The 57,671-nt window shown below is 56.0% G+C and carries 49 protein-coding genes (1 of these 49 only partly in view); 26 read left to right on the top strand and 23 right to left on the bottom strand.

Translation table 11 applies throughout. The annotated features are described in order from the left end of the window. Positions 1 to 42: 42 nt before the first annotated feature. Complete coding sequence (locus tag GGR27_RS00480) at positions 43 to 621, bottom strand: GNAT family N-acetyltransferase (protein WP_168035437.1); 579 nt, start codon at positions 619 to 621, stop codon at positions 43 to 45. Positions 622 to 778: 157 nt separating this feature from the next. On the opposite strand from GGR27_RS00480, the gene GGR27_RS00475 reads away from it, so the two are divergent. Together GGR27_RS00475 and GGR27_RS00470 are read left to right on the top strand one after the other, a co-directional pair. Further along, on the top strand, positions 779 to 3,214 hold the full coding sequence (locus tag GGR27_RS00475) for a S9 family peptidase (protein WP_168035436.1): 2,436 nt from the start codon (positions 779 to 781) through the stop codon (positions 3,212 to 3,214). A gap of 127 nt (positions 3,215 to 3,341) precedes the next feature. Then, positions 3,342 to 3,728 carry a Rid family detoxifying hydrolase gene (locus GGR27_RS00470; protein ID WP_168035435.1) on the top strand — a complete coding sequence of 129 codons (387 nt, stop codon included), beginning with the start codon at positions 3,342 to 3,344 and terminating at the stop codon, positions 3,726 to 3,728. Positions 3,729 to 3,842: 114 nt separating this feature from the next. On the opposite strand, the gene GGR27_RS00465 is transcribed toward GGR27_RS00470, so the two are convergent. The 7 genes from GGR27_RS00465 to GGR27_RS00435 all read right to left on the bottom strand — a co-directional run bounded on the left by GGR27_RS00465 (position 3,843) and on the right by GGR27_RS00435 (position 10,230). Next, complete coding sequence (locus tag GGR27_RS00465) at positions 3,843 to 4,268, bottom strand: hypothetical protein (RefSeq protein ID WP_168035434.1); 426 nt, start codon at positions 4,266 to 4,268, stop codon at positions 3,843 to 3,845. A gap of 77 nt (positions 4,269 to 4,345) precedes the next feature. After that, a complete protein-coding gene (locus tag GGR27_RS00460) occupies positions 4,346 to 5,611 on the bottom strand; it encodes a cation:proton antiporter (protein ID WP_209037841.1) in 1,266 nt (421 codons plus the stop codon). A 65-nt stretch (positions 5,612 to 5,676) separates the two neighbouring features. Beyond that, a complete protein-coding gene (locus tag GGR27_RS00455; RefSeq protein WP_168035433.1) occupies positions 5,677 to 6,360 on the bottom strand; it encodes a hypothetical protein in 684 nt (227 codons plus the stop codon). Next, positions 6,357 to 6,734, bottom strand: coding sequence for a GntR family transcriptional regulator (locus GGR27_RS00450; RefSeq protein ID WP_168035432.1), 378 nt, complete (start codon positions 6,732 to 6,734; stop codon positions 6,357 to 6,359). Before GGR27_RS00450 ends, GGR27_RS00455 begins: the two co-directional genes overlap by 4 nt. Before the next feature lie 2 nt (positions 6,735 to 6,736). Next, positions 6,737 to 7,549: a hypothetical protein gene (locus GGR27_RS00445; RefSeq protein ID WP_168035431.1), complete on the bottom strand. Its 813-nt coding sequence runs from the start codon at positions 7,547 to 7,549 to the stop codon at positions 6,737 to 6,739. Further along, positions 7,546 to 8,391 carry an ATP-binding cassette domain-containing protein gene (locus GGR27_RS00440; protein WP_168035430.1) on the bottom strand — a complete coding sequence of 282 codons (846 nt, stop codon included), beginning with the start codon at positions 8,389 to 8,391 and terminating at the stop codon, positions 7,546 to 7,548. Before GGR27_RS00440 ends, GGR27_RS00445 begins: the two co-directional genes overlap by 4 nt. Positions 8,392 to 8,649: 258 nt before the next feature. Then, the gene (locus tag GGR27_RS00435) at positions 8,650 to 10,230 is read right to left on the bottom strand and encodes an alanine/glycine:cation symporter family protein (protein ID WP_168035429.1); all 1,581 of its coding nucleotides are present in this window, start codon (positions 10,228 to 10,230) and stop codon (positions 8,650 to 8,652) included. A 166-nt stretch (positions 10,231 to 10,396) separates the two neighbouring features. On the opposite strand from GGR27_RS00435, the gene GGR27_RS00430 reads away from it, so the two are divergent. The 6 genes from GGR27_RS00430 (at position 10,397) to GGR27_RS00405 (ending at position 19,125) form a co-directional block, all read left to right on the top strand. Further along, positions 10,397 to 10,963, top strand: coding sequence for an RNA polymerase sigma-70 factor (locus GGR27_RS00430; RefSeq protein ID WP_168035428.1), 567 nt, complete (start codon positions 10,397 to 10,399; stop codon positions 10,961 to 10,963). 130 nt (positions 10,964 to 11,093) lie between these two features. Then, positions 11,094 to 11,957 carry a FecR family protein gene (locus tag GGR27_RS00425; RefSeq protein WP_168035427.1) on the top strand — a complete coding sequence of 288 codons (864 nt, stop codon included), beginning with the start codon at positions 11,094 to 11,096 and terminating at the stop codon, positions 11,955 to 11,957. Between the two features lie 53 nt (positions 11,958 to 12,010). Next, positions 12,011 to 14,719 carry a TonB-dependent receptor gene (locus GGR27_RS00420; RefSeq protein WP_168035426.1) on the top strand — a complete coding sequence of 903 codons (2,709 nt, stop codon included), beginning with the start codon at positions 12,011 to 12,013 and terminating at the stop codon, positions 14,717 to 14,719. Between the two features lie 134 nt (positions 14,720 to 14,853). After that, positions 14,854 to 15,801, top strand: a complete 948-nt coding sequence (locus tag GGR27_RS00415) for a DUF4249 domain-containing protein (RefSeq protein WP_168035425.1) — start codon at positions 14,854 to 14,856, stop codon at positions 15,799 to 15,801. Between the two features lie 449 nt (positions 15,802 to 16,250). Beyond that, positions 16,251 to 17,699, top strand: coding sequence for a tRNA (N6-isopentenyl adenosine(37)-C2)-methylthiotransferase MiaB (gene miaB / locus GGR27_RS00410; protein ID WP_168035424.1), 1,449 nt, complete (start codon positions 16,251 to 16,253; stop codon positions 17,697 to 17,699). Positions 17,700 to 17,769: 70 nt separating this feature from the next. Continuing rightward, a complete protein-coding gene (locus GGR27_RS00405) occupies positions 17,770 to 19,125 on the top strand; it encodes a sigma-54 interaction domain-containing protein (protein WP_168035423.1) in 1,356 nt (451 codons plus the stop codon). A gap of 205 nt (positions 19,126 to 19,330) precedes the next feature. On the opposite strand, the gene GGR27_RS00400 is transcribed toward GGR27_RS00405, so the two are convergent. Both GGR27_RS00400 and GGR27_RS00395 read right to left on the bottom strand, forming a co-directional pair. Beyond that, entirely contained in the window at positions 19,331 to 20,266 is a 936-nt protein-coding gene (locus tag GGR27_RS00400; RefSeq protein ID WP_320060336.1) for a bifunctional heptose 7-phosphate kinase/heptose 1-phosphate adenyltransferase, read from the bottom strand. A 119-nt stretch (positions 20,267 to 20,385) separates the two neighbouring features. Then, the gene (locus GGR27_RS00395) at positions 20,386 to 20,808 is read right to left on the bottom strand and encodes a nucleoside-diphosphate kinase (RefSeq protein ID WP_168035421.1); all 423 of its coding nucleotides are present in this window, start codon (positions 20,806 to 20,808) and stop codon (positions 20,386 to 20,388) included. 220 nt (positions 20,809 to 21,028) lie between these two features. On the opposite strand from GGR27_RS00395, the gene GGR27_RS00390 reads away from it, so the two are divergent. From GGR27_RS00390 to GGR27_RS00380, 3 genes are all read left to right on the top strand, one after another. Beyond that, positions 21,029 to 21,682, top strand: coding sequence for a deoxynucleoside kinase (locus GGR27_RS00390; RefSeq protein WP_168035420.1), 654 nt, complete (start codon positions 21,029 to 21,031; stop codon positions 21,680 to 21,682). A 27-nt stretch (positions 21,683 to 21,709) separates the two neighbouring features. Next, positions 21,710 to 22,441: a 5-oxoprolinase subunit PxpA gene (locus tag GGR27_RS00385; RefSeq protein WP_168035419.1), complete on the top strand. Its 732-nt coding sequence runs from the start codon at positions 21,710 to 21,712 to the stop codon at positions 22,439 to 22,441. Between the two features lie 68 nt (positions 22,442 to 22,509). Then, on the top strand, positions 22,510 to 23,391 hold the full coding sequence (locus GGR27_RS00380) for a glycosyltransferase family 2 protein (protein ID WP_168035418.1): 882 nt from the start codon (positions 22,510 to 22,512) through the stop codon (positions 23,389 to 23,391). Positions 23,392 to 23,516: 125 nt separating this feature from the next. Here GGR27_RS00380 and GGR27_RS00375 read toward each other — a convergent pair whose 3' ends face one another. Beyond that, a complete protein-coding gene (locus GGR27_RS00375; protein ID WP_168035417.1) occupies positions 23,517 to 24,575 on the bottom strand; it encodes a hypothetical protein in 1,059 nt (352 codons plus the stop codon). Between the two features lie 126 nt (positions 24,576 to 24,701). After that, the gene (locus GGR27_RS00370) at positions 24,702 to 25,175 is read right to left on the bottom strand and encodes a 23S rRNA (pseudouridine(1915)-N(3))-methyltransferase RlmH (protein WP_168035416.1); all 474 of its coding nucleotides are present in this window, start codon (positions 25,173 to 25,175) and stop codon (positions 24,702 to 24,704) included. A gap of 73 nt (positions 25,176 to 25,248) precedes the next feature. Here GGR27_RS00370 and prmA point away from each other — a divergent pair, with 73 nt between their 5' ends. The 3 genes from prmA to GGR27_RS00355 all read left to right on the top strand — a co-directional run bounded on the left by prmA (position 25,249) and on the right by GGR27_RS00355 (position 31,709). Further along, positions 25,249 to 26,070: a 50S ribosomal protein L11 methyltransferase gene (gene prmA, locus GGR27_RS00365; RefSeq protein ID WP_168035415.1), complete on the top strand. Its 822-nt coding sequence runs from the start codon at positions 25,249 to 25,251 to the stop codon at positions 26,068 to 26,070. Between the two features lie 9 nt (positions 26,071 to 26,079). Beyond that, positions 26,080 to 30,774, top strand: a complete 4,695-nt coding sequence (locus GGR27_RS00360; RefSeq protein WP_168035414.1) for a hypothetical protein — start codon at positions 26,080 to 26,082, stop codon at positions 30,772 to 30,774. A 491-nt stretch (positions 30,775 to 31,265) separates the two neighbouring features. After that, positions 31,266 to 31,709 carry a hypothetical protein gene (locus GGR27_RS00355; protein WP_168035413.1) on the top strand — a complete coding sequence of 148 codons (444 nt, stop codon included), beginning with the start codon at positions 31,266 to 31,268 and terminating at the stop codon, positions 31,707 to 31,709. A 354-nt stretch (positions 31,710 to 32,063) separates the two neighbouring features. Here the strand turns inward: GGR27_RS00355 and GGR27_RS00350 are convergent, their stop codons facing one another. After that, positions 32,064 to 32,681: a class I SAM-dependent methyltransferase gene (locus GGR27_RS00350; RefSeq protein WP_168035412.1), complete on the bottom strand. Its 618-nt coding sequence runs from the start codon at positions 32,679 to 32,681 to the stop codon at positions 32,064 to 32,066. 437 nt (positions 32,682 to 33,118) lie between these two features. On the opposite strand from GGR27_RS00350, the gene GGR27_RS00345 reads away from it, so the two are divergent. Continuing rightward, positions 33,119 to 35,095, top strand: a complete 1,977-nt coding sequence (locus GGR27_RS00345; protein WP_168035411.1) for an OmpA family protein — start codon at positions 33,119 to 33,121, stop codon at positions 35,093 to 35,095. Between the two features lie 99 nt (positions 35,096 to 35,194). Here the strand turns inward: GGR27_RS00345 and ald are convergent, their stop codons facing one another. The 5 genes from ald to GGR27_RS00320 all read right to left on the bottom strand — a co-directional run bounded on the left by ald (position 35,195) and on the right by GGR27_RS00320 (position 40,195). Then, complete coding sequence (ald, locus tag GGR27_RS00340) at positions 35,195 to 36,286, bottom strand: alanine dehydrogenase (protein WP_168035410.1); 1,092 nt, start codon at positions 36,284 to 36,286, stop codon at positions 35,195 to 35,197. An 83-nt stretch (positions 36,287 to 36,369) separates the two neighbouring features. Beyond that, entirely contained in the window at positions 36,370 to 37,266 is an 897-nt protein-coding gene (locus GGR27_RS00335; protein ID WP_168035409.1) for a hypothetical protein, read from the bottom strand. A 52-nt stretch (positions 37,267 to 37,318) separates the two neighbouring features. Beyond that, entirely contained in the window at positions 37,319 to 38,083 is a 765-nt protein-coding gene (dapB, locus tag GGR27_RS00330) for a 4-hydroxy-tetrahydrodipicolinate reductase (RefSeq protein WP_168035408.1), read from the bottom strand. A 31-nt stretch (positions 38,084 to 38,114) separates the two neighbouring features. Beyond that, positions 38,115 to 39,731, bottom strand: coding sequence for a signal peptidase I (gene lepB / locus GGR27_RS00325; RefSeq protein ID WP_168035407.1), 1,617 nt, complete (start codon positions 39,729 to 39,731; stop codon positions 38,115 to 38,117). A gap of 101 nt (positions 39,732 to 39,832) precedes the next feature. Beyond that, positions 39,833 to 40,195 carry a DUF1573 domain-containing protein gene (locus GGR27_RS00320; protein WP_168035406.1) on the bottom strand — a complete coding sequence of 121 codons (363 nt, stop codon included), beginning with the start codon at positions 40,193 to 40,195 and terminating at the stop codon, positions 39,833 to 39,835. Positions 40,196 to 40,306: 111 nt separating this feature from the next. Between GGR27_RS00320 and GGR27_RS00315 the strand changes: the two genes are divergently transcribed. Beyond that, positions 40,307 to 40,699 (top strand): hypothetical protein, encoded by a 393-nt coding sequence (locus GGR27_RS00315; protein ID WP_168035405.1) that lies wholly within the window; start codon positions 40,307 to 40,309, stop codon positions 40,697 to 40,699. 126 nt (positions 40,700 to 40,825) lie between these two features. Here GGR27_RS00315 and GGR27_RS20345 read toward each other — a convergent pair whose 3' ends face one another. After that, positions 40,826 to 43,159, bottom strand: a complete 2,334-nt coding sequence (locus tag GGR27_RS20345) for a PKD domain-containing protein (RefSeq protein ID WP_168035404.1) — start codon at positions 43,157 to 43,159, stop codon at positions 40,826 to 40,828. 263 nt (positions 43,160 to 43,422) lie between these two features. Here GGR27_RS20345 and GGR27_RS00305 point away from each other — a divergent pair, with 263 nt between their 5' ends. Next, positions 43,423 to 44,004: an L-threonylcarbamoyladenylate synthase gene (locus GGR27_RS00305; protein ID WP_168035403.1), complete on the top strand. Its 582-nt coding sequence runs from the start codon at positions 43,423 to 43,425 to the stop codon at positions 44,002 to 44,004. A 67-nt stretch (positions 44,005 to 44,071) separates the two neighbouring features. On the opposite strand, the gene GGR27_RS00300 is transcribed toward GGR27_RS00305, so the two are convergent. Further along, positions 44,072 to 44,878 carry a hypothetical protein gene (locus GGR27_RS00300; RefSeq protein WP_168035402.1) on the bottom strand — a complete coding sequence of 269 codons (807 nt, stop codon included), beginning with the start codon at positions 44,876 to 44,878 and terminating at the stop codon, positions 44,072 to 44,074. A gap of 53 nt (positions 44,879 to 44,931) precedes the next feature. Here GGR27_RS00300 and GGR27_RS00295 point away from each other — a divergent pair, with 53 nt between their 5' ends. From GGR27_RS00295 to GGR27_RS00265, 7 genes are all read left to right on the top strand, one after another. Beyond that, positions 44,932 to 46,404, top strand: a complete 1,473-nt coding sequence (locus tag GGR27_RS00295; RefSeq protein ID WP_168035401.1) for a polysaccharide deacetylase family protein — start codon at positions 44,932 to 44,934, stop codon at positions 46,402 to 46,404. A 195-nt stretch (positions 46,405 to 46,599) separates the two neighbouring features. Then, positions 46,600 to 46,863, top strand: coding sequence for a co-chaperone GroES (locus GGR27_RS00290; RefSeq protein WP_168035400.1), 264 nt, complete (start codon positions 46,600 to 46,602; stop codon positions 46,861 to 46,863). A gap of 59 nt (positions 46,864 to 46,922) precedes the next feature. Continuing rightward, entirely contained in the window at positions 46,923 to 48,563 is a 1,641-nt protein-coding gene (groL, locus tag GGR27_RS00285) for a chaperonin GroEL (RefSeq protein WP_168035399.1), read from the top strand. A gap of 176 nt (positions 48,564 to 48,739) precedes the next feature. Further along, positions 48,740 to 49,240 carry a GbsR/MarR family transcriptional regulator gene (locus GGR27_RS00280; RefSeq protein WP_168035398.1) on the top strand — a complete coding sequence of 167 codons (501 nt, stop codon included), beginning with the start codon at positions 48,740 to 48,742 and terminating at the stop codon, positions 49,238 to 49,240. A gap of 226 nt (positions 49,241 to 49,466) precedes the next feature. Next, positions 49,467 to 50,177: a succinate dehydrogenase cytochrome b subunit gene (locus GGR27_RS00275; RefSeq protein ID WP_168035397.1), complete on the top strand. Its 711-nt coding sequence runs from the start codon at positions 49,467 to 49,469 to the stop codon at positions 50,175 to 50,177. A 21-nt stretch (positions 50,178 to 50,198) separates the two neighbouring features. Beyond that, positions 50,199 to 52,193 carry a fumarate reductase/succinate dehydrogenase flavoprotein subunit gene (locus GGR27_RS00270; RefSeq protein WP_168035396.1) on the top strand — a complete coding sequence of 665 codons (1,995 nt, stop codon included), beginning with the start codon at positions 50,199 to 50,201 and terminating at the stop codon, positions 52,191 to 52,193. An 85-nt stretch (positions 52,194 to 52,278) separates the two neighbouring features. After that, positions 52,279 to 53,043: a succinate dehydrogenase/fumarate reductase iron-sulfur subunit gene (locus tag GGR27_RS00265; protein ID WP_245184349.1), complete on the top strand. Its 765-nt coding sequence runs from the start codon at positions 52,279 to 52,281 to the stop codon at positions 53,041 to 53,043. 78 nt (positions 53,044 to 53,121) lie between these two features. Here GGR27_RS00265 and GGR27_RS00260 read toward each other — a convergent pair whose 3' ends face one another. The 3 genes from GGR27_RS00260 to GGR27_RS00250 are packed head-to-tail and all read right to left on the bottom strand — an operon-like array spanning position 53,122 to position 55,977. Continuing rightward, positions 53,122 to 53,478 (bottom strand): CoA-binding protein, encoded by a 357-nt coding sequence (locus tag GGR27_RS00260; RefSeq protein WP_168035395.1) that lies wholly within the window; start codon positions 53,476 to 53,478, stop codon positions 53,122 to 53,124. Positions 53,479 to 53,519: 41 nt separating this feature from the next. Continuing rightward, the gene (locus tag GGR27_RS00255) at positions 53,520 to 55,010 is read right to left on the bottom strand and encodes a GH3 auxin-responsive promoter family protein (protein ID WP_168035394.1); all 1,491 of its coding nucleotides are present in this window, start codon (positions 55,008 to 55,010) and stop codon (positions 53,520 to 53,522) included. 37 nt (positions 55,011 to 55,047) lie between these two features. After that, positions 55,048 to 55,977, bottom strand: coding sequence for a lytic transglycosylase domain-containing protein (locus tag GGR27_RS00250; protein ID WP_168035393.1), 930 nt, complete (start codon positions 55,975 to 55,977; stop codon positions 55,048 to 55,050). Between the two features lie 306 nt (positions 55,978 to 56,283). On the opposite strand from GGR27_RS00250, the gene GGR27_RS00245 reads away from it, so the two are divergent. Both GGR27_RS00245 and GGR27_RS00240 read left to right on the top strand, forming a co-directional pair. Continuing rightward, positions 56,284 to 56,898, top strand: a complete 615-nt coding sequence (locus GGR27_RS00245; protein ID WP_168035392.1) for an RNA polymerase sigma factor — start codon at positions 56,284 to 56,286, stop codon at positions 56,896 to 56,898. After that, a protein-coding gene (locus GGR27_RS00240; protein WP_168035391.1) for an anti-sigma factor crosses the window boundary here: on the top strand, positions 56,888 to 57,671 show its 5' portion. It continues 56 nt past the right edge of the window; 784 of the gene's 840 nt are visible here — the first part of the coding sequence; its start codon is at positions 56,888 to 56,890; the stop codon falls past the right edge of the window. Before GGR27_RS00245 ends, GGR27_RS00240 begins: the two co-directional genes overlap by 11 nt.

Below are 57,671 nucleotides of genomic sequence, written 5' to 3'. Positions count from 1 at the left end.
TTACCCGACACCGTCGACACTACTAAATCCATACCCATAAATTCACTCCTCTTTACTCAGCGTGCCGTACTCGTACTTAGTCAGCCGGTAGTTAACGCAATCACGAAATTTACCGTTCCGCTTGGTGTCCGCAATGGTTACTCCTTCGCGGATCATACCATTTTTGAGCAGCACTTTAGCCGAGGCAGCGTTATCGGTGGTGTGGTGGGCGTAGACCTTATGTAGTCCTAACTCCTTGAAAGCGAACGGAATCATAGCGCCGACCGCTTCCGTAGCGATCCCTCCACCCCAGTGAGGCTCGCCCAGCCAGTACCCCAATTCAGCTTTCTCATCCTCCGGCGTCAGGTGCAGGCCGATGCCACCGATGAACTCGTCGGTATCACGCAAACGTATCGCAAATAGGTACGCTGCCCCACTCGCGAAGCTTTGATACGCACGGTTCAGGAAATAGACGGCATCTTCTTCATAGTACGGACTGGGCATCCCCCTGGTAGTAACAACGACCCTGGGGTTGTCGGCCATTTTAACAATCGCCGGAATATCTAACGTGGTCGGCCGATTGAGTTTGAGCCGCTCGGTTATTAACTCGGGGTATTCGGTGAGTCCGGTGCGTGGTTGCATCTTGAGGTTTTGGCCAAATTAATGAAGTAAGTTGAATCCGGGTAGCAGCAACGTCAGGTAAGCGTTCGAATTGAGAAACTGCTCAGTCGCTGCCGTCAATTTTTTGCCTTGCGTACGGTTGACTATCTTAGTTTCTCAAACCAACACTTACGACTCCATGCGTAGACTTCTCCCCCTGCTCCTTCCCCTACTCCTCTGCACCAGCGTCAGCGCCCAGGACGCCCTCGGCTACCAAACGCCACCGGACGACATCCTCAAACTCGTCGACGTGCCCCTCGCCCCCAGCGTACTGATGGACAAGGACAAGAAAATGATGGTCCTGATTTACCGCGACGCCTATAAGTCCATCGCAGACCTGAGCCAGACGGAGCTGCGCCTCGGCGGCCTGAGGATCGACCCGCAGACCAACATTGGTAGCCGCGTCACTTACTACAACAGCGTGGCCGTCGGCGCAACGGCGGGCGGCACGGAAGTCCGTGAAGTCACTGGCCTGCCCGAAAAACCCCGCCTGACGAACTTCAACTGGTCACCCGACTACCGCCAGGTCGCCATGACGCACACCACGGCGGAGGGTGTGGAAGTGTGGCTACTGGACGTCGCTACGGGCGCGGCCCAACGCGTGACCAACGCCGCGGAGCGCGCCGTGAATGCCAACATGGGCGACGTCATTAACTGGGCGAAGGACGGCAAATCCATGCTCGTCAAGTTTTTACCGCAGGACCGTAAATCACTCATCGACGGCGCAACTGCGGTACCGACCGGGCCAACCATCTCGACGGCCGACGGTAAGAAAGCCCAGAACCGTACTTATCAGGACCTACTGAAAAACCCGAACGACGAGCACAATTTCGAGCAACTCGCCAGGAGTGAAATTCACCGCGTCTACCCCGACGGCCGCACCGAGCGGTGGCTACCAACTGATATGTACCGCAACCTAAGCTACAGCCCCGACGGTGCATACGTTATGGTAAGTCACGTACAGCGCCCGTTTTCCTACCTCGTCCCTTACTACCGCTTCCCGACAGTGACGACCGTCTACGACCAGACCGGAAAAGTCGTACGGGTCGTGAACGACGTGCCCCTCATTGAAGACTTACCGAAAGGCTTCATGGCCACCGAGCCCGGCCGCCGGAATGTGAGCTGGCGGGCCGACAAAGCCGCGGAGCTCACTTACGTGCAGGCACTCGACGAGGGCGACCCGGCCAATGAGGTCGATTTCCGGGACGAAGTTTTTACCCTGTCCGCTCCGTTCGCGGGGGAAGGAAAATCCATCCTCAAGACAACCAACCGGTACGCGGGCATCGCCTGGGGCAACGACAACACGGCCGTCGCTTACGACCGCTGGTGGGACACGCGCAACACCAAAACCTACGTCTTTAACCCCAGCGACGCCGACCAGTCACCCAAAGTGCTTTTCGACCGTAACTACCAGGATCGGTACAGCGACCCGGGAAGCCCGGTTTACGAACGCAACGAATACGGTCGCTCCGTGCTGGCGCTGGACGGCGACCACGCGTTCATGCTTGGCGACGGATACACGGAAAATGGGCAGTACCCGTTCCTCCACAAGATTGATTTGAGCTCCGGTGATGCGGAGGAATTATACGTTTCCAAGATGGAAGGAAAGGTAGAAGATTTACAGGATTTCGACCCAAAAACTGGCCGCCTCCAGGTAAGAATCGAAAGCCCCGTCGACTACCCGAACTACTATTTCCGTGACGTGAATTCCGGCGACATGACCCAGATCACCAACTTCGAAAATCCTTTTGCGGCGTTGGGTAACGTGCACAAGGAGGTGATCACGTACGCGCGGGAGGATGGCCTCGAACTCACCGGAACGCTGTACCTGCCGGTGGGTTACGATAAGGAAAAAAAGGAAAAGATGCCGATGATCCTCTGGGCCTACCCCCGGGAGTTCAAGGACAAAGCGAGCGCGGCGCAGAACACCAGCAACCCCAACGAATTTATCTATCCCTACTACGGCAGCCCGGTCTACTGGGTCACGCGCGGTTACGTCGTACTGGACGATGCCGCCTTCCCGATCGTGGGCGAGGGCGATACGGAGCCCAACGATTCCTTCCGCAAACAACTCGTGGCTAACGGCAAGGCGGCCATCGACGCCGTCGATGCACTTGGCTACATCGACCGGGAGCGCGTTGCCGTGGGTGGCCACAGCTACGGCGCGTTTATGGTCGCCAATCTCCTGAGCCATTCCGATCTTTTTGCCGCCGGCATCGCCCGCTCGGGTGCTTATAACCGGACCCTGACGCCGTTTGGTTTCCAGTCAGAGCAACGATCCTACTGGGAGGCACCCGCGGTTTACAACACCATGTCGCCCTTCATGCACGCCGAAAAAATGAAGACGCCCTTACTGCTCGTGCACGGGGAGGCGGACAATAATTCCGGCACCTACCCTTTGCAGTCCGAGCGGTATTTTAATGCGCTTAAGGGGCTCGGGGCAACGGTTCGTCTCGTGATGCTGCCGAAGGAGAGCCACGGCTACCGCGCCAAAGAGTCGATTTTACACTTACTCTGGGAGCAAGACCAGTGGATGGAAAAGTGGGTGAAGAACAAGGGGGACATCCGCCCCTAATCGAGCATACTGATTCAGGATTTTAGGGCGCGGCCGCGGGTGCGGGGTAATTGGGAAAGGAGCGGCGATACCCTACCCTACTGCCATTCCGCAGAATCTTTTATCTTGCGACCAAACTATAAACCCCATGGCCAGAAAAGTAATTAACACGCCCAACGCACCCGCTCCCGTCGGCGCCTACAACCAGGCGATTGCCCACAACGGTGTCCTCTACGTCAGCGGACAAATCGCCCTCGACCCAAACACGGGTGAATTGTTGACCGACAACCTCGAAGTAGAAACTCGCCGCGTGCTCGATAATCTCGGGGCTATTTTGACGGCGGCTGGAAGTAGTTTCGGTCAGATCCTAAAGTGCAGCGTCTTCGTCAGCGACATCGAGAATTTCGGTAAGATCAACAGCATTTACAGCGAATATTTCGACGAGGCGACCGCTCCGGCGCGCGCGCTAGTCGAAGTGGCTAATTTACCGAAATACGTAAACGTGGAGATTAGCTGTATTGCGGCAATTGACTAATACGAGTAACGACAATGGTAAATTCGATGAACCAGTTACGCAGCTAGGTAACGAGCGCCCCGACCAGTGTGAAGCCAAGGAAACCGGGAGGTTTTCTTGGCTTCGTATTTTGTGTTACTTAGGTACTTCCCACTCCGTTAGCAGAATCTCCGCGACGACTTCTCCGGCGGGCAGGTCTCGCTTAACATTGCCGATCGTTCCCGTCCCGAAGCCGTAAGTGCCGATCTCCAGGTCGTACGCCAGCTCGTCACCGGACGGTACGGTAACGTAATACTGTATGCCAGAATCATCCTCCAGCGTGACCGTCACCAGCGCCGGATCATTACCGACAACCGACTGCGTCGTGGAAGCAACGTAGAACTGCCAACCCGTAAAAGCGAAACCATCTTCCAGGACGGGTTCCATCCTACCGTGCAGGCTCATTCGTTTGAAGGCCATGTTTGCGCCGATCTGGTCCTCCGGAAAACCACCCTCGTCGTAGCCACTGCCGGAGCACGACAACATCACTACGGTTAATAAAAGCAAGAGAGTTCGGTACATGGTCAGACGGTTTCCGGGGCGATCAGTCGAGCAAATATAGCCTTCGTTTGGTATTAAGCACGTCGCGCGTCCGCAAGCTATTCAGCCTCTTTCTCGCGCCCCATGCGCCGGTCAACGTAGCTTAAAAATGGCTTGACGCTCAGCCCGTGCAGGAAAATAGACACGAGCATCGTGAAGTTAACGATGCTCCAAACGGCGTCGATTTCGGGGAAGTACTCTGAGTTGTGCGCGTAGGCTAAATAATAGAGCGAGCCCACGCCGCGAATGCCAAAATAGCTGATGGCGAGCCGTTCCAGAAAAGGAAGTTTGGAAGGTATGAAGGCAATCATGCCACTCAGCGGGCGGATAATTAACAAGATCGCTAGACCCAGCAGCGCACCTTCCCAGGTAAGATCTGCCAGACCGCCCGTCGCCGTGATGCCACCGAAAGCGATAAGAAAAATGCCCAACACGGCTTGTTCCACCTGATCGATCGCCTCGTAGCTTTGCTGGCGGGTTTCCACCTTTGCCCCGCTCGTCCTCCCCGAAATTACGGCCGCTACGAAGACGGCCAAAAATCCGTACCCTTCGACGATCTCGGTGAGGGAATAGGTAAGTAGCGTAGCGGCAAGAATGAAGAAACCCTCTTCGATCTCCGTATCCTCTCGTTCGGTCATTTTGGCTTCGAACTTGGCGAACAACCAGGCGAGTGATTTGCCCATTGCCCAACCGCAGACCGTTCCGACGATGATGCGGTATCCGAAGTCCCACCACGCCCAGGTCAGTACGGCATCGGAAATGTCAGTCGCCGAAACGATGGCGATGGCCAGGTAGACGAACGGAAAGGCGAGTCCGTCGTTGAGCCCCGCCTCCAGCGTCAGGCCGAAACGCACTTCGTCTTCGGAGGAATCATCCTGCGGCGGGCCAACCTGCACGTTGGCCGCGAGCACGGGATCGGTCGGTGCCAGCACCGCCCCCAGCAAAATGGCCGAAGCGGGCGCCAACCCGACCCACCACCAACCCAAACCGGCAACGGCCAGGATCGTGAGCGGCATTGCAATGGCCAGTAAGTAGATACCGGTCGACCAGGTTTTCCAACCCGGGTCGCGCTTCATCTTTAAGCCCGTACCGGCCAGCGAAATGATGACGATGAACTCCGTGATGTACTCCATGAGTTGCCGGTCGAAACGGGCGTCCTCCGGGTTCATCAGCGGCAGGTCAATGGGTAAACTAAATACGGCGAACCCAAAGGTCACGTAGATAATTGGCAGACTCAGTATCTGCTTGCGCAGCAAACCGGGCAGCATGAACGTGCCCATGAGCGCAATGCCGGCAAGGAGTAGGAGAAGGATATGAGTAGACAAACAGCACGTATTTTATGTGGTGCTTGAACCCATAAGTTGCGCATCCGGTTTCGGTATTACTTCACTTAGTCCGGTGAAAGAAGCTTAAAGTCACCGTAGGCTAAACGGTCCGATAGTGTACCGTCGATGGCTACCCCCATGCGTGCTTCGAGCTCTACCGTACCCGCACGCCCCCGCAGGAATTTCAGGTATTCGGCCTCAAGCAGCGATAAGGTCTCGACGTCGATAGAGACAGCTTGACTGGGCACGCCAATCAGCGTTAACTTCGGTATGGTCAGTGAGGATTTAGTAGTAAAATCAGGCTGAAACCTTGTTCTGCCAGCGTACGCCTTTTGCAGTTCGACGCGTAGCGTTGAAGACCCGGTATTGTTGAGGTTAGCACGTACCCTTACCGGGGCGTTCAACCTTACCGCCCGGTCAAAATCAACGGTAAGCTGTTCGCCGTCTCGCTCCAGCACCAAGTTGGCCGCGGCTGGCTCCGGTACCTCAACCACGATCGAATCGCCCAAATGCTCGTCGTGTACCAGTAGGAAGCCGGGACTTATTCTCAAATCTTGTATGCCCGCCAGCGCTACTTTCTTTCGAACGGTTGGTGCGCCCGCGGTTTGGACCGCCCGCTCGTAGCGCCCCTTGAGTTCCACTTTTTGCTGGTCGTACGACTCCTCCGAATTGCGGAACAGCTTTAGCGAGATGTCAACGGCGACCAAGATGACAAAAACGGATAAGTAGATCAAAAATGGGAGTTTCATACGGATTCGTCGTTAAAGGTTGGTAAGGTTAGGAGGTAACTAAGTTCGTCGACGGAGATACCGAGCAGCGATAGATTGCGACGGATGGAGGGGATTTGCTGGCGAATAAATTCCGTCCTGCGCAGCGCTACGGCGGCCGCTTTCCCACCCTCGGCGACGAAGAAACCCCGCCCCCGGACGGTACTGATAATGGCCTGTTCCTTGAGTCGGTCGTAAGCACTCATTACGGTGTTGGGGTTTACTCCGATTTCGGCCGCTAGTTGGCGTACGGACGGTATCCGTTCACCGTCCAGCCACTCACCAGCCAGGATCTGCTCCATTCCGTAGTCAGCGATCTGCTCGTAAATGCCGTTACTTGTTGTTTGGATTCTCATGACTAAATGGTTTTGCGCCGTAAAGCCAGACCGGCCGCTAAGGTCAGCGCGAGGGCGGCCATAAACACGACCAACCCGGGGAAGTCTTCGTGAGAGTGGGGCTGAAAGACGAAACTGGCGGCGGGGCTGGCCGTAAGTAGCGTCTCGCTCTCGTACATACCCACCACGTCCGTAGCCCAAAAGGCATTCTCTGACAGGGGCACACGCTCCGGGCCGGGGTCAAAGGAAGCTCGAAGCTTGGCCACGTACACACTGAAGCCAATGATCAATAGCACAACCCCCACACCTACCCTCTTCGGCGAAATAATAACCGGCATCAAGTACACGGTCGAAAAACCCACGTGAATAAGCCACGTCTGCCACACGATTTCTGGGAGGATGGCAATTGACGGCAAGGCGATGGATATGGGAACAATGGCCTTTGCGAAAAACGACAGCAGAATGAGCGGTGCGAAACATAGAAGGGGGACGAAAAGCCAGCCGAACACTAAGACCGCCCCGAAGCGCTCCCCCCAGGAAGCGGGTAAGCTTAGAAAGCTGATGCCGCGATCCTCTTCTTTAAACCACCGCCTTAAGTAAGAGGTCGTGAAAATGATCGCGCTCAGCAAGCCCGCAAACATGAATAAACCTTCAAAAGCATCGTCGGGAAAGTTGACACTCCCGGGAGGCCCGGCGGTAGCGTCCGCTAAGCCGAAAAGGAAGTAGATGAGCGTCAGTGTGCCAACAAAAATTCCCGTCGAGGCGAGGTAAGCAACCACGCCCAACTCCGCGATGAAGATTCGGACGATGGCCAGTATCCGTGCAAAAGGGTTCATACTAATGGTGTTTGTAGAGTGCCCGGCATCACCAACCGCCCGTCGGTCAGGGCGAGGTAAAGTGTTTCCAGATCGAGTGAAGTATTGGACGGGCGGCCGTCGGCGTGCACCGTCAGCCAGCCACCGGGTACGCGGCGGGCGTACCCCTTATCGCCGTAGGGTGGCTTAACGGGTTTGAGGTTGAAGCTGTAAAAGGCAGCGGCCTGGCCAAGGTCGACGTAACCCCGGATGGTCCGGTCGGCCAGTAACAGGAGGTGATCGAGCACGTTCTCCACTTCGCTGAGCAAGTGAGTCGCGATGACGATCGTCTGCCCGGCTTCCGTGCCGGCAATGAGGCTACGGCGGAACTGATCCTTACCCTGAATATCGAGCCCGATGGTTGGTTCGTCGAGTAGCAAGACCTGAGCGCGGGTGGCGAGGGCGAAACTTAGCTGCGCGCGGCGTTTTTGACCGAAACTGACTCGATCAAGCGGCTTATTCGGATCAACGCGAAAAGAGACTAAGTTCTCCCGGTAAAGTTGGTGATCGAAGTTCGGGTAGAAGGCAGCGTAGTAATGCGCGATTTTGGTCGGCGTCCACTTCGGGGCGTGGGGCTCGCTGGGAAGAAAGTAGAGCCGTTGGAGTAAGTCAAGCGGGCGCTCCCGGGGCTCGTGTCCGAGCACTTTTAGCTCACCGGCGGAAGGGAATTGCAAGCCCGCTAGTAGTTTGAGGAGCGTCGTTTTACCTTCTCCGTTCGGTGCACAGAGGCCGGTGATGCCCGCCCGGTCGATCACCAGGTCAACGTCGGAAAGTGTTTTTTCGGGACCGTAATGGTGCGCCAGGCCGCGAGCTTCAATAATCATCGTTCGAGTGTATTAAGTGAGTAGTACACTGCAATAGTAAGCGTTCGATCGTGACCAGCCAAGCTGGCGGGCCCACTGATCGACTAACGGCCGGTTCTGGTCGATGAGATTTCAGGTTCGCCGCCATTGGGCACCCATGAGCCACGAATTGTGAAGACGTGAAACACAAAAAAGCAGGGAGCACGGTTGCCCGTATTCCCTGCTCATCCGTAAACTTCTTTGCACCCGCGACCGCGCAAAATTGACCGTACGCTCCCCTTAATTAATCACGTTACCTTCCTTATCGAACTGCTTGATGGAGCCGTCCTTGATACGCGACATGTAATCTTTGAGCGCCCGGCGCACGTTTGGCATGAGGAAATACAAACCGAGCACGTTAGGAAAACACATGGCGAAGATCATCGCGTCGCCGAAGTCGAATACCGCTTTGGCACTAATCCCCGAGCCAATAATAACGAACAGACAAAAAATAATTTTATAAATCGCTTCCTGTGTCTTCGTCTGACCGAAGAGGTAAGTCCAACACTTCAGGCCGTAGTAGGACCAACTAATCATCGTGGACAGCGCGAAGAGAATAACCGCGATACCGAGCACAATGGGGAACCAGCTGATCACCGACTCAAACGCCGCACTTGTGAGCGCGATATCGCCAACTGTCTCGTTAGTCTTATTGGCGAAAGCATCCACCGCACCGTAGCCACCGTAATTCGTGATGACGATCACCAATGCCGTCATCGTACAGACGACCACCGTGTCGATGAAGGGCTCCAGCAGCGCGACAATTCCTTCGCTGATGGGCTCGTCCGTTTTTGCCGCCGAGTGAGCGATCGAAGCCGAACCGACGCCCGCTTCGTTAGAAAAGGCCGCACGGCGAAAACCCTGGATCAGGACACCGACCGCACCTCCGTAAAGCGCGTCGGAGTTGAACGCACCGCCGATGATCTGCCCGAACGCGGCGGGAATATCCGTAAAGTGATACCCCAGCACGATCAACGCTCCCAGGATGTAGACACCCACCATAAACGGCACGACTTTATCGGTCACCTTAGCAATACTTTTGATGCCACCAAGGATGATGAGGCCGACGACGAGGGCCATGGCCGTACCGAAGATCCACCCACGACCGTAAAATATACTGTCGACGCCACCGGTGATGTCGGTTAACTGAACGGTTGCCTGGTTAATTTGGACCATGTTCCCTCCCCCCAGGCTACCACCGATACAGAAAATGGCAAAAAATACGGCGAGAACCTTACCGAGAATGCCCCAGTTCTTTCCCTTTTCCGCTAGCCCACGGTCGAGGTAATACATGGGCCCACCGGAAACGGAACCATCCGCGTGCACGTCGCGGTACATCACGCCGAGGGAGCATTCGACAAACTTAGAGGACATACCGAGAAAGCCGGCAACGATCATCCAGAACGTCGCGCCCGGGCCACCCAGCGCAACGGCATAAGCCACGCCGGCAATGTTACCAACGCCGACCGTGCCGGAAAGCGCGGCGGTGAGAGCCTGAAAATGAGACACCTCGCCCGGCTCATTGGGGTCGTCGTAAATGCCGCGCACCACGTCAATCGCGTGGCGGAAAGCAGTAATGTTGATAAAGCCCATGTACACCGTGAAGACGGTGGCACCGATGATCAGCCACGGCAACACAAAAGGAACTTCCTGGCCACCGATCAAGAAAGGAAAGGGGAAAAAGACGATCGCCTCCACAAAAGCGGTGACGGGTTCGAAGATGCTTTGCAAGAAAGCGTCGACCGGGCCAGCTTCTTCTTGCGCAAGCAAGAAAATCGGGGAAAACAAGCCGAGGATTGCAAGAACGTATTTTTTCAACATAGAAGGGTGAGTGAGCTGCCGCGCCGCTAAAACACGGTGATTAAATTTGGGAAAGCCCGAAGGTAACAACTTTTGTTACGTCCGTAGGGCGTGCGTTCTGAATTATGGACTTCGCCCGGCCCGGCCCCGTCAGTTAGGACAAATTGCTACCTTCGGACCGACCGAAATGCAAGCAACCCCGACATACACCGACGAAGAACTGGTAAACCGACTGCGGGGCGGGGCGGCCGATGCCCTGGATGCGCTTTTTCGGCGCCACTACGTTGAACTTTGCCGCGTTGCCAATCGCTTCGTACGGGACGAAAACCAGGCGGAAGATATCGTCCAGGAGCTATTCGTTGCGCTCTGGGAAAAACGCTCCACCCTTCCTCCGTTAACGGCAACCGCACCCTACCTACGCCGGTCGACGCGCAACCGCAGCCTCAACTATTTGCGCGACCGTAAGCGAATCCCCGTCGACGATGGGGAGCTGCCCGAAACGCTCGCCGCGGAAACCGGCCCCACTGGCATCGAAAATTTTGAACTGGGAGCACGCATCAACGGGGCCATCGATCGCTTGCCCGAGCGGTGCCGGCTGGTATTTACGATGAGCAAAGTCGAGGATATGAGCCACCGGGAAATCGCCCAGAGCCTGAACATTTCGACCAAAACGGTAGAAAACCAAATGACGCGCGCGTACCGCCACCTCCGCGCGTGGCTGGCGCTGCTGGCGCTGTTTCAGGTACTGATCTGATGACGATCGGTGACCTTCCGGTCCGCCGCCCGACGAATTAGGGGTATAAACGCGATTCAGCGTGGGGGGAGTTGTTAACTTTGGTGTCCCCCCAACCAGGAACAGAATAGTATTTAAGTTTTTCCAAGCAATGAGCTTACGCAGCCACCAAGAAATCGATCGACTCGCCACTGGTTACGGCCAGGACTTCACGCCCGACGTGGAAAAGGGACTCGCTCGTCTCCACAGAAACATTGACGGAGAACGTCGCCAGGCCAAAGTTCGTCGGTTGCGTTTACCCCACTGGCTGTCAATCGCCGCGGGTGTCCTGCTGCTGTTCACGGCCGGTTTTTTCCTTCTTTCTTCTGGCAACACGACCTTTCGCAATGATACCCTCGAGGCCATGGCCGTCGAACTACCCGACGGCACCGAAGTAATTCTGCAGCGAGGTTCTAGTTTATCGTTTGGTGGCGCGTACGCGGGTGCGGAGCGGCGGGTGGAGATTGAAGGTCAGGGATACTTTAACGTAGTAAAAGATGCGGACAAACCGTTTTTAGTTTCTACGGGCAAGACGACTTTGCGGGTTACCGGCACGGCGTTCAATCTACGGGTCGAGGGAGAGGAACTGGAAGTCGAGGTTTCCGAAGGCTCCATCGTGCTCGACTACGGCGACCGTGAAGTCAGCGTTGCCGCCAAACAGTGCGGTATATCCAAATCCGGCGAGCTACCCACCATGGTCGAGGCACCGAACCTTAACCGCCACGCCTGGCGGACGGGGCACCTGGTTTTCGAAAACGCCCCGGTGGCACAAGTACTCGCTACCCTACACAACAACTGGGACGTTGAAGTAGACCTACCCACCACTTGTGACTATCCCATCAGTGCTACCTTCAACAAGAAAGACGCCGCCGCCATCCTGGAAACGGTCGCCAAGCTGGGTGGAATGACTTGCACCGCGACCGGTAAAAACACCTTTGCTTTCGTCGGCGGTTGCGACACGAACGTAGGCGAATAATTATACGACTCGCTAGACGTGCCGCCCGAACTCGTTACTCACCAGCCAACATCATGCGCCTTTATCTACTTCCACTGCTGTTGTTCTTTCTGGGGCAACCGGTTGCGGAGGCGCAGACAAATGCTGGCACGGATGTAGAATATAAGCTACCCCGCCGGACGCTCGTGCTCGAAAAGGCACTAATTAAATTGCGGGAGGAGGGAGCACAATTAAGCTACCGACCGGACCAACTCCCCCAGCTTTCCCTAAAGGTCCCCGGCGGCAAGAAATCCCTCGGTGGTTGGCTGAGCTTCCTCCTTCAGGATACCGAACTTACCTACCAACAATCCGCGGCGGGCTACCTTGTTTACCCCGACGCTACCCTGCCCGAGCAAATGCTCAACGTGTACGGCGTGGTTCAGGACAAAGAGACTGGGGAACGACTAATCGGCGCGGCCGTGCAGGTCCGGAACGAGAACCGCGGCGTCCTGACCAATGAATACGGTTTCTATTCGCTCCCCGTTAACGGGGGTAACCGCCGGTTGCGCGTCACGTACATAGGCTACCAACCCTACGAAGACCAGGTATTGTTGCGTCAGGACTCCACCTTCGATATTTCGCTGGTGCCCGACCGTACCCTGCCGGCCGTCATCGTCAGGGCGGCACCCGCTACCGGGGCCGGTCTTTACCTAATGGACACCCGCGCGAGCATCGGCCGCGAAGAAGTCGACCGCACCGCCGGCCTCGGCGGCCAGGCTGACCCGCTCCGCGTGGCGCGCCTGCTACCGGGTGTAGAATCCGGCGCGGATGGCGTGGGCGGCATCTTCATCCGCGGCTCCGAAAGCGGCCATAACCTTGTCCTGCTCGACGGCGTCCCGGTGTACAACGTCAACCACGCCGCCGGCATCTTTTCCATTTTTAACAACGAAGCCATTCGGCGCGTCGACCTGTACAAAGACGGAATGCCCGCCCGCTTCGGTGGGCGCATTGGCGGCGTACTGGACGTGCACACCCGCGACGGGAACCTCTACGATCACCGAACCTCCGTTAGCACCAGCTTACTGGCCGCCCAGGTGACGAGCGAGGGCCCGATTACCGAAGGTCAGAGTTCCTACCTGGTTGCCGGCCGCTACTTCTGGGCCGGGAACGTCCTGCGTCAGGCCAGTGAGCGGTACAAGCAGGACCGGGGGCGGCAGGGCCGCATCGATTACGACGTGTACGACGTCAATTTTAAGCTCAATCAGCAGCTGGGCAAACGCGGGCGGCTCTATCTGAGTGCTTTCCGCGGCGTCGATCACTACAGCAACTACACCTACGCAACGGATACGGTGACCGTGCTGAACCCAGCGGGAGCCGTCTTTCGATACGCCACGCCCCGCAGCCGGTTTGAAGAAGTAAACTGGACGAACACGGTAGCGGCCCTGCGCTACAACCACGTTTTCAACCGTCGGTTGTTCGGCAACTTCCGGCTCAGCCTTTCTGATCTGTCCGTCGACGCCGCCTACGAGCGTTCCGACAGCCTGAACGAAGTCAACCTGCCGAGTAAAACCGGAGATATCTTCAGTGGTCGCTACGGCTCCGACATTGGTCAAATTGGGCTAGCTTTCGACGGGCAGTACACCCTGACGAACGATTCCGAACTGCGCTTTGGGTTTGAAGGGAACCGCCATTCCTTTACGCCGCTTTTGAATTCGAGCGCCGTTCCACTCTCTTTCCACCCGGAGCTAAGTTCCGTGAGTAAAACCCAGGCCATCGAGCCGGAGGAGGTAGTTGGTTACGCTAGCTTCTCGGGGGCGTTTCGCGGCGTTAATTACCGAGCGGGAATGAGGTTACAGTGGTGGATCAACGGCACCAACTACGTGAACGCCAGCCCCCGCCTGCTGCTCGCCGGCCAGTTCAGCCCCAAAACTACCTGGCGCCTTGCGTTTGACCGCACCGTACAGTCCGTCCACCAGGTAAGTAGCACGGTTATTGGTCTGCCCTCGGAAATGTGGGTGCCCTCGACGCGGGAGGTCGCCCCCTCGACGGCCACCCAGGTGAGCGCAAACTTCCAACAAAGATTTTGGGAGGACTGGAACCTGGAAGTCGCCACCTATTACCGTGACCTAAGAAGATTAGTCTCTTTTCGCGAGGGTGGCGACGAAGAAAATTGGGTCAATAATTTAAGCCGGGGGCAAGGGTTTGCGCGCGGCGCCGAGTTTACGCTCAGCCGGGCGACCCCCAAGTTCCGCGGGTGGTTGAGCTACGTACTCTCCCAGAGCCGCCGCCAGTTCGACGATAAGGTCAACGCCGGTCGGCCGTTCGATTTCCGCTACGGGCGGCGGCACGCGGTGAAGGTGTTTGCCTTGTACATGCCGACGCCGAGCGTCTCCCTGTCGGCTACGTGGCACTACGGGTCCGGGGCTAATTACAGCCTGAGCCGGGAGTCTTTTTGGTTGGTTGACCCCACTAGGCTATCGGATGAAGACCGCTTACAAACGGTCGACCTGATCGAGGAAAAGAACGGGGTTCGCCTCCCGGCGAATCACCGCCTGGACGTTAACGCGCAGTTTGAATGGAGGCGAGCGGGCGGAAGCCGCTTCGGTCACACGCTGGATATTGGCATCTACAACGTGTACAGCCGGCACAACCCGATCTACTACGATATTCAGACGGACTACTTCTCCCGCGACGAGCAACTCGTCGCCAACCGAGATTTCATCCAGGTGTACCTCGCTCCCATCACCCCCACACTTGCCTACCGACTAACCTTTGGCCGTGGAGGAGGGAAACCGGGGCAGTAAATTTTTTCGTAGCTACTGGTGGTCCCGATAAGTAAAACCTCACCCCACCCGCCCGTACCCGGTATGCTGCGTTAACTAACTTAACGGGCTACGGATTTGCGCAACCTACGTTAAAAGCTTATTTTACCCTTAGAATGAATAGCTACGTCCGGCCCATCGACCGTGTTTTTCGGTTTCTTTCCCTCCTGAGCCTCGCCTTTTGTGGGTGGGCGTGTGAAGAAGTGATCGAGAGTCCCTTCGAGCTCCGCGAACCAAAGCTAGTGCTTTCGTCCATCTTTGCCCCCCACCAACCGGTGCGGGTCAGCGTCACGGCTACGCAACCCATCACCGGGGAGCAAAGGTTTACCGAGATCAACGACGCGGAGGTTATGCTTTTTGAAGGATCGGAACTGATTGAAACACTTGCTTTCTTCCCCGGGCGAAGTGGTAAGCCGGGCAGCTACCAGACGGTTGATTTTCACCCGGTGGCTAACCAGCATTATACACTGCACGCTTCGGCGGATGGGTTTACGCCGGTCTCCGCGGCCAGCAAAATTCCGACCCGCGTTGCGATCTCGTCCATCAGTATTGGTGAGCTCACCCAAATGACGGTCCTCGGTGCGGAGGTGTACGATTATCAGCTGCGCATCACCTTCGATGCTCCCCCGGAAATCGAGCATTATTATGACTTACGCATTAGCCAGCAGGTGATTCCTTTCCGGGTTAGTGAGCTCGGCGACACGACGCTTTACGAACCGATTACAAAAAATGTCTTGCCGCCTGGCTCCCGGGCGGGGACTACTTTGGCCGACGGCGACCAGGCGAGTGTGCTCTTTCGGGATGAATCAGCGGTGGGAAACATTGAAGTCCACCTGCAGAGCGTTATCGATCCCAGTAAAGAACTTCTCGGATCCATCGTAGCGGAGCTGCGAACGGTATCCCGTGAATACTACTTCTTTCAACGCACCATTCAGGGCGAAGGGACGGTATTCGTTGGCATCCTCGAGCCCCGGGTCAACAGTTTTACGAACGTTACCGCTGGCTTCGGAATATTCGCCGGTTACAGCTCCTACACGCAGGCCTACGAGTTCTATAATCGGTAAGTAGTTCTCGGCGCGGTCGCGGGGTGCAGGGTTCGGGAGGCGAGGAGCGAAGTTTTTGGGTTTAGCCTTACTTGACCTTGCGCACTTAGGGTGATGACGGGTCTGGAGAGATTACTTTCTAACACACAAATCACAAAAGGAAGAAGAAACACAAAGCAACAGCTAATGAATGTGGCGTACTAATACTTTTTTGTGCTTACGTCCTATTTTGGGTATTCCGTGTTCCGCTGTCTTTACGGTTAGAAAAATTTCCCGCCCCAAGCTCCTCTACCAATCATCCCTGCACTCCCGATAGCTATCGGGACCGCGACCGTACGCAATCCCGACATCCACGTTTGGCCCCCTACCAATCAATTATTGAGCGCTTCTTTATTTTGGCACGTTCGCTTTAAAGTGCCATTTTGACAGCCCGGGTCCGTATCTTTGCCCACCCTAACCAGGCGTGCCATATGTACAACGACAACCCCACCATCAGTGACCTACCCAAGGTCGTCGACGAAAACAAACAAGGAGAAGTGTTCGGCGCGGAGTTCGCGCAGAACCAACCGCACACCAAGCAATTTTACATCGAAAGCTACGGTTGCCAGATGAATTTCTCTGACTCCGAGATCGTCGCTTCCATCCTGGGCGAAGCGGGGTACGGACCGACGCGCGATATGGAAGCGGCGGACTTAATTTTGGTGAACACCTGTTCCATTCGCGAGAAGGCGGAAGAAACCGTGCGTAAGCGCCTCCGTGTTTTCGACAAGGTTAAGCAGCGCAAACCCGGCACGATGATCGGTGTCCTTGGCTGCATGGCCGAGCGCCTGAAGGCTAAATTTCTGGAGGAAGAGAAACTCGTTGACATCGTCGTCGGCCCCGACGCTTACCGCGACCTGCCCAGCCTCGTTGCCGGCGCGGAAGAGGGGGAAAAAGGCGTGAACGTCTTTCTCAGCCGGGAAGAAACCTACGCTGACATCAGCCCGGTACGCCTCCAATCCAACGGGGTAACGGCGTTCATTTCCATCATGCGGGGTTGCGATAATATGTGTTCCTTCTGCGTCGTCCCCTACACCCGGGGCCGCGAGCGCAGCCGTTCCGCGTTCAGTATTGTCGCCGAAGCTACCGATCTGTTCGACAAGGGTTTCCGCGAAGTGACCTTACTCGGTCAGAACGTCGATAGTTACAAGTGGGAGAACCCGGAAACGGGCCGCAAGACGAATTTTGCCGAGCTCCTGACGATGACGGCCGCCGTCGACCCCAACCTCCGCATTCGCTTCAGCACCAGCCACCCCAAAGACATCACCGACGACGTCCTCTACGCCATGCGCGACCACGACAACGTGTGTAAATACATCCACCTCCCCGTCCAGTCCGGCAACTCCCGCATCCTGGACCTGATGAACCGGACCTACACCCGGGAATGGTACATCGATAAAGTAAAACGCATCTACGAGATCATGCCCGATTGCGCGATCTCTTCCGACGTGATCACGGGCTTCTGCACCGAAACCGAAGCGGACCACCGGGAGACGCTGAGCATGATCGAGTTCGCCCGCTACAGCATGAGCTACATGTTCTTCTACAGCGAGCGCCCCGGCACGCCGGCCGCTCGTAAATTGGAGGATGACGTACCGCTCAAGGTCAAGAAGCGTCGGCTCACCGAGATCATCGAACTGCAAACCGGCATCAGTGCGGAGCTCAACGCCGGTGAAGTCGGTAAGGTGTTCCGGGTGCTGATCGAAGGGGATTCGAAACGATCCGATCAGGACTGGAAAGGCCGCACCACCCAAAACCGGATGGTCGTGTTTCCAAAACAAGCGGGACAAAAGCCCGGTGATTACGTCCACGTACACATTAAGGATAGCAGCAGCGCTACCCTGACGGGCTTACAGGTCGGCACCACCGTCCACGCTTAAGCACAGCGGCAAGATTCCCAAGTTCTCACCGTACCTCCAATGGGCAAATCGCCCAGAACAATAGTTTCAGATGGCCAAGTTAGATACCGTCAAGCGCCGCTACGGCATCGTCGGGCGGTCGCCCGCCCTCGAAAACGCCCTACAGACTGCCCTGCGGGTGGCGGGGACGGACCTTTCGGTACTCATCACCGGTGAGTCGGGTGTAGGTAAGGAAGTGATGTCGCGAATCATTCACGATAATTCCGTGCGTAAGCACGGTGGTTTCATCGCCATCAACTGCGGTGCGCTCCCTCCGGGCACAATCAACTCCGAGCTTTTCGGGCACGAAAAAGGCGCCTATACAGATGCGCGCGCGGACCGGAAGGGTTACTTCGAAACGCTCAACGGGGGCACCATTTTTCTCGACGAGATCGGGGAGATGCCGTTGCAGACCCAGAGTTATCTACTGCGGATACTGGAAAACGGCGAGTTCATCAGGATGGGTTCCAGCACCGTACAAAAGACGGACGTTCGCGTTGTGGCCGCCACGAACCGGAAACTGATGGAGCGCGTCCAGGCCGGAAAATTCCGGGAGGACCTTTACTACCGGCTGGCCACCGTACCGATCGACATGCCGAGCTTGCGGGAGCGGCCGGAGGATATTTACATGCTCTTCCGTCACTTCGCCAATAATTTCGCCGAGAAGCAGGCCATCGAGCCCGTGCAGATCGACGAGGAGGCCCGTTGGTTACTGGAAAATTATGGTTGGCCGGGGAACATCCGGGAGCTAAAGAACGTCGCCGAGCGGGTGAGCATCTTGTCCGAAGCCAGGCTCATCACCGGCGTCGATCTGGCCGAGCTAATGCCCCAGTTGATGAAGCGTAACCTCCCGACCGTCCGCCAGAACGACGGGGATACGGTGGGGATGCAGGAGCGGGAAATTCTGTACAAAGTCCTGTTTGACATGAAAGAGGACATGTCGCAGCTAAAGAACTTGGTGACCGAACTGATTCGGACGAACGACCTCCACGTGCCGGACATGTCGCAAGTCCGCAGCCTCACCCTACCCGGCCAGTTTCCCGCCGCGGCGGACGCAATCGACCGGTTTGCGGCCAACGAATCGATGGACGACGAGCTTGACTACAAGAGCTTGACCAGAAGGGGCGCGGGCGCTGGTGCCAGACGTGGCCAGCGGAACAAGCCCACTACCCCACCCCAGGGCTTTTCCCGAAACGGAGATGACCCCATCGTCCTGAACCCCGAAATGGAGCGCGCTTACGCGCAGACCGAAATCGTCGAAGAGGATTTGAGCCTGGCCAACGCGGAAAAAGAACTCATCAAAAAAGCACTGAAGAAACACAACAGCCGGCGTAAGGAAGCGGCGGCGGAACTGGGGATCAGCGAGCGGACGCTCTACCGGAAAATCAAGGAGTACGACGTTGATTAGAGATTAGGCTGATAAATGCATTGCTGGTACCCGCCTTTGATTTGGGTTCGAAACATAGCAGCCGCTGGCTAATTCACCTTGCACCCGCGACCGCGCCCCGCTTATCTAATTGGACCAACTACACTCGTATAATTCAGCCTCACTTATCTTTCAACGTGATTTTGCACGAGCCAGCCCGGTATAATACAATCCTAAACAGCAAAGCTCAGGACGCCGCGTAAGCCGCGCGCAACGCCTCAAGATCAATCGCCACCACGCCCCGCTTGGCGATCACCTGCGCGCCTGCGAGATTAGCCAGTGCCGCGATTTCCACCAAATTCATACCGGCGGCCAGGCCGCAGGCGGCGACACTGATGACGGTATCCCCCGCGCCACTCACGTCGGCTACGGCACGGGCGTTTGTTTTGTGGATGGAGCTACTTTTTCCGTCGTTGACGTAGATGCCGTGCTCGCTCAGGGTGATCATGATGGCTGCGCAAGACAGCTTCGCAAAAATTTCCTCCGCCGCATGGTCAAGACTTTCCTGGGTCGGGCGCACGGGGTAGTTAACTTGTTGTTGTATCTCGCGCAAATTCGGTTTAAACAAAGAGCAGCCCACGAAGCTCCAAAAGTTCTTGTCCTTAGGGTCTACCACGGTCTTCACGCCGTGAGATTCGCACAAATCCAGAATCCTTTTGGTCAGCGGTTCTTCCAAAACGCCTTTGTTATAATCCTGGAGCAGTACGAGGTCCAGCCGCCCCTCCAGGATAGCCGTTGCAATGGGTATATATAATTTTTCCTGAATACCCGAGCCAATGCCAGCCACGCTCTCTTTATCAACCCGCAGTAACTGCTGCCCGTCGGCGGTCAACCGCGTTTTGACGGTGGTCGGCCGGGATTCGTCGGTGACCATCAAGTCAGAAGAGAGGCCCCGATCGACGAGTAAGGCGCTGAATACATCACCGTCCACCCCGCCACCGATAACTCCGGCAAGGTGAACTCGCGCGCCAAGAGCCAGCAGGTTCAGCGCTACGTTCGCCGCACCGCCCAGCCGATTTTCTTCCCCCCCCAGCGCCAGGACCGGTACGGGGGCTTCGGGGCTAATCCGGTCGACCCGGCCGTTCAGGTACCGGTCGATCATGACGTCGCCGACGACGAGAATACGGAGTGGTGAGAAGTCTGGAAGCGAGATGGCGGATAAGTTATGTGGTCACAATAAACGACGAAGCCGCTAACCCCGGAGGATAGCGGCTTCAAAAAATGATGGTCGCGGGAAGCGGACTACACGAAAATTTCCGTTCCGGCGAAGTGGAACTGGCTTTCGATCTCAGCGTTCTCGTCGCTGTCGGAGCCGTGCACGGCGTTCTCGCCGATGCTCGTTGCGAACTTTTTGCGGATCGTTCCTTCGGCGGCGTCGGCGGGGTTAGTCGCGCCGATCAGGGTGCGGAATTCAGCTACGGCGTTCTCTTTTTCGAGGACGGCGGCAACGATCGGTCCGCTGCTCATGAATTCGACGAGCTCACCGTAGAAGGGGCGTTCCTTGTGTACGGCGTAAAACTCACCGGCCTTTTCGGCGCTCAGTTTGGTGTACTTCATGGAGACGATTTTGAAACCGCCGGCGTTGATGTGCTCGAGGATAGCACCGAGGTGACCGTTTTTGACGGCGCCGGGCTTAATCATGGTGAAGGTGCGGTTGGTAGCCATAACGTGGATGTTTTGATTAGGGGGCGAAGGTAGGGTGCCGAGTTGGATTTTTTCGCGGACGTCAGTTTGGTCTCCCGCCGCCCCTGCTGCGGTTCGGGGGTGGGAATTACCGATTGCATTATCTCTCCTTGGTTCTTACTCAAATCACTCCCACGACTCGTCGATTGTCAGTTCTTTCCTCGCTACATTTGCCCCGACCTCATGCAGCCCCACACAAATTATGACCAGAGAAGACCACTTTACCGAGCCCGCCGACCTCAAACACATTGCCATTGCCGGCAACATTGGCGCGGGTAAGACGACACTGTGCACCAAGCTCGGCCAGCACTTCGGCTGGGACGTGCACTACGAGAGCGCGGACGACAACCCCTACCTGGCTGACTTTTACAACGACATGGAGCGGTGGAGTTTTAACCTGCAGGTCTACTTTTTGCACAATCGCTTCGCCCAGATCATTGAAATTCAGGATGGCGACCGGACGGTGATTCAGGACAGAACGATTTACGAGGATGCCTTCATTTTCGCGCCCAACCTCAAGGACATGGGGATGCTCACCAAGCGCGATTTTGACAACTACTCCGCGCTCTTCGAGACGATGAATAAAAGCATCTCGCCGCCGGACCTACTCATCTACCTACGTGCCGGGACGGGGACGCTGGTGTCCCACATCCAGAACCGTGGCCGGGAGTACGAGGGCGCCATGAGCCTCAACTACCTCAAGAAGCTCAACCAACGGTACGAAGACTGGATCAGCGACTACAGCGAAGGCAAAAGTCTGATCATCGACGTCGACAACCTGGACTTCGCGAACAAGCCCGAAGACCTGGGCCACGTCGTTGAACGGGTGCAGTCCAAGTTACACGGTTTGTTTTAGCCACCAGCATTTTGCATATTTAGGCTTATGGACTTCAATGCAGACTTAGGAGAATCCTGGTACCAGCACCGCGTCGGTAGCGACACCGGCCTCATGCCCTTCCTCGATAGTTGCAACATCGCCTGCGGCTTTCACGGGGGCGATGCGCTCACCATGCGCCGCACGATCGAGTTGGCGCTCTTTCATGGCGTGAACGTCGGCGCCCACCCCAGCTACCCCGACCGCGAACATTTCGGCAGACGGAAAATGGACATCCCGCCCGAGCAGCTCGAAGCATTACTCCTTTACCAGGTCGCCGCATTGCAGGGTATGACCGCCGCCGCGGGAGGGGAGTTACGACACATCAAGCTCCACGGCGCCCTGTACCACCACGCCGCCTTCGGGGCCGACGCGATGGCCGCACAGTCCGTCGTCCGGGTGGCGCGGGCCCTCGGTAAACTAACGATCTATGGTCCGCAGGGCTCGCACCTCGAGCGGGAGGCCCTGCACGCAAAAGTACCCTTCCTGGCCGAAGGATTCGTGGATCGCCGTTACGAGGCTTACAACCGTTTGATGCCACGTAAAGAGAAGACCGCACTTTTACAATCCGCCGGTGAGTGCGCCGACCAGGCCCGGGACCTGATTAATGGGACCGTACAGCTCGCCAGCGGACAATCCGCTACGGTCGCGGTACAAACCATTTGCGTCCACGGCGACCACCGGGGTTGCGAAGAGCGGGCGCGGGCGGTGCGGGAGGTACTGGATCGTACCGCTGCGTAACGCGCGTAAAAATGATCGAGGCTAAGCAAGCGCGTGGCTACAACAATTAGTACAGATTACACTCCAGTATGCTCAAGCCTTTCGTGTCGATCATCCTGCCTACTTTCAATCGTTCGACCATGCTCGTGCACGCAGTCCGGAGCGTGCTGGCGCAGACGTACCGGGAATGGGAGTTAATCATCGTGGATGATGGTTCCACGGATGATACCGCCGCCGTAGTGGCTGGTTTTGACGACAATAGAATACGCTACTTTTACCAGGAGAACGGAGAGCTCTCCCGGGCGCGCAACCGGGGCCTGCGCGAAGTACGTGGAGAATATTTTGGCTTCCTGGACGATGACGATTTATTTCTACCGGAGCACCTGTCCGTAATGGTGGCAGTTATTAATAAGGACGCTAAACAGCACGCTGCGTACCGGAGTGGTCTCATCTTACGCCTGCCGGGAAAAGAAGTTAAAGCTCTACTCTGGGACAACTCTAAAAGTAGTCTGCTTCAGCACTGGGAATTACACACCGGTATTTTTGGTATTCTTTTTCAATCTGAGTTAGTCGTACAACGACCCTTCAATCCCGAGCAACTACTGCTGGAGGATTTCACTTGGTTCTCCGCCTTACTAACCGAATTTAGTCTGCTCCAGCATGGCCACTACACGGCCGTAGTACAGCAACACGCGAACCAAAGGAGTGGAAACTACCTGAATGAAGACGTGCTCAGAGAGAATATTTCTCGTCTCGCCGACGCGTATAATCAACCCGAGGTCGTGCGGCGGGTTCCGTTCGATCTCTACCGTCGGCAAGTTCTGCACCAGTACTTACACTACACCCGGCAATTAATTGTGAACGGGCAAAGAAAGGAGGCAATAAAAATTTATTGGGAAAGTCTCGGGTACGTGAAGTGGAGCGAATGGCGTGACCCGGTCGTTACGTTCGTGAAACTACTGATCGGCTAAATAACTGACCTTACGCAGCACTTTTCTTTTCTGCCACACAGAGCACAGAGAGAACAAAGAAGAGCTACTCTTTGTGACCTTTGTGTGCTATGTGGTTACATCTTTTGCGTATGGTCAGTAAATAATTAGTCCTCATCGATGATCGCGTCGTCGATCAGGCTGTCACCGTCTCCGTCGCTGTCCAGAAAGCCGGCAATTTTTCCACCTTTGGGCTTCTCTTCCGGGTTCGGATTTTTACCGATCGTCATCTCCTTTCCGCCCTCGTTCTGGTAATCACCCTTGGCGAAGCGGTCCGCGCGATCGAAGAAAGAATCAGTGCCGGATAGGGTAGATTCGCTAGTATCCCGGGCGCCTTCTTTACCACCGAAGGCCGTGGCGCGGGCTTCGGCCTGCTCGGCGGCACGCTGGGCCTTGATGACGGCCTCCTCCGCCTTCATCCGCTTAGCTTCTACGTCGGCGTGGTTGACAAAATCATCGAATTTATCCTTGGCTTCGGACCCAGCTTGGGCGGCGCGGTCGAGGGCTTCGTCACCCTTCTCGAGCACTTTCTTGCCGACGACTTCGCTCAGGTCACCAATTTTGTTGGCAATTTTTCCCGCTTGCACTTTGGCGGCGAGGCCGGCCTTAGCGGCGGCGTCGAGCGATGGCGTAACGAATTCGTTGGCCTTCGCGGCGGCCTTGCTTGCTTTTGACTTAGCATCGTCCAGGAAATCCGATTCAAAGTCGATGGGGCTTTTGTCACCGGGTTTGCGGGGTGGTTCCGAAACGGTTAGGTCGCCGAAAGCGGAGTTGTTGCGGTCGGCCTGTCCTGGTTTTCCGGGCGTGCCGAGGTCAAAGCCTTCGAAGGCCCCGATCTCTTCGTCGTCGGTTTTTTTACCCAGTTTCATGTTGATGGAATCGGTGGCCCGGTCCTTCAACTCCCGCCCCTTGTCGGCGGCGGTGTCGGCTTCCCGCCAGATCTTGTCAGTGAGGTCTTCGAGGGCGTCTTTGCCCTTGGCGACGTAACCGGGCGCTTTGCTGATCACGTCCAGGGCGGCATCTTTGGTGAGGCCGGCTAATTCCTCCGCTGCATCGGCGCCGTCGCGGCCTGCTTCCCTGACTTTACCTTCAGCTTTGCTGGCCTGGTGTTTGGCGACGGATTTCGCGCCGAAGAAGACACGTTTGAGATCGTTGAAAATGGACATGGTCGGGTTGATGATGGTTAGTTAAATGTACGTAATCAACGCGTCATTGTTCCTATTGGGTCGGCGCTCGGTGGTCATAATCACCACCGCACTTCCCGAGTGCCACCCCGCACCTGCGTCCACGCCCTACTCATTGTGGTATTTTTCACCGCGCAGAATCGTCATGCTCCGGTACAGCTGCTCGGTAAAAAATAGGCGGATCATTTGGTGGCTGAACGTCATGTCCGAAAGGGAAAGCTTGCCGTTTGCGCGTGCGTAGACGGCTTCGGAGAACCCAAAAGCGCCGCCCACCACGAAGATCAACCTGCGGTAAGGCATCTGCAACTGGCGGTCCAACCAGCGGGCAAATTTCATACTGGTGAAGCGTTTACCACCCTCGTCGAGCAGAATGAGTCCGTCATCGTTATTTAATTTGCCGAGGATCAGTTCTCCCTCTTTGCCTTTCAGTGCTTCGCTGGAAAGCTTACCGGCGTTACGTACGTCGCGTAAAATGTCGAAGGATATCGGTAGGTAATGGCCGAGTCGCTTTTGATAGATCGCCTCGCCCTCGCACAAATACTTCTCGCTCGTTTTCCCCACGTAATACACCAGTACTTTCATGCGGCGAAGGTAAGTAGGGCGCGGTCGCGGGTGCAAAGTAGTGGGGCCAAGCAGCGGGGTTTATCTTCGCCGCATGTACAATCAGTATTCTTTAAACAACGCCCCCGAGCTCCATCCTATCCTGGTGGCTTTGCTCGGCGAGGCGGGCTTTGACAGCTTTCAGGAGACCGATGCCGGACTACTGGCCTTCGGAACAACGGCCCGGCACGGCGACTGGACGGCAACGCTCGCTACCCTGAAAAAGCAATTCGGTTTTACCTACGAATGGGAGACCCTACCCGAGAAAAACTGGAACGAGGAATGGGAGAGTCAATTCCCGCCCCTTTACGTCGGCGACCGGCTGTTCATCCGCGCGGACTTCCACGCACCGGACCCGGAAGTACCGACCGAGTTGATCATCACCCCGAAGATGGCCTTCGGTACCGGCCACCACGCCACGACCTACATGATGTGCGAACTCATGTTCGACCTGCCCCTCAAGGAGGGCCGCGTGCTCGATTACGGTTGCGGGACCGGCGTCCTGGCCATCCTGGCGAAGAAACTTTTCGCCGACGTGGTTGATGCGGTAGACATCGAAGCGCCCTCCGTAGAAAACACGGTAGAAAACGCGGCCCGCAACGGCGTAAAATTAGACGCGGTGATCCTGGGCGAACTAAAAGACGTACCGGCCGGTCCGCCCTACGACTTCATCCTCGCAAACATCAACCGAAACGTAATACTGGCTACGGCCGGCGCGTTGTACGAGCGGCTCGCCGACGCCGGTACGATCGTCTTCAGCGGTATCCTCGCCCGCGACGAACAACTCTTGGTGGAGCGCCTTAAACGTACGGGCTTTCAGCACCAACAAACCCGGCAGCGGGAAGATTGGCGAGCCTTTGAATTTACGAAAGCATAACCCGCCTACATGCGTCTCATTTCCCTGATAACAACAATTCTCCTCAGTCTGGTTAGCCTCGGTGCGCAGGACTTAGCCACGTTCGACCCCACCACGGGCGTCGTTGAATTCGACGCCGCGCTGGAAAGTCACATGACGCGGTCCGGTAACGCAGCCGCGCGGGAAGCCTACGCCAATTTCACTGGTGTATTTTTTGGCGGCGGTTTCAGCGAGGCGCAGCAAAAACAAATCGCGGCAACCTCCGTACAGTTGGCCGGAAACCGGATTAGTGCTACGGGTGGTTTCATCGACTATTTGGGAGCCCTGGCGGCGCTAGTCGGGGACCCGGAGCAGGAGAACAACCTATTCAGCACTTTTCACGACGCCCTCGGTCAGCTATTGGCGAAGCCGGAACTGCGCGTTAACGAAGTAAATAATTCATTAAACACCGCTAACGTGCTGGCGAATGAGCGCAAATTTGTAGCGGACAAGGAAGGGTCCGGCTGGGTGGTTACCGGCGGTAAGATGAGCTTCGTTTACGCCGACGATGGCTTCAAGGCGCGCCTGGATACGGTGCGCCAGCTACGCGCGATCAGCGCAAAAGACACGCTGACCATTCAGGAAACGAACCTGCTCGTAGACTTGAATACCAGCCAGGTAGAAGGGCGCGGCGGCCGTACGGACTGGCGGCGCGTTGGTTTGGCACCGGAAGTATTCGTGATTTTAGTGCAGTACGCCTTCGACGGTAAGCGGATGATTTACGAGTCGGACTCCGCCCAATTTCAGTATCCGGAATACTTCGACGACGAAATTCTGGTCGGCAGTTTTGCCGATAAGATTCAGGCGGGCGGCGTGCGGGAAGAGGGGGAATTTCCCCGCTTCGTGTCCGACGACGGCTTCGTGGAAATCAAAAACATCGGCAAAAACGTCAGCCTATTCGGCAACTTCGAACTGCGGGGAAGCACGGTTTACGCCATCGGTAGTGAGCAACGGGATGCACGGGTGCGCTTGCGCCTGCAGGGCAGCGCGACCGATCGCACCGTGGAGGGTGAAGGCAGGCGCTTCACCGTCAGGGAGGGCAACACCATTACCGGCGAAAGTATCCGGACGGTCATCCGCGTCGGAAAAGACAGCCTCTCCCACCCCAGCGTAACCATGCACGTAAAGACGGACGAGCGCGTAGTATCGCTGCGCCGGACGGACAACAGCGCCGACCAGGCTCCTTTCTACCATTCCCGCAATGGCATGGCCATTTTCAGTGATTACATCGACATTTACCTGGAGGGAGATAGTGCCATCATCGGCAAGCCCACGGTCTCGTTTCAGGAACAACCGGACGTGGTGTTAGAGAGCGCCGACTACTTCAGCGAGCGAGAATACGAGAATATTCAGGACATCGGTTCAACCAATCCTCTCGAACGGATCTACGTATTTCGGGAGAAAATGAACGGAGGTTTGGACGATTTCCACGCGGACGACCTGGCTAAGTCACTGCGTAAGGACTACACGGCTACGAAAATTCAGCCACTGCTGTTCGACCTACAGGAAAGAGGCTTTTTACTGTACCATTCGGAAACCCAACGGGTAAGCCTGAAGCCTAAATTGGTCCATTACGTAGAATCCCAGCGGGAGGAAATAGACTACGACAAACTGAGGGTGGTGTCGCGCACCAGGGGTACGAACGCCGTCATGAACTTAGTCACCGGCGACATCCGCGTCAATGCCGTACTTCCCCTAGAATTTAACCGCAAGAAGCAGCTTGCCATCTTACCGGAGGGCGACCAACTGGTGGTTAAGGGTAACCGGGACATGGATTTTAGTGGGCAAATATTCGCCGGGGGGCTGGTACTGGCCGGTAAAGATTTTCACTTCAAGTACGCGCCGTACCACATCAAACTGGATTCGGTACGTTACGTGGACCTATTTACCCCGAAGGACGATAAGTTCAACGAAGCTGGAAAAACGGAACGCCTCAGCGCCGGCAGCCGCATTGAGCACCTGACGGGTTACTTGCTGCTCGACGCGCCGAAGAACAAGAGCGGCACCGAAGATATTCCTTACTTCCCTTCACTCCAGTCGAAGGACGTTAGCTACATCTACTACGATCAGGCGGACTCACTAGCCAATTACGGGCGGGACGACTTCTATTTTGAATTGCAGCCCTTCAGCCTAAACGGCACCGACTCGTTACTGGGTCGTGATATCGCACTGGCCGGCAAGCTGAATTCGGGGGGTATTTTTCCTGACTTTGAGGAATCACTTAAAATCCAGGAGGACGGCAGCCTGGGCTTCGTTACCACCACGCCGGAGGGCGGGCAGGGAACGTACGACGGCCGGGGCAATTATGAAGGAGAGATCGTACTCACCAACCGGGGCCTCGAGGGGAGTGGTAAGTTAACGTACCTAGAGTCAACGATTGAGTCAACGGACCTGAAGTTCGGCCTGGATAATACCCGGGGTAGTTCCAATAGCTTCGGTCTGGAAGAATCCACGGCGGATGGACGGATCGTACCGCAAGTGCGGGGCAATGCAGTAGCCATCGAGTTGATCCCCTACGGAGATAGTTTGGTGATTACGCCCACTGAGGGGGAAACCTTTGCGATGTTCAAGGCGGGGGAACACCAGTTCGATGGTGGCTTGGTGTTGACCCCGGACGCGCTCAAAGCTAACGGTACGCTCGATTGGTCCGCCGCCAGTATGACGTCCCGCGACATGAGCTTCACCCTGTTCGGAGCCAGGGCCGATACCTCCGACGTATCCATCAAGAGCCTCGGGGACGGCAACCAACTGGCGCTGACCACGACCAACGTCCAGTCCGACGTAAACTTTGATAACCAGGTCGCGACCTTCAGGAACAATACCACCGACCTGGCTACTTATCTTCCCTATAACCAGTACCGCACCAGCATCAACCAGTTCGACTGGGACATGGCCGGAGGCAACATCACTTTTCAGGCGCAGACTGGTAAGGACCGCTTTACCAGCACGCACCCCGACCAGGACAGCCTCACCTTCACCGGCGATTCCGCCTCCTACGACATCAATACCAGTGTACTAACGGTACGGAAGATCCCCTACATCGTCGTCGCGGATGCGCGAATCTATCCGGGTGACGGGATCGTCCAAGTGGAAGGTGGCGCTGCCATCAAAGAATTGACGAACGCGAGAATCGTGGCCGACACCATTAATGAGTACCACATCATGAACCGCGCTACCGTACAAATCGGCGGGCGGAAGGAATACACCGCCAGCGGATTTTATGAGTACAACGTCGGTGGTCATACCCAAGAGGTAGAATTTCAGAACATCGTGGGGACGCGCGTCGGTAAAGGAAGACGGGACAAAAAGGCAACCGCCACCCGCGCGGAAGGCACGGTGAAAGAAGACGCTGACTTCTACATTGATGACAAGACAAAATTTTTCGGTAGCATCAATCTCGACGCGGGGTCCAAAACCCTATTTTTCGATGGATACGCGAAAGTCGACGCCGAGCGCCTGCCCGACGCCCAGTGGTTTACGGTCCGCTCCGAGGGAGATAAAAAGAATCTTAGTCTGGCAATAGCCGAACCGAAAGATCGTGATGGCGCGCCGCTCTTCACCGGGTTGTACTTGAGTAAACCAAACCGAGGTGTCTACCCGAGCATCGTGCAGTCGCTGGATTTTCGCAAGGACCACCCGATCCTCGACGCCAACGGTACCCTGAGTTACGACGAAGAAAATGACGCATTTCTACTCGGTGACAGCGCCCGCATCTTTAACCCCGAGGCACGCACGGGCAACCTGATGCGCCTCGACAACGGCAGTGGAAAAGTCACCGGTAGTGGGAAGCTTGGTTTGGGTGGGCGGCTAAAATACGTCAGTGTCAGTGCCTACGGTAACGTAGAAACCGAAATGCCGACCGGTCCGCGCGTCGCTCTGGAAACGGAACCCGAGCCTGAGCCAGCGGAAGAGGATGCTCCCGTCGAAGAAACCGCTCCACCGAGTATGTTTTTGCTGGAGGAGGAAACGACTACCGGTACGAACGACCCTAATGACGCCGCCGACAACAAAACATCCATCACCATCGAAGCGCCGGTTACCGCACCGCGCCCCGACGTCCTGCTGGAGGCCATGCTGGTCGTCGATCTGATCCTTCCGGACAAGCTCGTTAACCTGATGGCCACCGACGTACTCTCCGGCACCTACGCTTCGCCCAACATCAACTTGGCCGCCGACCGGGCATTTTACGAGACGGGAATCGAAACCCTCTTTCCGAAAAGTCAGCAGCGGGCGGCGAGCATTGCCAGCGTTTCGGTGGGGGTGCTGGAGATTCCGCGGGAGATCAACGAGCACACGTTCGTTTTCCCGAAAATGAAGATGAAGTGGTCGGAAGATTACCAGTCTTTTGTCTCCACGGAAAAGCAGAACGGGCTCGGTAGCATCCGCGGCAACACGATCAGCAAAATGGTGGAAGCGCACGTGGAGGTCAAGATGCCTTCCGGTGGTGACGATCGTTTATACATTTACGTGAAGTCGCCCAGTGAGCAGTACTATTTCTTTGGCTTTAAGGACGGTATTTTGAACGTTGTCTCGAACAACAGCCAGTTCATGAACGAACTGGAGGGAATGAAGGCCCGGGAGGTCGTCCTGGAAATGGAGGACGGGGAAACTTACGAAATCTTGCCCGTGAGCCCGGCTACGGCGGAGACTTTTTTGCGACGGGTGCGGGATGCGTTTGGGGATTGAAGGGTGGGTGATTTCGGGCAGTCTGAATCAGCAGAAATTAGCGCGGTGAACAGTTTTAATTAACGAATACTTTTGCGGCGCATACTGCTAACTTCGGCATGCATGGTGTATGTTCGCTATATCTAAGGGATAGGCGTTCGCTTCAGTACTTCACCTCCCAACAGAATGCCCCTGATTCGGTCAGATTATTTATCTAAGGCTGACTTACTGGAGTTGTATAGTTCGGTTTTGAATACCACTCCTCAATGCACGAGAAATTCCCTCATTACATGCAATACCGGCTCAATTCAATATTCGCACTAATGTGTTGTCTATTGGCATTTGGATGCATCCAAGACGACGACGATAATCAGCCAACGTCTCCCACCGGAGAGCAGTGCAATGATAGCTGCAGAGGGATAGCTGAATGTGACGATGGCTATTGCCTTTGCCCGGAGGGTGTAGTTCAACTCGCGCCTGGCTTCTGCTTACAGTCCCGAAAACCTACTTTCGTGACTTACGATCAAATCCCCGGTATCGTCGACACTACGGTAATCGAATTGGACGTAGAACCCTTTGCGCACACTTGGAAGACGGGAGACCCGTACGATCGGACCATCACCGGAAAGGTTTATAACCGTGACCCCTGGGCGGTTAATATATTCTCGCAGCAAATTGGCATTATTCCGTATCCAAACCGAGCAAATGTAGCGGTCGATAGTATCGTCATTACAAGAGTTTTGGATGCTGCTAGTACTGCCTATGGTGCGCTTTTTGTCTCCGACGGTTGGGTCTGCGTAAAAACTTTTATTGGCAGATTTGTGGATAAAAACACCATCAAGGGCCAACTATATTTGGATGCTTGCCGCCCGACGGAAGAGGGGGAATCCATGCCGGACAATATCCGCCAACTCATAGATCAAGAATTACTAATCACTTTCCGGAGATTACAGTAAATTTTGACGTTATCAAACAGTAATTTTCTTCCTATTTTTATCATCCTATTTTTGGGATGAGATAGTAAAATTTATGGGAAGTTAGTTTCGGGCCCGAACGTCTCACTTCCGACCTCGTCACGAGTATGACTGGTCGTGCTGAGCGCGTTCGGGTCCATTTTGCGTTTGGAGAAGTTCCCACCCACACCCGGGCCACTCCGTACCCGCAATAGTTCAGGGCTGTTACTTGCTCGGAAGCTTGCAATGAAATTTACGGGTATATTGTCCAAGTTGTTGAGCTAGTTGACTAACAATTCTATGGCTTAAAACCATCGGTGAGCCATGAGGCTGCGGCCTACACAATACGTCAACCCATCACGGAGCCCGGTGCACCCAAACCGAGCCAAACACCTCAAAGTCCGTACCAAACGACTCCTCCACCGCCCGCACCACGCCCGGGTGCAGGTCCAAGTAATCGTGACCGGAAATCACCCGGCAGCCGGCCGATAACGCCCAATCGATGTCGCGTTTGACGGCCGCGAAGTGGTGTTCGGCGTCGATGAAGACCATGCTCGGGCGGAGGGTCGGGTTGTCCCGGTAAAAACTTGCCGCGTCCGTTTCGGCGATCCGGACGTTGGCGTGGTCCATTACGTAGCGGAGGGTCCGGTGGAGAAACATCTTGTGGGCACCTTCGGGAAGTTGGAAGGGATTCCAGATATAATTCTCTACGGCGATCAGTTCCTTATCTATCGCCTTCTTACTGGCGATCAAGTTGGTGGTGTGGCCAAAGAGGGCACCGATCTCGATGATGGGCCCCGGGTGATCGGCGGCGAGCTGGATGCCGCGCTCCAGACCTTTTTCGTCGTCCAGTGAGATGGAGCCGTAGGCGGTCTTGTCGGCGTGCTCCTGAAAAGTGAAGTAGTTACTCACCAGGGCGCGGATATCGCGCTGGTGGCTGATCACTTTACCCAGGGTCTTTATTTTATCTACCATCGCTTTATTGGTACTGTTAACTACTTCTGAAAAGTCAGTCGTGAGAATTTTGGGGTCGGAATTTTCAGAACCAACACCGTTTTCAACGGTGGTAGCTGGCTATTCTAATTTTACTCGCACTGAGGCTCCAAAGGTCCACAAAATTCCCCACATCCGGGCGGAGCCTCGTTCTGGGATTAAGATACGCGACTCAGCTTTGCGTAGAGATAACTAGCTTTGAACGATATAACCCCGCAAACCGCACAACCCAAAAATCTTGGCTCCCGCCCCACTTGCCCCGCACCCGCGACCGCGCCACGAAAACTAAATATTTGTACTTCCATCAATTAGATTCGATAACAGCTTCATCTCAGTCACCCACCAAGCAAATCAACGATCAACGCAACGCCGGCAGCAACAATGTAACCGTCCAACCGTTTTTTGCCAAACCCTTTCCCATGCGCTTTACCTGGCTACTTTCTCTGCTCGTTCTCCTCAGCGCTTGCACCTATACGGCCAAAATAACGGACGGGAATACCGCCGTGGAACGTAAGCAGTACGACGTAGCGGTGCCGATGCTCCGGCGAGAATTTAAGAAGGCGAAAAGCAGGAAGGATAAGGGAGAACTCGCGCTCAACCTGGGCGTCTCCCTGCGTGAAACGGCGCACGACGAGGAAGCGGCCGATTGGTTCCAGCAGGCCTACGACAACAACGCCGGGCCGGATGCCCTGCGCGAAAAAGCGGCGGCGCTCAAACGACTGGAGCGGTACGAAGACGCCATCCAGGTGTACACGGACCTGGGTTTCGAGATTGGCTCCAAGTACGAATTCAGGAAAGACATCGAGGGAGCGGAACTGGCCATGAAGTGGCGGGACCAGGAGGCAGCCGGCAAGCAACGGGAGTTCACCGTACAGCCCGCCAGTTTTAATAGCAAGCAATCGGAATACGGGCCGGTGTACTTTGAGGATCGGCTGATCTTTAGCTCCGACCGCCAGGGCGGGACCAGCAGCGAAGACTACAAGTGGACTGGCCGCGGTTTTACCGACCTATATGCCACCGCGATCACCGGAGGCTCGGTGACGCCGTTCGACGCCCAGCTCAACACGGCCGACCACGAAGGCACGCCCGCCTTCAGCGACAACGGTAAAGAAATGTACTTTACCCGTTGCTTCGCCCCCGGCAAACGGGAGGACGCCTTTTGTGGTCTTTACGTCTCGGAACGCACCGGCGATAGTTGGTCGGCGGCCAAGAAGGTAAGCTTCGTGAAATCCGGCATAAACTACCTCCACCCCGCCCTTTCCGCCAATGGGCAACAACTCTACTTCAGTGCGCTGATGGAAGACGGCTGGGGTGGCTACGATATTTACGTAGCGAACCGCAAGGTAGACGGCACCTGGAACGACCCGATCTTGATGAACCGCGCAATCAACACGCAGGGCAACGAGCAATTCCCGAGCCTGGACGCCGACACCCTTTACTTCGCCAGCGATGGTTTGGTGGGCATGGGCGGACTGGACATTTTCCGTACCCATCCCCTCGCCAACGGCCGCTACTCGGCACCCAAAAACCTCGGCACCCCACTCAACAGTGGCGCGGACGATTTCGGTTACACCATCGTTAAGCGCATGGGCACTGGCCAGAACGAGAAAACGCTCGGCTTTTTCAGCACCGCCCGCCCCGGCGGCTCCGGCGCGGATGACATTTATGAATACAGCAAGCGCGTGCTACCCCCGCCACCGATCGATTCTACGCCAATCGCCTACAAGAACATCCTGGACGTGACGGTGGTAGAGAAAATCTACGAAGACGCCAGCAACCCTAGCTCTAACGTGCGTGGGCTCCGACCGGTCCCTAATACAACCATAATCGCGAGAATCGGTGATCAATCGCGGACGGTGACGACCAACGAAGATGGGCAACTCAGTCTCGTGCTGGTGGATGACCAGGCTTACGACTTCCGGGCCGAACGGGAAGACTATTTAGCCGCCGAGGGGAACTTCTCCAGCCGCAACTTACCCCGCGACCCGGACGCGCCGGACCAACGCTATGAACTAGAACTGGAGATCGAGAAGATATTTGCTAACCAGGAAATTGTGCTGGAGAACATCTACTACGACTTCAACGAGAGTTTCATCCGCTCCGACGCGCAGCCCACGCTGAACGAGCTCAGCTCCCTACTCGACCGTAACCCGACCATCAAAATCGAACTCGGTTCGCACACGGACTGTCGCGGGCGGGACGCTTACAACCAGGACCTCAGTCAGGACCGGGCACAATCGGCGGTCACCTACCTCATTGAGAGCGGCATTGACGCCACTCGCCTCACCGCCCGTGGTTACGGTGAAACGCAACCCGTCGCGGAGTGTATCTGCGAGCGGTGTTCGGAAGAGGAGCACCAGCGAAACCGGCGGACTACGTTTCGAATTTTGGAGTGAGGTAGAAGTAGTACCGACCTCAACGTCAGTGTCCACTACACATAATTTGGGCTGGTTATTGCCTAGCAACAACCAGCCCACATTCATCAACTACCTCATTTACGACATTTGCTTAAACTCCTCCGCCACCGGACCGTAAGTGATTTCGCCTTCCACCACGTTCAGCCCCTTGGCGAGACCAGCGTTATCGGCGCAGGCCTGTTTCCAGCCTTTCTGAGCGATTTGTAGTAGGTAAGGGAAAGTGGCGTTGGTCAACGCCAGCGTGCTGGTGAAGGGAACCGCGCCCGGCATATTCGCTACGCAGTAGTGAATTACGCCGTCCACGACGTAAGTAGGATCTTCGTGCGTAGTCGGGTGGCACGTCTCGATGCAACCGCCCTGGTCGACGGCCACGTCGATGACGACGGAACCCTTTTTCATCTCACCGAGCATCTGTCGGGTAATCAGGTGGGGGGCTTTGGCACCGGGTATGAGCACCGCGCCGATGATCAAATCCACCCGCGAAAGTTGCTGACGAATGTTGTACTCACTACTGTAGATGAGCGTAACGTTCTTCGGCATGATCTCCGCCAGGTGACGGAGCCGCACCAGGCTGATGTCCATCAGAATGACGTTAGCGTTCAGGCCCGAGGCCATCTTTGCGGCTTCGGTACCGACGATGCCGCCGCCGAGAACGAGGACGTTAGCGGGCATCACGCCGGGCACGCCACCGAGCAGAATACCCCGCCCGCCGGAGGGCGACTCCAGGTACTTAGCGCCTTCCTGCACGGCCATACGGCCGGCGACTTCGCTCATGGGTACGAGCAGCGGGAGGGAGCCGTCGGGCGCTTCTACCGTCTCGTAGGCCAAGCAAATAGCTTTTGACTTTACCATTGCTTCGGTGAGGTCGCGAGAGCCGGCAAAGTGGAAGTAGGTGAACAGGAATTGGCCTTTCCGGATCAGGGCGTACTCGCTCGCGATCGGCTCTTTTACTTTGACGATTGTCTCCGATTTGGCGTAAACCTCCTCGATGGTTCCGAGCAGTTCCGCGCCGGCGCCGGCGTAGTCGGCGTCGGTGTAGCCACTTCCATCGCCGGCGCCCTTCTGAACGTACACGGTGTGGCCGCGGCCGACGAGGGAAAGGGTTCCACCGGGCGTAAGGGCCACCCGGTTTTCGTTGTTTTTAATCTCTTTGGGGCAGCCAATAATCATGGTGTGGTAAGTTTAACTTGGTTCTGTAAAATGCACGATCGGAGTGTCGACGGTGGTTGATTCCATCCTCCTCTGAAAATTATTTAGCGCAGCGTTCCGTCCGCGACGAGCGCCAGCCGACCGAAACCGCTGACATCGATTCGCGTAATGTTGCGAATGCCGTATAGCCGTAAATCGGCTACCTGCACCCAGCGTGGCGTGCGGATGGCGTCGTAGCGAAAAAGCTGGCTGCCGCGCGCCATCAAGTAGCTACCGTCGTTCAGAATGGCAAAATCTTCGGTCATCTCCAGCGCGTCGGTGACGAAGTTAGGGGCTTCATCGAGGCGGTACAGATTCTTTTCCATGATGCGGTACGGGGTGGTCGATTTGTCGACGTAGGCCAGGTTCCCGTTGGGTTGGCGCTTGAAGCAGCGGCCGGTCTGCTGCGCTAATGGTTGCTTCGCGTCGGCGTCGGTCGTGGCGAGCACCAGTTGACTCGGGCTTTGGACCAGGTAGAGCGCCAATTGCACGCTATTGAGCCATTCGTAGTAGCCGATGCCGTTCGCGCTGCTGAAAACGGGTTTGCCGTTGTCCCGTAAACTCATTGGGAACTCCCACAGCCGTAGCACCGTATCGCGACCGACGTATTCCTGGCGGATAGCACTAAAACGCTGGGTGCCCCCGATGGCTTTGGGGCTGTACTCCCCCGCCGTGGTGGCGGTGAGGCGGGTTTTGGTTTTTGCCGCGAGGTCGAAACTGTAAATGTCGGGCTGATCCTGTCCGGTCGTTTGCACGGACATCAGCAGCCGGTTCCGGTCGATCCAGCTGGGTTGATTGTTGTAACCGCGTTGGTTGAAACTCGTCAGGTAGACGGGATTGGATAGCTGGACGGTCGTGTCCTGAACCCGAAAGTCGAAAGCGTAAACCTGGGTGTTGGGGAGTTGGGCGGCGGCCGTGGCCGTAATCAGTAGCCCGGTCAAAAGGTAAAAAAGTCTGCTCATAGTGGTTGCTTGCGCTGGCAAAGATAGAACGTAGGGGCAAGCTAATGTTCCACTAAAGTTTCAGAAGATCTTCCATGGTGAACACGCCGTGCTTTCCGATGATCCAGCGGGCGGCAACGAGGGCTCCTTTTGCGAAGCCTTCCCGCGAGTGCGCGGTGTGCGTCAGTTCGATCGTATCTACGTCACTGGTCAGGGTGAGTACGTGCGTGCCGGGTACGTCCGCTGAGCGAACCGCAATGATGGGAACGGGAATTTTATTAGCAGCGGGCGCGGTCGCGGGTGCAATGGTTTGTTGGGGGACGGGCGATGTGACCCCGGCCAGCCGCCAACCAGAATAATCAGCCGATTCTTTGGCAAACCGCCCGGCTAGCGTAATGGCCGTACCACTCGGAGACTCTAGTTTTTGTAAATGATGAATCTCTTCAATCTCCGGAGAATACCCACCAAACTCCGCCAGTAGCTTACCCAGTTGTTGGGCGGCGGCAAAAAATACGTTCACCCCGACGCTAAAATTGGAGGCATGGAATACCGCCCCACCCCGCTCCTGCGTCAGCGCCGTAACGACCGAAAGCTGCGCCAGCCAACCGGTAGTGCCGACCACCACCGGCACGCCCGCCGCCAGTGCAAATTTAATGTTATCCACCGCGGCCTCCGGGCGAGAAAATTCGATAGCAACGTCCGCCGTAGCCAGGTCAGCTTTGGTTACGGTCTCACGGTTAGCTGCATCTATCTTGAGGACTATTTCGTCGCCAGCGGCAATGGCCAGGCTTTCGATCACCCGCCCCATCCTACCGTAACCCAGTAACGCGATTTTCATACGTAGCTCTTTAGGTGCTTTTTACGGAAAATTACCGCCCACCAGTCTTAGTAGCGCTCCGGCCGATGCGGTGCCAGTTCACCCCATTTCCGAGGCTTCCCTCCTTGATCGAGAACCAAACGAAGAGCGGCTTGCCCAGTACGTGCGTTTCCGGCACGAAGCCCCACACGCGGCTATCCTCCGAGTTGTGGCGGTTGTCACCCATCATCCAGTAGTAATCTAGTTTAAAGGTGTATTCCGTGATTTCTTGATCGTCGAGAAAGAATTTGTTACCCCGGCGCACGAAAGATTCGTTGCCTTCGTACACCGCGATCGGGCGCCAGTACAGCGCGTAGGTCCGCGCGTCGAGCTTGATGGTCATCCCCCGTTCGGGAATCCGCACGGCGGCGAAGTTGTCCACCGCCTGGTCGCCGAAGTAAGTAGCGTCGTGGGGGTAATACTGAACGCCACCGGCCTTGATCCGGGGCGTCAGCGTGAGGGGGGCATTACCGCTTTCCAGCGCGGCTTTCTGCTCCAGGCTGAGCAACAAGTACTGTCTGCCGTTGTCCTGGTCAACGGCTAAGTCATCGGGGCTGATGCTCATCTCACGCCATTTTTCGCTGACTTGGTTGACGGGCGGTTCGACGTAGTAGGAATACTGCACGTTGGCGGGGTCTTCCACCTTTTCGCCGTTGATGTACACGTCCCGGTTTCTCACCTCGATCGTTTCGCCCGGCAGACCGATGGCGCGTTTTACGTAGTGGTCCCGCTTATCGACCGGGCGGGTAATGAGGTCGATCTTGCCAGCATCGACCGAGCGCTTGATTTGGTCGTAACGCACGTCGTAGTTCAGGTCGTGGGGGTAGACGGCGCGGCCGGGGATGAGGTAGACGCTGTCGCCGGCGGGGACGTTGAACACTACCGGATCGAAGCGGTCGATTTTCTCGAGGGCGGGCAGGCGGCGGTAGGGCAACTCGGCTCCGTCGATGTAGCTCTCGCCACCGATGACGGGCGTCTGGTTGTGCGCCAGGGGAATCATCAGCAAGGTCTGGGGCAAACGAAGCCCGTAGTGGATTTTGGAGACGAAGAGAAAGTCGCCAACGTTCAGGTTACCCTCCATCGAGGGGGTAGGAATGATGTAGGATTCAATCAGCAGTAAGCGAATGAAAGCCGCGGCAAAAATGGCGAATACGGCTGCCTCCGCCCAGTCCTGGTAGAATGGCTTCTGAAATTGTGGGTAGGCGGCGTGGACTTTATTGATTTCCCGTTCCTGCTTCGTACCGCTGGCGGCTTTCAGCTCAGCGTGGTAACGCCGTTCGACTTCCAGGATCGGGCCGTTGTAAGTAAACGTCGGACCGGCCTGCTTGCCCAGCCAGCCGAAGTAGCCCCAGGAGGCGATCACGGCCAGTACGTGCTCGCCGAAATTGTAACGACCGAATGACCGCGCTAAATCGACCATGAGCCCCGCAAAAATAAAGACGTTGAAAAAAGGAATTAGCAGCAGTAAGCTGTGCCAACCTTTCCGCCCGACAATCTCAGCGACGACCCACATATTGTATCCGGGGATGAGGGCGGATTTAGCCTCGCGGCCGGCTTTCGGAAAGAGAAAATACAGCGCGACGCTCAGGCCGATGTACCCCAGTAAAAGGACGAGGTTTAACCAAGTCATAGATCATTATTTAGGACGACAGCCGCGAAGGTAAGACATTCGCCGCGCCGCATCTCACCCCGCTCCTCCCCAAAACACCCGGCATCTACTACCGGGCCCAACTACTCGACGTACCCCGTTAAGTAAAGCTTGTGCCCGCCCCGGTGGCCGACGAAATACACCTTGACGTACTTCCGAAAATACCCACCGTTCATCGAGTCGTAGGTAACGTTGATGGATCCGACCGCACCCGGGGCCACCGGCACCTCTTCCCAATCCGTGGCCGTGCATCCGCAGCCGACGCGGACGTTGTCAACGACAATCGGCGCGTCGGTAAGATTTTTAAATTGGAAACTATGCCGATAATCCTTCCCCCGGGGAATGTCTCCGACGTCGAAAGTCATCTCGCCGAGCCACTCAACGGCAACATCGGGAGCTGGAAAAGGGGAAAAGGCAACGAGGACACTCAGGACAAATAACAGCATGACGAGCAAACGTCTTGGCCACGTCCATGTTTTGTTAAGAAAAAGCTATACCGCCACCCGCTTATGTGCTTTTGCTCCCGCAAATGCATTTACTACTCTAAACAACCAACTATGAAAAAGCTATTTTTTGTCTTTGCCTTTATGTTCCTCGGCTCCACGGCTGCGTTCAGCCAAGTCGTCGTCGATGGCGTCAATATCAATAACCTGGAGCAAGTGCAGATGGTCCGCATGATTGCCCAGGAGCGGTTCTTATCCAGCCGGGTAACCATCTTTATCGACTACGGACAGTCCTTTTCCGGTGGCGGCAACCGTACCCGCATGGAAGTAATCAACCCCCAGGACGGCGACCGAATGAAGTTCAACTCCGTGATGCATGCGGTCAACTTCCTGATTGCGAACGGCTGGACTTACCAGGAAGCAATGGTGCTACCCTCCGACGGAAATGCCAGCAGCACCGGTGGTAGCACGCAGTACTTGTTCCGGCGTGACGAAATGACGCGCTAATTTGCGGTTGAACTAATTTAGGCCCGACTCCGCCCGCTACGGCTTGGACCATTCAGTTGCCCGCCTCGTCCCCGATGAAGCGGGCAACTTTGTTCACTACGATATAACAGCTTACTGTCGAGTAGGTTAGCGAACGAGCACAACCCCACCCTTCATTCTGATCGATGCTTCATCGTTGTCAATGTATTCCAAATCCCACAAGTAACCGCCACCGGGGCTGAGCGCGCCGTTGAATGTCCCGTCCCACGAGGCCTCCGGGTCGGGGGTTGAGTAGATAAGTTCTCCCCAGCGCGTCCAAACCCGAAATAAATAATCACTAACCTCAACGAAGGAGCCGACTGGGAAAAAGGCATCGTTCAGGCCGTCTCCGTTCGGAGTAAAGGCATTCGGTACGTTCACTACGTTGACGAACCGGAGGCGCAGATTCTGGGTGAGCGTATCCACGCAACCGCTTGGGTGAGCGACCAGTTGGGTAATTGAAATTAGCGACGTGTCGCGTAATTGGTAGTCAAAATCCGGGGCCGGCGTGGTAAATAGTCGGCGGCCGGCGGCGTTCGTAATGGTGTACCGCCTACCGCTCGCGTCGATGCTCGCATCAAAGACTCGGAAATTTGGTGCGAGATTAGTAACTTCCTCCGGTTCCCAGGTAAAGCCCGCGGTAGGCGCGTCCCGCACGTCGATCAGGCGCGGGAAAGTCCGTTCGACGAAGCACCCGGTCGGGCTGGTGATCCCCAGGTAAACGTCATAATTGCCACTATTTTCGTAAACGTGCGTAGGGTTGGCTTCCGTGCTGCTCCCACCATCACCGAAATCCCAATCGAAAACGTAATCATCATTGAGGGGGCGGCTGAGGTTTTCAAACTGCTTGGTGAATGGCTTGCAGCCAAAGCCCCTGTCGGCACCAAGAATGATCGTGGTGGGTGCGGGAAAATAGGGCACGTCAATCGTAGTGGAATCACGGCAGCGATTGTTATCCACGATGGTCAGCGTGACGGGGAATAAACCGGCCGTATCGTAGAAATGCGTGGGATTGATCCGGCGGTCCGTTTCACTGTCGTCCGCGAAATCCCACGCGTAATCGCTAATGGTGTTGTTGCCAGACGTGCTACTAAAATTGGTGAATGCGACCGGGTCAACTTCGCAACTAGCATCGGCGAACTCAAAATCGGCGGCCAGGTCGGGAAATACACCCAGCAAGAAGTCGGCGGTATCGCGGCAATTTTCCGTGCGTGAGTTGGCGTTCAGGATCATCCGGCCCTCATAGACGCCCGGTTCGGCTAAACTGGAAGCAAAATCGCGGTCGGTGCCGGTCACCTCACCGTTCGGGCCCTGCACGGTCCAGCTGTAGGAAGAGATGAAAGCCTGATCGGTGCTTTCGTTAAAAATGGTAGAAACCGGTCCGCACTGACGGACAAAGAATCGCCCCGCAGAGTCAATCTCCTCCGTCAGGAGATCGGCGTTCACCTGATTTTCGCACAGATTAACGATCAGCTGAAATTCCCGCTTCGTCTCGCTGAGCAAGATCGGGACCGGATCGCGTGACCACTCCTCCACGCAGATGGCCACGGCGTAGGTGCCCCGAAAAATGGGTTGCCCGGAAAGGAGCCCCGTCGAATTGTTGAGCTCCAGCACACTACCCACCCCGAGCTGGTTTTCCAGACTGAACCTCGGCCCGATGAAGGTGGCGTTCTGGTAAGGTGGCGGTGATTCAATGAGTGGTGCCACGTCGTCAAAAGTAGTGGCGGTACCCGTTCCGTTCAGCCCGTCGGTACCGCCGCCCAGCACTGGCGAACATAACTTATAAACCAGGCTATCGTTCTCACGGTCGGTTGCGCCCAGGTCGATTTCGAAGGCTTCGTTGACGCAAATTGCGATGGGCGGGTCGATGTTAAAGTTCGGGCTAGCGTTACAGCGCCGTTGCGCCTCCGGGGTGATCTCGATGAAATACGTACTCCCAATTTCCTCCGCATTCACCAAGTTGCGAATTGCGCCGTTACGGCAGCACCGCTGGTAAGTGAGGGTATATGATTCGTCAGCAATCGGTAATTCTAGCGTGAAGTCATAGATCCCGACCTGCTGATCGGCGCGTTCGGTGAGCACTAAGCACGGGTTACCCAGGTTGAGTGGGATTGGGGAAACGGGGCCCAGGGTTATGCTTCTGGTTGCCGGTTGAACAACTTGCAGACCCCGGTAAACGGTGATGTGCCCCGGAACGCTTTGTTCTCCTCCGGGAGCCGTACCGACCAATCCATCAAAATAAGCCCCCTGGCCAATATTGTCGCGGTACATGTTGATTCGAACGTCGTAAACCCGGATGCCCGTATCGGGGTCATCGTTCAACCACCCCCGGCAGGCGTAGGTAAACTCTCCGCCAACGATGTGGCCGGCACGAAGCCCACAGGGAGCTACCAAGAGAAACAGCAGCAACAGATAATTAATTCGGGTTATAGGGTTTGACACGTATTAAAATTTTACGGGGGGTACAATCTGACTGCCAAAATACAGTTTGATTTGCTCAAAGTAGCCCGTCGTCTTGCTTTGGGCGGTATTTGTCGGGGTAACGTCCCGTTAGCTATTCTTAGTCGATAGCTGGGCTACTTTAATGCGCAATCGCGCGACGTCGCGGTCGTTTGTTGCTGTCTATTTTGTTCTTCGTGTCCCTTCCGACCGAGTTGTTTTTATTTCTCTTTCCACTAGTAATGATTCACAGAACACCATCACCCTTGTTACAACACCCCTACCCGTCCTTCGGCACGAAGGCGCTGGCGACGCTGCGTGGCGGCGGGCTCGTCCTTATGCCCACGGCCAACCTGTGGCAGGTGGTCGCGCACTGCGGTCACCAACAAGCGGTGCATCGTCTTCTGGATCTCTGCCCATCGGCGCGCGAGCACCGGCCCGAGCTTATCTTCCCCGACATCGATAGTCTGCGCGCTTGGTGCCCCCGAATTGACCCAACGCTCGATACGCTGTTACTTTATCACCGAAGGCCTTTGACACTCTCAGTACCAGCGGGTTCGCGCGTTCCACTGAGCTTGCTGAATGAGGGTGGAGAAGTGAACGTCAGAATCGCCAGCGACAGCGGTTGCTACCGTTTGTGTGAGGACCTGGAGGGGCCGCTCGTGGCTTGCTTAGCGATGGGCAGCACTCAGGCCGAATTGCCAAGTAGTTTTGGGAAGATTCGCTGCGACGTGCTGCGCGGCGTTGACCACATCGTCGGGCGAAGACAGAAGGATAATTTAGGTGACCAAGCTACCGTAACGGTGCGGATCAACGAACGCAATGAAATCGAATTCTTGCGGACGTAATGGGCGCGGCCGCGGGTGCCAAGTAGGTGGATAAGAGCAGGGGTCAGTTGGCGAAGCGGCGGAAGCTTTACCACCGCTTACCGAAGGACAGCTTGACGTAGAGGCTCAAGTAAAGCGGACTGTTGGTAACCCCGGGCGTTAAATCGCTCTCGATCATAAGGTCGGTCTCACCGATGAAAAAGTCAGCAAGCAAACCGGCTTCCAGGTACTTGGGGACCTCATCGTAAGCACCGAAGGCAAAGTGGGCCGCCGCGCGGGCGTGGACGCCGGGGCGCAGACCTATCTCGTCGAGCCCGGTTGCCCAGGAGCTACCGCCGAAAATGACGTCCTGATTCAGGAATCGTTCCGTGTTTTCCCCGGTGTGCCGGATGTCGACGGTGCTGAATTGCCCGTCGCTGAGCTTCGCCTCGAGAAAGTAAGGTTTCAGAATTCCGAGAGTTGGGCCAAATTCGTAGGAGTAACCGACCGCTACGCCCCGGTTCCGCGCTTTCTCGCTCAGGTATTTTCTGGTGCCGAAAGCAAAACGTAGCGCGTAAAGCTGATTTTCCTTCCCGTAAGTGTAAGACCGGCTGATTCTCTTCGTATTCGGGTTGAAGTCTTCGGGGTTGATCTTGCGCTCCCGGCTGTGGCGGATGTTTCCTAGCCCGAGGCTCCAGTACTTCATCTTATCAAAACTAACGAGCTTGCCCGACCGCACGCTGAATTCGACGTTCCTGGGGGCCAGCAGGGCGAGGTTGAAAGTAAGCTCTTTGTCGTAGATGACGCCCCGGCCGGCCGCACCGTATATATTTTGGTTACCGGGCAGGCGCTGTTGCGCGGTCGCAACGGAAGACAACAACAGCAGGGTAAACAATGGGGCCAGAATACGTATCATGGGAGTAAGTTAAGCGAACTTGTTTAATAGACACCAGAAATCAAGCATTTGTTGTGCCCCGCGATGCTCGCTGGCGGACACTTGACCACCCTTTTCCGATCGACGTACTGACGATCTTCCGTAAGTATCAGCCAAGACTTAATCAATCCCCCTTCGTGCCGCCAGCGACCATTTTATTTCTTGCCCCCCACCGCCACCCCCGGTTGCGGTACGTGCTCAAAGAGCTCGGCCGGGATCTGGGCTACAAATTTCGGTTGTTCACGGATCAACTAAAATGGGAGTCGGCGGACGGTGATTACCGAATTACTTACGGCGTGGAGGTACCGAGTAGTGGAGCGGTAGAATTACCCGCCCACGACTTTCTCGCGGGTAGTCACCCCAGTGGGGAGGATTTGCGCGTTGTGTCTCCGAACGGTCACCCAGTATTCTTCCACGCCGGCAGTGGCCGCGGCACGGTACGGCACCAGTGCGACCTACTGGCGTGCGTGTTCTTTTGTTTGAGTCGGTACGAAGAATACGGTGCGACTACTTATGATCGCCACGGGCGCTTTTCCGGGGCTAATTCCCACGCCAGCCGGAACGGATACCTCACGCAACCGGTCGTGAGAATGTGGACTGGCCTGATCGGTGCCTTATTAAAGGAGGCGTATCCAAACTTGCCCCCCGCCCGACACCACAATCTTTATTTTCAACCGACTTACGACATTGACCTACTCTGGGCCTACCACCACCGCGGTCTGCGGGGGCTCGCCTCCGGTGTTCGGGATCTACTAAATGGACACGGCACCCGCGTCCGCGCCCGCTTTACGACTAAGCCCGATGAGGACCCCTACCAGAATTTAGCTTACTTAATAGGACTGACGTCGTCAGAAAATTCGGCTACCTGGATGGCTCTTCCGCAGATCTTTTGGCTCCTAGCGGATAATGCGGACCACCGGGATTCCAATGCTTTTCCCATCCCCCGTCGGCAAAAAGAGATTATGGTGGAACTGAAAGGTTTAGCGTACCACGGGATTCACCCGGGCTACCAAAGTTGGCTCGGTCACGAACGCATCCGCACCGAGCTCGACCGCCTACGGGACATCCTGGGTGCCGCACCGACACACAGCCGGCAGCATTTTCTTCGCCTCAGATTGCCAGAAACCTACGACGCGCTTTTGCTAGCCGGAATTGATAACGACCACACGATGGGATACGCGGATGCTGTCGGCTGGCGGTCGGGTACTAATTTGCCCCATAAGTGGTACGACCTGCGGAGAGAAACCGCAACCCGTCTCCTGGTGCACCCTTTCGCAGCGATGGACGTAACGCTCAAAAACTACTTGAAGCTTAGTCCATGGCAAGCAATCACCGCCGTGCTCGGTTTGGCGCGGAGTTGCCAACCGTACGGCGGCCCCTTTCCCCTGCTCTGGCACAATAGTAGTTTCGCTACTGAATTTGGCTGGGCTGGGTGGGCGGAAGCATACGAATCCATCATCCTCGAACTGCGGAACCTGATGTCGGAATTTGACGGTCAGGCCCGGTAGAAACGGCTTGCCACGAGTGTCCGTACGCTGTCGATCAGTTCCGCATCATTTAACAATTGGCAGGCACAGCGGTAATTTTGGCGGACATAATGTCACGATCCTCACTGGCACGACCTTCGCACCACCCGAACCGTACTAACCGGCGCCCGCCGGTTGGTCCACACACACCCATTCACTTAATAAAAACACGTAAGTATGAAGCCGATCAACGACCGAGTAGTCGTCAAAGCCGCACCAGCTGAAGAGAAAACCAGTGGAGGCATTATTATCCCCGACACCGCAAAAGAAAAGCCCCAACGCGGCGAAGTGATCGCAGTGGGCCCCGGTAAAGACGGCATTGCGATGACCGTTTCCGTTGGTGACGCCGTCCTTTACGGCAAGTACGCGGGACAGGAAGTCACCCTCGAGGGCACGGACTACCTGATCATGCGCGAGGATGATATTTTGGTGATCGTCTGAGCATAATTTGCCCGACGCACCCAACCATTCCATTTCAACACAAATAAAATAACAATACTATGGCTAAGGAAATTAGCTTTGACAGAGCCGCACGGGAGAAACTCCACGCGGGCGTAGACGCACTAGCAAACGCCGTAAAGGTCACGCTCGGCCCCAAGGGTCGCAACGTCGTCATTCAGAAATCTTTCGGCGCCCCCCAGATCACCAAGGACGGTGTAACGGTGGCTAAAGAAATCGAACTCGAAGACCCCGTCGCTAACATGGGCGCGCAGATGGTTAAGGAAGTAGCTTCCAAAACCGCCGACATCGCGGGCGACGGTACTACTACCGCAACGGTACTCGCTCAGGCCATGATCCAGGCCGGGCTCAAGAACGTAACCGCCGGTGCTAACCCAATGGACCTCAAAAGAGGTATCGACCGGGCCACCAAGGCAGTAATCGAGAACTTGAAGGAGCAGAGCGAGGTTGTTGGTAACGACTTCAGCAAAATTGAGCAGGTTGCCGCCATCTCCGCCAACAACGATAACGAGATCGGTGCCCTGATCGCAGACGCGATGAAGCGTGTTTCCAAGGACGGTGTCATTACCGTCGAAGAAGCAAAAGGAACCGATACGTACGTCGAGGAGGTCATGGGTATGCAGTTTGACCGTGGCTATCTGAGCCCGTACTTCGTAACCGATGCGGAAAGCATGGTGACCGAGTACGAGAACCCCTACATTCTGATCCACGATAAGAAGATCAGCAACATGCAGGACATCCTGCCAATTCTGGAGCAAGTCATCCAGAGCGGCCGTCCACTGTTGATCATCGCCGAAGATCTCGAGTCGCAGGCACTCGGCGTACTCGTTGTCAACCGCCTCCGCGCGCAGTTGAAAGTTGTCGCCGTCAAAGCTCCCGGCTTTGGTGATCGCCGGAAGGCCATGCTGGAAGACATCGCCGTCCTGACGGGCGGTACCGTCATCAGTGAAGAGAAAGGTTACAAGCTCGACCAGACGACCATGGACCTACTCGGCACCGCCGAGAAGATCACCGTCGACAAGGACAACACCACCATCGTAAACGGTGCGGGTGAAGAGCGGGCGATCAAGGGCCGTATCGGTCAGATCAAGCAGCAGATCGAAACAACTACTTCAGATTACGACCGCGAAAAGCTCCAGGAACGTTTGGCTAAGCTCGCCGGTGGTGTTGCCGTACTTTACGTAGGTGCAGCGACCGAAGTGGAGATGAAGGAGAAGAAGGACCGCGTCGACGATGCGCTCCACGCAACACGTGCCGCCGTTGAGGAAGGCATCGTTGCCGGTGGTGGCGTCGCGCTCGTGCGCGCAATCGCCGCGCTGAAGGACCTCAAGGGTGACAATGAAGACCAGAACATCGGTATTCAGATCATCCGCAAGGCGCTGGAAGCACCGCTTCGTGCGATTGCCGACAACGCTGGCGTAGAAGGTTCGGTTGTATTCCAAGCCGTTCGTAACGGAGAAGGTAGCTACGGTTACAACGCCCGCACGGACGAGTACGGTGATTTGAAACTTCAGGGCGTCATCGACCCCACGAAGGTTACGCGAATCGCACTCGAGAACGCCGCGTCGATTGCCGGCATGGTACTCACGACGGAATGCGTCATCAACGACAAGCCAGAGGCCGAAGGTGCCGCCGGTGGTCACAGCCACGGCATGCCCGGCGGCATGGGAGGCATGATGTAAGTCACCCGTGCGTTAGCCTGGTAGCAGGCACATGATTTGGAAACCCGTTCGGCTTGAGTGCCGGGCGGGTTTTCTGTTTTGCTGTCGTACTTGTTACCGGACAGGACGGGTTGTGGATAACATAAATTCGCCGGACGGGTAAACCCTACTAGGACTATACATCTTAGAGGGAGTGTATGGAGCTAGAAGAAGGAAAAGATCGGTTCATCGAAGCCTGGGGGGCACTGGGTAGTAGCTGGGGCGTAACCCGTACGATGGCGCAAATTCATGCGTTGTTGCTCGTTTCCAGCCAGCCGAAAAGCTCGGACGACGTGATGGAAGAACTCATGATTAGCAGGGGAAACGTAAATACAAACATGCGAAACCTGGTGGATTGGGGCCTGGCGTACAAGAAGTTGATCCCGGGAGAGCGTAAGGAATATTTCGTCGCTGAAAAAGATATGTCTAAGGTCGTCAAGAGCATCGTCATCGCCCGTAAAAAAAGAGAGCTGGAACCCATGCTGCGGCTGCTGGATGAGTTGACGGGCGTCGATGGGCAATCAGCGGAGGCGGATGAGTTCAGAGCGGTCGTAAAGGACCTTAAACTGTACAGCCACAAAGCCGACTCCGCACTGGACGCCCTGGTGAAGATGGACAGCAACTGGTTCTTCTCCACCTTTCTATCGATGATAAAGTAGCGTTTAACGGCCGTACACTACGGCGCGGTCAACGTTTGTAATCCGAAAGACTTCCTACGCGCTAATCCAGTATACTCCGCTCCTCCGCGCTCCTTGCACCCGCGACCACGCCCTATTCCTTAGATGAAATCTAAATAATCTCCCGCGCTGGCACCAGCGGCAACCAAGTCTTCACGTCTCACCTTTATATAGTAGGTTTGCGCAGTTTAGTAAAATCTAAGTCGATATGAATTCATGGATAGCACGGTTTCTAACGTCCAGCATTGGCAAGAAGGTGGTGATGTCACTGACGGGCTTGTTTCTGATCAGTTTTCTGGCCGTTCACCTGGCGGGTAATTTGCAGTTGATCGGCTCCCTTGATGGTGGCCAGGCGTTTAACGAGTATGCGTATTTTATGACCAATAACCCGCTCATAAAATTCACCAGCTACGGTCTTTACGCCGGTATTCTCCTCCACGCCATTCAGGGCATACTTCTGTGGCGGAAGAACATTGCGGCGCGTGGCACCGTCCGGTACGCCGTTAAAAACGACCGGGTAGCTTCCGCAACGAAGAGCTCCATTTACATGGGCTCGCTCGGCACGGTAATTTTAATCTTCATCATCGTCCACATGGTCCAGTTCTGGGCGCAGATGCACTTCACCAGTAACGTTGGTGACGTCACTTACGCCGGCGCGGAGTACGCCGTGAAGGATTTGTACACGCTCGTGAAGGGCGCTTACACGAACATTTGGTTCGTCATCTTCTACGTGGTTAGCATGATTTTTATCAGCTTCCACCTGCTCCACGGCTTCGAATCCGCTTTTCAGACGCTGGGCCTGAACCACCCGAAGTGGTCGCCGCTGATTAAGACGATCGGCCGCGCCTACGCAGTTTTAGTTCCCCTTGGTTTTGCGATCATCCCGATCCTGATGTACATCGAAAACCAGCAGTCTTAATCATTAACAAACTTTCCGATCATGGCACTTCATTCTAACGTACCCCCCGGCGAACTTGGCAGCAAATGGACCAAGTACCGCTCCTCCATGCCCCTCGTGGCACCGAACAACAAACGCCGGATCGAAGTGATCGTCGTCGGTACCGGTCTCGCCGGTGGCGCCGCCGCCGCTACGCTCGGTGAGCTTGGCTACAAAGTGAAAGTATTTACCTTTCACGACAGCCCCCGTCGCGCGCACTCCATCGCCGCCCAGGGTGGCATCAACGCCGCAAAGAACTACCAGAACGACGGTGACTCGATCTACCGTCTTTTCTACGATACCATTAAGGGTGGTGACTACCGCAGCCGCGAGTCCAACGTACACCGTTTGGCCGAGGTAAGCGTCAACATCATCGACCAGGCCGTTGCGCAGGGTGTTCCTTTCGCCCGTGAGTACGGTGGCCTGCTTGCCAACCGGTCCTTCGGTGGCGTTCAGGTAAGCCGAACCTTTTACGCGCGTGGCCAGACTGGCCAGCAATTGTTGCTCGGTGCTTACCAGTCACTAAGTCGTCAGATCAGTCTCGGCAACGTCGAGCTGTACAACCGCCACGAGATGGTGGATGTCGTCAAAGTCGATGGAAAAGCACGCGGCATCATCGCTCGTAACCTGTTGACGGGTAAGCTGGAGCGCCACGGTGCCCACGCCGTCGTGCTCGGAACGGGTGGCTACGGAAACGTATTCTACCTATCCACCAACGCAATGAACTCCAACGGTTCCGCCGCCTGGCGCGCCGTTAAGAAGGGTGCCTACATGGCTAACCCTTGTTTCACGCAAATTCACCCCACCTGTATCCCCGTTTCCGGTGAGTACCAGTCGAAACTGACGTTGATGTCGGAGTCGCTGCGTAACGACGGTCGTGTTTGGGTACCGGGCAAACTAGAAGACGCCGCCGCCATTCGCGACGGCAATAAGACTGGCGTAAGCATCCCGGAAGCGGATCGCGATTATTACCTAGAGCGCCGCTACCCTGCTTTCGGTAACCTCGTCCCCCGCGACGTAGCCAGCCGTGCCGCCAAAACCGCCTGCGACGAAGGTCTCGGTGTGAGCCCAACGGGACTAGCTGTTTACCTCGATTTTGCCGACGCCATTCAGCGCTACGGCAAATCACGCGCAACGACACTGAACGAATACAGTGCCACTGAGGAACGAGTTAAAGAACTCGGTACCGCCGTTATCGCGGAGAAGTACGGTAACCTCTTCGAAATGTACGAGAAGATCACGGGTGAGAATCCGTACCTCGTGCCGATGAAGATCTACCCCGCCGTGCACTACACGATGGGTGGTCTGTGGGTGGATTACAACTTGCAGACTAACGTTCCGGGCTTGTTCGCCGCCGGTGAAGCTAACTTCTCCGACCACGGTGCCAACCGCCTCGGTGCTTCCGCGCTGATGCAAGGTCTGGCCGACGGATATTTCGTTCTCCCCTACACCATCGGCACCTTTCTCGCCAACGAGATTCGCACGCCGATGATCGATGCGGACGGACCTGAGTTCATGGCCGCGGAAAAAGAGGTCGCTGATCGCATCACTCAGGTGATGAGCGTTCAGGGTGACCAATCCGTAGAGAGTTTCCACCGCCGCCTCGGTAAGCTCATGTGGGAATACTGCGGTATGGCGCGTAACGCTGAAGGCTTGACCAAAGGCCGTCGGATGATTCGTGAGCTGCGGGAAGAGTTTTACCGGGATGTCTTCGTACCGGGAGACGCCAACGAATACAACCCTGAACTAGAAAAAGCCCTCCGGGTAGCTGACTTTATGGAACTTGGTGAATTGATGATGCTCGACGCCCTGGACCGGGAAGAGTCCTGCGGTGGTCACTTCCGCGAGGAATTCCAGACCGAAGACGGTGAGGCGCTACGCCGCGACGATGAATTTGCCTACGTTTCCGCTTGGGAATGGGATGACAATGATCCCATTCTGCACAAAGAAGAATTGATCTTCGAGAACGTAGAACTTAAAACCAGATCTTACAAATAGGACGTAGGAAGTTAGGCGGTAGGCAGTAGGCGGTTAATCCCGTCCCGTGCCCACCGCTTACCGACTACCGCCTCAAATACTAAATATGAGCGCTGATAACATGACCCTCACCCTGAAGATCTGGCGGCAAAGAAACGCCACCGTCAAGGGTTCATTTGAGACGCACACCATCAAAGGAGTAACGTCCCACATGTCCTTTTTGGAGATGCTGGACGTACTCAACGAGCAGATCATTCACGCCAAGGGCCAGCCGGTAGCTTTTGAGCACGATTGCCGGGAAGGCATTTGTGGCACCTGTAGTCTAGTCATCAACGGTTTCCCACACGGGCCGCAGCAGTACACGACGACCTGTCAGTTGCACATGCGGCACTTTAAGGACGGGGAAACGATTACGATCGAGCCGTGGCGTTCTTCGGCTTTCCCGATTGTCAAAGATTTGGTGGTGAACCGCGACAGTTTCGACCGGATCATTCAGGCGGGTGGCTTCGTATCCATCAACACCGGCCAGGCGCAGGACGGTAACGACATCGCCATCGAGAAAGACCAGGCGAACCACGCCATGGACGCGGCGACCTGCATCGGTTGTGGTGCCTGCGTGGCGGCTTGCCCTAATGCCTCAGCCATGTTATTTACTGGTGCTAAAGTATCTCACCTCGCGCAGTTACCGCAGGGTCAGGTGGAGGCTTCCCAACGCGCGTTGCGGATGGTGGAGCAGCACGACGCCGAAGGTTTCGGTCGGTGTTCCAACATCACGGCCTGTGAGGCGGAGTGCCCGAAGGGAATTTCCGTAGAGCACATTGCGCGATTGAACCGGGAATACATTGCCGCGACGGTGGGTTCTACCAAGTAGCTTTCACGTTAAAATTTAAAAGCCCAGCTTTCCGTCGGAAGGCTGGGCTTTTTCGTTCGTCAGAGGGTTTGCTCGGATTTAGTACTGGTCGCTGGCCAGCATGACGAGCGTGCAGGCGTGCACGGATTGGATGCCGTTGTCTTCAGCCAACTGTTCGAGTTCGGGGTTTGCGGTGCCGGGGTTGAAGATGATGCGGCGGGGTTTCATATCCATCAACCAGTCATAGTACTGGGCCTGATTTCTTGGGCCTACGTACAAAGTGACCGTGTCGACGTCGACGACTTTTGGCGTCCCACTTAAAATCTCTGCACCCGCGACCGCGCCCTCTTTGATGCCTACGTTGACGATCTCGCGACCACTATTGACTAAGCGATTTGCGGCGATATAAGCGTAGCGTGAGGAATTTGGCGTAGCGCCAAGAATTAGTGTTTTCATGAGGAATTATTAGCGGATTAAGCGCGGCCGCGGGTGCAAGGTTAGGGTTTGAGGAGCAAGGCATCCACGATTTTCCGGTCGTTACTGAGGCGCGGCACCTTATTTTGACCGCCCAGTTTGCCCTGGCTGGCCATGTATTCCCGGAAGCCACCTTGTTGTACCGAACTGACGATCAGCGGACGCAATACCTTTCCTTCAATTAAATCCTGATAGTAAAGGTTCTGCTGGATCATCGCAGCGTCCAAGTCCCGAGCAAAAACCTTCGGATCACTTGGTGGCACGGCGTATTCGATGAACCACTCATGATGAGCGACACCCCCGTCCGGCGGAGAAACCTGAGGCGCGACGGTAAACTCCGTAACCTCCACCCAGTGCTTATCCGCCACCGCCCGTAGTGCCATCTCGACCTCCTTACCGATCACGTGCTCTCCGAAAGCGGAAATGAAGTGCTTAATGCGCCCCGTCACGCGCAGCCGGTAAGGGTCTTTACTAACGAATTCGACCGTATCACCAATGTTGTAGCCCCACAGACCGGCGTTGGTGTTGAGGATGATGGCGTAATTAACGCCCGTCTCGATTTGCCCCAGGTGCAACCGCGTGGGGTTAGTGTCGAATATCTCATCCGCCGGAACAAACTCGAAAAAGATGCCACTGTCGGCGTTGAGCAACAGCCCATCCGATTGCTGACTATCCTGAAAAGCGATAAATCCTTCACTCGCCGGGTAAGTTTCGACGCTGGGTAGGCGACCGCCCACGAGCCGTTCGAGCGATTTGCGGTAGGGCTCGAAATTGACGCCGCCGTAGACAAACATGTCGAGGTTGGGAAATAGCTCCAGAATGGTGTCTTTGCCACTCCGAGCCAGTAGCCGCTCGTAGTACATCTGCACCCAGGGTGGGATGCCGGAGATGAGCCGCATATCGGCGTTGATGGTCTCGTCGACGATCCGTTCGAGTTTGTATTCCCACTCCTCGATGCAGTTCGTTTTGTAGCTCGGTAGTTGGCTGGTTCTTAGCCAGGCGGGGACCTGGTGGTTCACGATTCCGGAAAGCCTGCCGGTCGGGATGCCGTTCGTGTCGGCCATCTCCGGGGAGCCGGAGAGAAAGATCATTTTCCCGTCGAGCCACTTACTTTTGCCGGTTTCGGCGACGTAGTTGAACAAGGCATTGCGTGCGGAGCCGAAGTGGTTCGGAATGCTCTCGCGGGTGAGGGGGATGTATTTGACGCCACTGGTGGTGCCGGACGTTTTGGCGAAGTATTTCGGTTGCCCGACCCAGCTTACGTTGGCCTCCCCGTCGCGGATGCGGTCGGCGTAGGGTTTGAAACCTTCATAATCGACGATGGGAATGCGCCTTTTGAAGTCGTCGTAAGTGCTGATACCGGCGAAGTCATGGTCCTGGCCGAAGGCGGTTTCCCGGGCGGTGGTCACCAGGTCCTGGCAAATAAATTCCTGGGACAGCACGGCGCGCTGCGCCATCTTGCGGACCTGGTTACGGACGTGGTAAGCGTAAGGTTTTAGTAGAGTTCCTTTCATGGGGCTTGTTGGTGCTACTTAGCAATGGTAAGTCTCATCAATTAGGAATACGAATCTCGTAGCTGTTACCGGAGCTGATGGGTAAGCTACCGGCCACCAGCCAGGGATTATAGATTTTTAGCTTGCGGTAGTCGGTACCCTGCACCGCGGCGAAATCCCCCAAGTTGTCGATGGACTTCGTCACTTTGATAGTTTTGTAATCATCCAGCACGGGATAAACATCGTCCGGACCGACGTAGTAACCAAAGGACTCTGGATCTTCCAGAATCGTCTTTAACGCCACGATGCGAAACACGTAAGCCATCGTCTCCTTGTTGATGTCCAACTCGAATAAATTCTCCGCGTTCTGCCGCTCCCGCCATTTACGGACGTTCGGGCCGCCCATGTTGTAAGCCGCGGCCACCCAGCGCCAGTCACCGAACTCACGGTGGTAATCTTTAAGGTACTTGCAGGCCGCGCGGGTTGCTTTTTCGAGGTGATAGCGCTCGTCCACTTCACCGTTGATTTCGAGCCCGTAGGATTTGCCCGTCGGGGCCATGAACTGCCAGACGCCCTTGGCGCCGGCGGGGCTGGAAGCGTTGTCCAGCCCCGATTCCGCTACGGCCAGGTACTTTAGGTCGGTGGGCACGCCTTCTTCGGTGAGGATGCGCTCGATCGTGGGGAAGAACCTTGCCCGGCGTTTCAGCATCAGCAGCGTATTGCGGTGGAAATAGGCGTTGCGCAGAAGTTCCATATCCAACCGTTCCCGCACGTCGAAATCGTCCATCGGCAGGGGCTCCCCGGCAAAGTCGAAGGGCCCGGACAAATCCACGGGGCGAACCACCTGGGGCAATTGTGTACCCTTGAACGTCCGGACTTCGTCGGGGTCGACCTCCGGCAGGGTGTCGGAAGATTCTAGGCTCAGAAAGAGAAACCAGCCAATCAAAAAAGCTAAACCGATGCCGAGCCCGGTCAGGAGATGTTTCATAAGAAAAGGTTAGGGCGTGAAGATAAGTATTCACTGTCCGTAGCCGGGGGCGAGTGGTCCTACGGAACAATATTTTACCGCAGGGCCACCAGCAAACGCGGCGTGCGTGGTTACGGGGCGGTTTAAATATCCGGTTTTGTGCCTTCGGTGCCAAAAATCCGGCGGCTATGAGCTAATATTGACCGCGGAAACAAGCAGCTGCGCTCCGTAAACGCAGGCGGCGAACATTTTAGCACGTCGCAGCGCTTCTTCCCTGTGCCTCCGGGCTACGTAAGTTACCCGTTATGTACTCACTCGAATTCACTCATGCTCGCGGATAAACTCGAACAAAGGCAGGATACCGTCCTTCGTCTCCTCCGGGCGCGCGATGAGGAGGGCATGAAGCAGCTGTTCACCCACTACGGGGGCGCGCTGCTTACGCTCATCGAGCCGGTGATCGAGCGGCGGGAGGTTGCCGAGGAAGTATTGAATGACGTTCTACTCAAGATTTGGGAGAACGTTGATTCCTACGACGAGGGCAAAAGTCGCCTGTTCACCTGGATGGCCCGCATTGCCAGAAACGCCGCGATTGACAAGGTACGTTCCAAAGCTTACCGGGAGCAGGGTAAAACCGATCCCCTCACTCCCGTCGTAACTAAGGGCAACAACCTCAGCGTAACGCCAACGATGGAACACATCGGCGTCGCTAAACTACTCAACCACCTCGACGCGGACCACCGCGCCATCATCAACCTACTTTACCTAAAGGACTACACCCAGTCAGAAGCAGCCGAAGAACTCGGTATACCATTAGGTACCATTAAAACCAGATCAAGACGCGCAATAACACAGTTGCGCACCTTCCTCCAATCAGAGATGCTCTGGTTGGCCCTCGGACTTACGTCCCTCATCTCCCTATTCCTCGCCAATTTTGGACACTAACCAATACATAGCCTCCGGCGTCCTCGAGCTTTACGTGCTCGACCTGCTAGACACCTCCGCCCAGCGTGAGGAAGTGGAGCGGTACGTAGCGGAGTACCCGGAAATCAAGCGGGAATTATTCGAGATCGAGACCGCCCTGGAAGCCTACGCCCTGGCTAATGCACGGCCGCTGCCGGCAGCGTTGCTGGTGCCCCTCCTGGTAAGTATCCGCGACACCATGCCGCCGACCGTAGATCCAGTCGAACCACCGATGGCAACTGAGTCAGCACCGACAAGCCCCCCCACTGCGGACGCATCAACCGCCCTACCCTGGTTACCGTGGGTGCTCGCCGCCGTCCTGGCGCTGGTCGCAGCTTATTTGTACTTCAACGGCAAGAGTCAAGTCGGCGAGATAGAGCAGGAGCGAAGCGAATTAGAGTCCGAGTTCGCCGTACTGCAAGAGGAATGCGATGAAACAAGCACCGCTCTTCAGGGAAGCCAGGAACTCAACCAACTACTTACGAACCCCGCCACGCGCAACGTCATTCTCGCGGGTTCCGACAACGCGCCCGGTAGCCAGGCCATCGTGTTCCATAACGTCGAGCGGGATCAGACTAAGTTCCGCGCCACCAACCTGCCTACCCCGCCGACCGGTCGTCAGTACCAACTCTGGGCCATCGGCGACGACGGGCCGGTGAGCATTGCGGTGCTGGACGAGAACCTGGATGCTGACGTGCTACTGGATGTGGACTTTGTTGCCACCGCCGGCACCTTTGCCATTACGCTGGAAGAAA

This window comes from Neolewinella antarctica (assembly GCF_011927835.1).
Lineage (GTDB): Bacteria > Bacteroidota > Bacteroidia > Chitinophagales > Saprospiraceae > Neolewinella > Neolewinella antarctica.
This window is presented reverse-complemented; position numbering and strand designations above follow the sequence as displayed.

Bases quoted from the DNA above. Each gene is read 5' to 3' on its own strand.
- GGR27_RS00425 (WP_168035427.1), top strand. From the start codon at position 11,094: ATGAGCTTACGCAGCCACCAAGAAATCGATCGACTCGCCACTGGTTAC.
- GGR27_RS00265 (WP_245184349.1), top strand. From the start codon at position 52,279: ATGAGCGCTGATAACATGACCCTCACCCTGAAGATCTGGCGGCAAAGA.
- GGR27_RS00335 (WP_168035409.1), bottom strand. From the start codon at position 37,266: ATGAGCAGACTTTTTTACCTTTTGACCGGGCTACTGATTACGGCCACG.
- GGR27_RS00270 (WP_168035396.1), top strand. From the start codon at position 50,199: ATGGCACTTCATTCTAACGTACCCCCCGGCGAACTTGGCAGCAAATGG.
- GGR27_RS00250 (WP_168035393.1), bottom strand. From the start codon at position 55,977: ATGAAACATCTCCTGACCGGGCTCGGCATCGGTTTAGCTTTTTTGATT.
- prmA (WP_168035415.1), top strand. From the start codon at position 25,249: ATGTACAATCAGTATTCTTTAAACAACGCCCCCGAGCTCCATCCTATC.
- GGR27_RS00315 (WP_168035405.1), top strand. From the start codon at position 40,307: ATGAAAAAGCTATTTTTTGTCTTTGCCTTTATGTTCCTCGGCTCCACG.
- groL (WP_168035399.1), top strand. From the start codon at position 46,923: ATGGCTAAGGAAATTAGCTTTGACAGAGCCGCACGGGAGAAACTCCAC.
- GGR27_RS00415 (WP_168035425.1), top strand. From the start codon at position 14,854: ATGAATAGCTACGTCCGGCCCATCGACCGTGTTTTTCGGTTTCTTTCC.
- GGR27_RS00470 (WP_168035435.1), top strand. From the start codon at position 3,342: ATGGCCAGAAAAGTAATTAACACGCCCAACGCACCCGCTCCCGTCGGC.
- GGR27_RS00360 (WP_168035414.1), top strand. From the start codon at position 26,080: ATGCGTCTCATTTCCCTGATAACAACAATTCTCCTCAGTCTGGTTAGC.
- GGR27_RS00450 (WP_168035432.1), bottom strand. From the start codon at position 6,734: ATGAGAATCCAAACAACAAGTAACGGCATTTACGAGCAGATCGCTGAC.
- GGR27_RS00475 (WP_168035436.1), top strand. From the start codon at position 779: ATGCGTAGACTTCTCCCCCTGCTCCTTCCCCTACTCCTCTGCACCAGC.
- dapB (WP_168035408.1), bottom strand. From the start codon at position 38,083: ATGAAAATCGCGTTACTGGGTTACGGTAGGATGGGGCGGGTGATCGAA.
- GGR27_RS00390 (WP_168035420.1), top strand. From the start codon at position 21,029: ATGACCAGAGAAGACCACTTTACCGAGCCCGCCGACCTCAAACACATT.
- GGR27_RS00320 (WP_168035406.1), bottom strand. From the start codon at position 40,195: ATGCTGTTATTTGTCCTGAGTGTCCTCGTTGCCTTTTCCCCTTTTCCA.
- GGR27_RS00405 (WP_168035423.1), top strand. From the start codon at position 17,770: ATGGCCAAGTTAGATACCGTCAAGCGCCGCTACGGCATCGTCGGGCGG.
- GGR27_RS00370 (WP_168035416.1), bottom strand. From the start codon at position 25,175: ATGAAAGTACTGGTGTATTACGTGGGGAAAACGAGCGAGAAGTATTTG.
- GGR27_RS00430 (WP_168035428.1), top strand. From the start codon at position 10,397: ATGCAAGCAACCCCGACATACACCGACGAAGAACTGGTAAACCGACTG.
- GGR27_RS00455 (WP_168035433.1), bottom strand. From the start codon at position 6,360: ATGAAACTCCCATTTTTGATCTACTTATCCGTTTTTGTCATCTTGGTC.
- ald (WP_168035410.1), bottom strand. From the start codon at position 36,286: ATGATTATTGGCTGCCCCAAAGAGATTAAAAACAACGAAAACCGGGTG.
- GGR27_RS00245 (WP_168035392.1), top strand. From the start codon at position 56,284: ATGCTCGCGGATAAACTCGAACAAAGGCAGGATACCGTCCTTCGTCTC.
- GGR27_RS00395 (WP_168035421.1), bottom strand. From the start codon at position 20,808: ATGGCTACCAACCGCACCTTCACCATGATTAAGCCCGGCGCCGTCAAA.
- GGR27_RS00345 (WP_168035411.1), top strand. From the start codon at position 33,119: ATGCGCTTTACCTGGCTACTTTCTCTGCTCGTTCTCCTCAGCGCTTGC.
- GGR27_RS00440 (WP_168035430.1), bottom strand. From the start codon at position 8,391: ATGATTATTGAAGCTCGCGGCCTGGCGCACCATTACGGTCCCGAAAAA.
- GGR27_RS00420 (WP_168035426.1), top strand. From the start codon at position 12,011: ATGCGCCTTTATCTACTTCCACTGCTGTTGTTCTTTCTGGGGCAACCG.
- GGR27_RS00445 (WP_168035431.1), bottom strand. From the start codon at position 7,549: ATGAACCCTTTTGCACGGATACTGGCCATCGTCCGAATCTTCATCGCG.
- GGR27_RS00260 (WP_168035395.1), bottom strand. From the start codon at position 53,478: ATGAAAACACTAATTCTTGGCGCTACGCCAAATTCCTCACGCTACGCT.
- GGR27_RS00280 (WP_168035398.1), top strand. From the start codon at position 48,740: ATGGAGCTAGAAGAAGGAAAAGATCGGTTCATCGAAGCCTGGGGGGCA.
- GGR27_RS00385 (WP_168035419.1), top strand. From the start codon at position 21,710: ATGGACTTCAATGCAGACTTAGGAGAATCCTGGTACCAGCACCGCGTC.
- GGR27_RS00300 (WP_168035402.1), bottom strand. From the start codon at position 44,878: ATGATACGTATTCTGGCCCCATTGTTTACCCTGCTGTTGTTGTCTTCC.
- GGR27_RS00290 (WP_168035400.1), top strand. From the start codon at position 46,600: ATGAAGCCGATCAACGACCGAGTAGTCGTCAAAGCCGCACCAGCTGAA.
- GGR27_RS00465 (WP_168035434.1), bottom strand. From the start codon at position 4,268: ATGTACCGAACTCTCTTGCTTTTATTAACCGTAGTGATGTTGTCGTGC.
- GGR27_RS00350 (WP_168035412.1), bottom strand. From the start codon at position 32,681: ATGGTAGATAAAATAAAGACCCTGGGTAAAGTGATCAGCCACCAGCGC.
- GGR27_RS00255 (WP_168035394.1), bottom strand. From the start codon at position 55,010: ATGAAAGGAACTCTACTAAAACCTTACGCTTACCACGTCCGTAACCAG.
- lepB (WP_168035407.1), bottom strand. From the start codon at position 39,731: ATGACTTGGTTAAACCTCGTCCTTTTACTGGGGTACATCGGCCTGAGC.
- GGR27_RS00375 (WP_168035417.1), bottom strand. From the start codon at position 24,575: ATGTCCATTTTCAACGATCTCAAACGTGTCTTCTTCGGCGCGAAATCC.
- GGR27_RS00380 (WP_168035418.1), top strand. From the start codon at position 22,510: ATGCTCAAGCCTTTCGTGTCGATCATCCTGCCTACTTTCAATCGTTCG.
- GGR27_RS00480 (WP_168035437.1), bottom strand. From the start codon at position 621: ATGCAACCACGCACCGGACTCACCGAATACCCCGAGTTAATAACCGAG.
- GGR27_RS00435 (WP_168035429.1), bottom strand. From the start codon at position 10,230: ATGTTGAAAAAATACGTTCTTGCAATCCTCGGCTTGTTTTCCCCGATT.
- GGR27_RS00275 (WP_168035397.1), top strand. From the start codon at position 49,467: ATGAATTCATGGATAGCACGGTTTCTAACGTCCAGCATTGGCAAGAAG.
- miaB (WP_168035424.1), top strand. From the start codon at position 16,251: ATGTACAACGACAACCCCACCATCAGTGACCTACCCAAGGTCGTCGAC.